This window comes from Exiguobacterium sp. Leaf187 (genome assembly GCF_001423925.1).
GTDB classification, from domain to species: Bacteria; Bacillota; Bacilli; order Exiguobacteriales; family Exiguobacteriaceae; genus Exiguobacterium_A; species Exiguobacterium_A indicum.
The window spans coordinates 613882-669025 of the sequence record NZ_LMPR01000009.1 but is presented as its reverse complement, the minus strand read 5'-3'; the positions used below and the strand labels follow the sequence as shown (position 1 = coordinate 669025).

Sequence of the window (55144 nt, the reverse complement as noted above, 5' to 3'; positions counted from 1 at the left end):
CCACCGATCATCTTAGCGGATGAGCCGACGGGGAACCTCGATTTCAAGACATCTGCTGAAATCATGCAGTTGCTTCAAGAACTCAATCGCGAACAACAAACGAGCATCCTGCTCGTGACCCATGATGCGACCGTAGCTGCTCATGCGAAACGTGTGTTGTATTTCCATGACGGACAGATTGTTGCCGATCAGCTGTCGACCGGAGACGTGGCGCCGATCTTAGAGACATACGAGCAGTTCGTGGGGGCTGTATGAAACGACAACATCTCTTCCGTCTTTCCCACCGACTGTACCGTAAAAGTCCGATGATTTTAGTGACCTCAATCGGAAGCGTCATGATTTCGATTGGTCTTGTCTTGACGATGGTCATTTTTTTATTACATAATCAAGCCGCTATCGAGACAGATCGTGTACAAAGATATGGTCAAGTCGATCTGACGGTCAAATATACACCTGAAGACGAGCGGACGGATCAGTCCGTGTTTGAGCAACTTAAAAAGGATCACGATGTCTTGGGCGCAGAGTCGATCATACAGACGACAGCGCGCGTAGCTGGTCAAACGATGGTCGACGTGGAGACGATAGGAGTTCATTCGGATGCCCTGACGAAAAGTCGGTATCATTTCACGAACGATTTGAAACAGGGAGAAGCGATCGTGTCAGCTAGACTCGCGAAGTCGCTTGATCGTAGTGTCGGGCAAACGCTTCGCGTCGGAGAAGCGACGTATCGAATCCGTGAGATTTTACCAAGTGCGACAACATCTGAAGCTATGCAAGATCAAGTCTTTCTTTCGTATGCTGATCTGAAGAAGTATCATCCGATCGAAACGAAAGCCGTCTTGCTCAATCTAAAAAAAGAGGCGGATCTCGTCCACTATGCTGATACACTCGTCAAAGCGAATCCGAAGCTCCGGATTGAACTTTCGGAAGGGCAAACGCTCTCACCGGCGCTGAACGGTTACATCGGAATCTTGTCAGTACTGATCCTTGTCGTGTCCGCCTTCATCTTGATGGCGAATTTCGACTTGTATTTACGTAAACATGCTGTCCAATTTGCCATCATGCGGACGCTTGGGGCGACGACACGGCAACTGTTTCAGCTGTTCTTCGTTCAATCTGGATTGATTGTCTTAGCGGGCACGGTGCTTACGATTCTAGGCAGTATTTGCTTCCCGTTACTCGGTCAACTCGTATGGCCGACAGAGGGTAAAATGATCGTCTCCCTCATGATCGAACAGGGAGCGTTCTTGGTGCTCGTAACGTTCGGTAGTGCCTTGTTGATTTTGCTGTTGCTCGCGAGTACGGCTTATCGAAAACGGGATGTGTTACCACTCCACGTCTTGCGAGAAAATCTGAAAACGGCGTCACGACCGACCCGGCGAAAACGTCTCGTCCTGTTCAGTAGTGGATTGACCGTCAGTTTGGTGTTGTTCGCTGAAGTGATTGCCAGTACGGAGGGGGCACGGGCAATCGCCTGGCTCGGTGCAACCGTCGCCTTTTTACTGACGATGTATCTTGCGACGCCACTCCTCTTGAAGGGAGTGCTGCATCGAGCGGAACCGATCGTTCGTCGGTTAGCGGGACCGACAAGTTTCGTCGCCCTCCGGGGCGTGTTACCGCAACTTCGGAAAAATGCCTGGTTGATGCTGATTGTTCAAGTCTTGATGATCATCGTCGTCATCGGCTCGACGTTCCTTGAGACGGTGCAACAAAACGAACGGAAGTACATCATCAGCCAATATCCGACGGAGGTCGTCTTAAAGAGTCGTTTAGATGAAGGATCGCAAGGAGACCCGCTACAATTGATTCGACAAATTGAAACGGACCTACCTGGCGCAAAAGCGACCTTCCTTTCGTCTCGAAATTCACTCGAATATCAATCGTCTCAAGAAGATGTCTCGATCGAATACGAAGTAACGGACTATCGTCGTCTTGACGTCTTAGAGGGAGAGCAGACGAGTGACACAGAAGGAATCATCGTCTCACGGACCTTCGCTAAAAAACATAGTCTCGAAAAAGGTGATACGTTGCCGCTCGGGCGATGGGACGGGGAACAAGAACGAAGCGTTTCGGTCGGTCAATTCCGAATCGTTGGAATCGAAAAGAAGATAGCACCAGACGTCCTCGTCGATTGGCGGAACGAGCAGCTACGGCAACCAAGCGATCAAATCTTGAATGTCTTTATCGACGTTCCGTCCGAGTTGAAGAAGGCGCAAGTGACCAAAACACTATCAGAGATCACGCAAAGTTATCCGACGTTGCAAGTAAATCGACTATCTGACGCGCTTCGCGATGCGGAGCAACAAACGACGGAACGCTGGTTCGTCTTCTTGATTGCGCTCGTCGTCATGAGTGGATCCGTCTGGTTCGGACTTGCGAACGCCTTACTCAGTTTCGTGAGTGGCAAACGAGGCGAATATGCCTTGCTACGAACGATTGCGTTGACACGGAACAAGCTCCGTCAGCTGACACTCATTCAAATGCTCTTGTTCATTGGGAGCGGCATCATCTTTGGACTGATCAGTGGACTTGGTGCGACCTTCTTCGTGACACGGATTGATGACGCGGGATCATTCTACTTCAACGTACCAACGATTGCCGGAACCATTGCTGGGTTGGTAGTGCTGGTCATAGGCATCGCCTGGTTCGTCACCCGACGAAAGCAGGAAAACCTCGTTCACGAATTGAAACAGTAAGTAAGGACAAGTGAACCGGGGGGATCGAAATGCGAAAAACGATCGGGGCGATTCTATTACTCGTAGTAATTAGCGGTGTCGGTTGGTGGATGATTGCGGATGAACGGGATGCGACCTATGAACAGATTGTTGAAGTACAAGTCGTTCGACACGTGACGAAGCAGTTCGGACGCGATGATATTGCATCGGTCAAACCGTACTTCGTAGCGTCGGAATCATCGAAATCACGACGTCATCAGATTGCCGTTCAGCTGAAGTCGGCACCGACGGGAGAATACCGGATGTATCGTGTACTTCAAAATAAAGTAGAGTACATCGGTCGATCTCGGACGGTTCGATCGAATTAATAGTAGATGTTACATCCGTTTGGGGGAATATAGATGAAAACGAAAGCCGAACGCATCGCGTTCATTCAAGAAGAAAAGCGTCAACTCGTCAAACCACGTTTGTACAGCTCGTTGCTGTACGGCGTCAGTATCTTATTAGTCGTCGCCAATCGCGACGTGTACTGGCCATTGTTCTTTTTACTTGTAGCATTGGTCTGGATTGCGCGGATTCACTCGCAAGAAGTCGAACGTGATATGGCATTAACGGTAAAACCACAGATGAAAAAAATCATTCAATGGCAGTATGTGACTGATTTTTTGTTCGTGATCTTAATGGGATTATTTTTCCCACTGATCATCGTATTCGACTTGCCATTCTTCCTCAGTTTTGCCGTCTATGTCGTCCTTGCGATTGTTTTGCTCGTATCCGATATGTTGCTTGAACGAAACGGAAAACGTCTTGATGCTGAGCATCCGACGAAGAAGGAGTTAAGGACGTATCCGAAGTCGTGGAAAAAGATCTAATTCGTGGAGCCGGTCGATGAACCGGCTCCTTTTTTGAGCATTCCGGTCGCTTCAGCGTGTTCGACTGCCGTATGATGAAGGGGCACATGAAGAAGGAGGTCCTCGTATGCTTGCTATCATCATTGGATTTATGATCGGTCTGCTCGTACCGGTTCAAACGAGTGTCAATACACGACTGCGGGGCGTCGTGGGGTCGCCGTTCCTTGCTTCGCTGATTTCCTTTTCGATCGGCTCACTCTTCTTACTGATTCTCGTGTTGGTCGTCGATGGGAATCTCACAGGTCTCACGGCTACTGCCGATGAACCGTTCTGGATTTGGGGTGGGGGACTGCTCGGCGTCATCTATTTGACCGGGAACATCTTGTTGTTTCCGCGACTCGGAGGCGTCCAAACGGTCATCATGCCGATTTTCGGTCAGGTCATCATGGGACTGTTGATCGATCATTTCGGATTGTTTGAGTCAACGGTCACCTCACTCTCACTGACACGAGTCATCGGTGCAGTGCTTGTGTTACTCGGTGTCGTCGGGACGGTCGCGCTTGGTGACTATTTCGCCCGACGGCGGAAACAACAGGTGGCATCATCAGAAAACTCGGTGCTTGTCTGGCGTCTGCTCGGAATTCTAACCGGTATGATGAGTGCTGCCCAGACGGCGATCAATGGTCATCTCGGAAGTGTTCTCGGGTCAGCCGTCAAAGGCGCCTTGATCTCGTTCGTCATCGGTACGATCACCTTGTTATTGCTGAATCTGATCCTCCGAACGAAATGGCACATCGATCGGTCTCAACCCTTACCTGCCTGGATTTGGATCGGTGGGTTGATCGGTGCATTGTTCGTTGCCGGTAATGCCTTCATCGTTCCGCTCGTTGGTACAGGACTCGCTGTCGTCATTGTCACGATCGGTCTTCTGACCGGCAGCCTATTGATTGACCGTTTCGGCTGGTTCGGTGCAAAGAAACAACCGGTCACAGGTGTGCAAATCGTCAGTCTACTTGTCATGCTTAGCGGTATTGTGTTGATACGCATTTAAAAACAGCTCGTTCGAACGTATGGTGGCATACGTTGAGAACGAGCTGTCTTCGGTCATTTCTTTAAATCAATTTTAACGGTAATCGTCTTTGCGAAAATATCCCCTGAGACGAACATGACGAATTCTGTCTCATCTGCAGGTACTTGATAGACAAGGTTCACATGTGACCGACCCGGTGCAACATACTTCATACCCTGTTTCCATGTTTTTTCATTTTTGTTTTCATAATCGATCGGTTCATAGACACCACTGACTCCCGTCACTTGGAAACGATTCGGGAAATAGTAACTTTCTTCCCCAGCATCTCGATAGTAGAGATCTTGATAAAACGTCGGAACAGTGATGTACTGATACCCCTCTTTCTCTTTTAGTTTCAGGGAAGCAGGCGGTTGCTTCAACAATTTTCCGATCCAGAAACTTGTATCTTTAACAGCCGGATCTCCTGGGAACGTCTTAATCGTTCCTTTTGCCATCGTCTCTTCGATGACACCGGATGATTCTTTTTTCGTCGTCTCGAGCTGTCGCTTTGCACCCGTAAGACCATCGGAAATTTTGCTTCCCGTCGTGATGACTTTTGGAGCTTTCGCAACAGACTTCTGTTTGGCAGGTTGTTCATTCGTTGCAAACAGGAAGAGGGAAAGGACACCGACGAATAACACGGCTCCGATAGATGAGAGAGCAAGTTTAAAGCGTCGTTCGGTTTCTTTTGAGTTAGCATTGACGCTGCTGATTGCAGCATTCGGAACGATACGGACAGCGCGCTGTGCTGGTAAAATTGCACCGATGATCCCTGTCAACAGTGGAATTAGAATCGTTGCAGACAAGAAACCGAGTTCCGTCGTCGGGAATTGGCGGTATACTTGCCAAATCATCACTAGCGCAAAGAGAAGTCCGACGATTCCAGCTAGTAACCCTGTCAGCAAACCTTCTAATAAGACGAGGCGTCGAATCAACCCGTCTTGCCACCCTGTCGCTTTTAAGACAGCGAGTTGACTGCGACGTTCATTGACGTTTTGCCAAAGAATTTCCGTCGTCGTCAAGATGGCGATCAATAGGGCAACACCCATCGCGACATAATGCATCGTGCCGACTTCTAAGGCGACATATTCACCAAGCCACGTCGCATAGAGCACCCCTTTTAAGCGGAATGTCACGAAGAGGAAGAAGATGAACAGACTCGTCGGCAAGGCGATGGCGATAATCGAAAGGATTGTTCGTTGCCAGTACGTAAAGAGTTGGTTCATGCTCATACCAAGAATCGATTGTGACCGAACGAATCGTCGCGAACGTGAGACTTCACCGGATCGCATGCTCTCATATGGTTTGATTCTACGAATCAATGCCATCGGAACGAGCGTCCCACCCCAGTAAATGAGTAGACCAGCAAGACCGATTAACAGAATTCGTCCTAAAGCGATCGGATGATCAGTCGTTAACCAAAACGTACCGAGAATCGACCAAGCGATTAACGCTACGAGAGATCCGAGTAGCGTCGCTTCAAGGAACAGCAACTTCGAGAGTTGACGCGGACGCCAGCCGAGAGACAATAGAATCGCGAATTCCTTTTTGCGTGCATAGAGTAGAATGATATTTGAACTAAAGACATAGACGAGCGCAACCGCGATGACGCTAGCGATGACGCCAGACATACCGACCTTCGCCTCTTGGAAAATCGTCATTGAAGAACCGAGTTTGATCCACGGTTGTTGGACCCAACCGAGGGCCGATTGTTTTTCAAGTCCTGGTAAGTACGTCAAAGCGAGCTGCGGAGAGGAACCAAGTGTGATGTCCGTGATCAGACCAGTCTTCTCCTCAATTTCGTTCGCGACGTCTTGGAGCTTTTGCTCACTCGCTGCATTCATCTGATCGACGCCTTTGACATTGACGCGAATGACAGAGATTGCTTTTTCGCCGCGAATCTTGAAGGCGGCATCAAGCGTCGTCAACATCGAAGGGGGTTTCGTCAGGAAGTCATACGGATCATTCGTCGGTTTGACATCCTTGACGGGGTTAACCGGACGATCATTTTTATCCATGACCCATTGCGCCTTTGCAGGGAAATACGTTTCCATCGGTAGTTCCGTCAAGGGATCCTTCGATATATTCAATTTCTTCGGATTGAAGACTCCGATGTAGTTTAAGCGAACTCTTGGCCAATCATCACTCGTCTTCCCAAACATGCGTGCTTCCCGGTACATCGTCCGTTTCGCAAGTAACGAATCCGGATCGACTTTCTTCGGTTCAACTTGGTAACTGAACGGCCAGCGCGACGCAAAGGGGCTAGAGATAGACTGATAACTAATCGGTGACGGCTTTAGGATCAGCCATTCGGAATTTCCTGACGGCAGCTCAGGAAACGAGTCCGTCATGATCTGTTTTAGCAGTGTTTTTTGAACGTCCTGCGTTGTGACTGAATACGTCTTTGCAGGATCGTCAGTCGTCTGTAGCGTATTTAGAAACTTTGCACCACCACGCTTCGTAACATCTTGAATCGTCTCTTGTATCGAGTCATTAATAAGCGGGAGGTCTATTTTCTCATACGTATACGTCCGTGACGCATCGACATATTCCCGTTCGCTCATCAAAATAGGCATCTCAACCGTTCCGAGTTCAGGATCGACGACGTTTGCTTTGTCTTGTTTGTCAAAGTAGCGACTATGTTTTCCGCTGATCGTCGCGTTATCTAGTCCGATCAAGCGGGCTTCTGCTTCGGGATCAATTCCGGCAACCATCGTCGCACTTCCGAATTCTAATAACGGATCTTCACCCAGAACAGCAGGTGAGACGCCGGAACGTGTTGCATTTTCATCTGGTGTCCATCCGGCAGCGAGATAATTAACGGTAGAGTACTTTTCGACGTTCAAGCCGGTATTCTGTTTATCGGTGATCGTCAACTTATAGACACCGTAATCGTCAAACCGATGCGTACCAACAGGTGCATTTGTAGAGTGGTTTCCAATCATCGCAATCGGAGCTGCGACTTCGACGTCCGAGATATCTTGGATCGTCTTATATTGCTTCATCGTGATTCCACCATCTAGACTACTCATATAGTTCGGTTCGAGTAGTTTGAGGTCTTCCGTCACGCTTCGGCTATTTGGGGGACGCACGACGATATCGTAGGAAGACTTCCAACGTTTTTGCAGTTCGTCGACGACTGTTCCGTTATTTGCTTGTGTCGTCCCGATCAAATAACTCAAACCGGTACTGACGACGAGCACGCCGACGAGTAATAAAATGAATCGTTCCTTGTTGCGCCACCACGAATTCCAGATGAAACGTAGCATGATACCATACATCCTTTCTCATCGTATTCTTATGTAAAAAACGCTTGCACATTCATGCAAGCGCAATGGATCACAGTTCGATTTTAATCGTATGCGTTTTCGGGAATGCATCGGAAGCAGCGAATAAGACGAACGTCTTCGCTTCTTCTGGTACTTGATAGACTAAATCGATTTGAGCGCGATGTGGAGAATAATATTGATGACTGTTCTTCCACGCCTTCGGATTATGATTGACGTAATCGACGACGTCGTACTCGTGTCCTTTGCCATCATTGAGAACGAATAAGTTTGGTTTATAGACACTGTAAGCTCCGAAATTATCGGACGTGTCATGCATGACGAGCGGAATCGTGACATAACGATAACCTGGTTTATCTTTCAGGTTTAATTCTTTTGGCGGAGAGGAAAGAAGTGCCTCGGCACGGAATGTCTTCGCTTTTAGTTTAGGATCACCCGGATATGTCTTGACGAGTCCCTGTTTCATCAACTCGTCAATGTTTAAGATGCGATTCTCCTGCGTCTCGTTTACACCAGCTAATTTTGTTTGTGATGAGACATTGATAGGTTTCTCCTGATGGGATGACCAATACCAACCGCCACCACCGATCAGGGCAAGAGAAGTAATTACTAGGGGAATCGCTTTACGAGCTTGTGGCATAAAAACACTCCTTTTTGATAGAATAGTCAGAATATTTATATAAAATATACTATTTACAAGGAATGGAAACAAGCTAAATGGAGAAAATAGTGTAAAAATAAGGAAACGGTTACCCGATTGATAAAATAAGGTAAAATAACCTTAGTGAAGTGAAAGGGGAAGAATTATGAGAGCAGTCATTCAAAAACAATACGGTGATGTAAACGTGCTACAGATGGATGATGTCGTGATGCCGATTCGACAATCTGGAGAAGTCTTAATTCGTGCGGTATGGACCGGAGTCAATTTCACGGATATCAAACAACGACGTGGTGGCAAGGCGACTGGAACCTTTCCATTTGTTCTCGGAGTGGATGTGTCAGGTATCGTCGTCGATGCGGATCCATCTTCCGCGATCAAAGTAGGGGATCGAGTCATGGCATTTGTATTAGATGGATCATATAAGGAAGTAGTCCGTGCCGACGAACGGTTAGTTTACAGTTTACCTGAAACGATTTCATTACGTGATGCTGCTGCAGGAATGTTGACTTCGATTTTAAGCGAGATATTGTTGACGCAGATCGCACAAGTGAAACTGAAGGATACAATCGTCATCCACAGTGCCGCTGGAGGTGTCGGATCGATGTTAATTCAATTGGCGCGATTAAAAGGAATGACACGATTGATTGCTACTGTTGGACATGCTGATAAAATACCTTATGTTCGTGCACTTGGTATTCAGAATGTCTTTACATATAATGATTTTTCTGAGAAAGTGAAGGAATTGACGGTCGATAAGGGAGCGGATGTTATCTTTGACTCTGTCGCGGGTTACGTGACACGAAAAAGTCTTGACTGTCTCGCGTATTACGGAACACTCGTACAATTCGGTAATAGTAGTGGAGAAGCGGGTGAACTCTCGACGACAGACGTTCATGCGAGTTGCCGGACGATTCGTGGATTTAGTCTTGGCACGACACGTCAACTGGATCCAGAACGTATTCGAACTGCTGCATCCTATGTCTTGACGTTGTTTGAAGAAAATAAATTGAAGATGCCAATGATTCATGAGTTCCCATTAGAGGAAGTGCAAAAAGCGCATCGGTTGATGGAATCTCGACAGTATCAAGGAAAAATCGTCCTACGAATCGGAGGAGACGAGATTGAGTGAAGAAGAGATTAATCAACGACTACTAGACGATCTTGAGTTACAAGAGATGTTAACGCTAGTGGCAACATTAGAATTACCTGATTGGTGGATGTGCGCGGGATATGTCCGCTCTATCGTATGGGAGGAGAATCGATATGAACGACCGGATATCGATATCGTTTATTTCGATCCTATCGATCTTTCGGAGGTAACGGAAAAGCGTCATGAAGGGCAGCTAAGACGCTTGTCGGATATACCGTGGTCCGTTAAAAATCAAGCGCGCATGCATCTGATCAATGGATTACCACCATATAAGTCCGCGAAGGATGCGATTTTACAGTTCCCCGAGACCGTCACGTCGATCGGAGTGACGAAACGACCAGACTTCGAATTGTATCTTCCTTATGGTGCGAACGATTTCGCTGATCGCATCATTCGACCGACGCCACTTTTTCAAATCGGTACCGCGCGTCATTCGATTTTTCAGCGACGTGTGATCGAAAAAGGATGGCAAGACGACCCAGGTCTACATATATGTACATGAAATAAGAGGGAGCTTAAACGATGAAACGAATCAAACCTAAAAAACAGATCACTCTTTTCATGTTAGGACTCCTTTTTCTCAGCGGGTGCGCACCGGAAAATAATGTCGAGGTGAAAGAAAAGATTCACGTTGATGGTACGAGTTTGTTCGACAGTGGCTCTTATCCGACTGCTGTAGAGACGGCCGAACATCAGTTTAAATATGACTTGAGTGACAAGTCCACCTATACGTTAAAGCAAGACGATTTCCGAGTGGACGCGCGATTCGGTGACTATAATTTACTGCTAGCAAGCGTAATCGATGGACGATACGATTCGCTGATGATTTATGAAAAGAAGTCGAACTGGATGTTAAGCAGTTCGATGGATCTCATTCGAGATCAATCCACGAAAGGCGAGTCGATCGAAGGGAGTCTAGCGTGGGATGGAAACAAGAAAAAATGACGACGCAACTTGTAACGAATCGTCATTATACGGTAATGGAGACACGACTGAAAAGTGAGCAGATTCCGGCACGATTTGGAAAACGGGTACGTACCATCAACGGATTGAAGGTACACGTTCAAAAGCAAGGGAAACAGCTCAATCTTGCCTACCAAAATAGAACAGACGTGATGTGGATCGTCAGTGATCGACCGGAAGAGACAACCATGCGGTTGATTCAGCGATCACCAGAAAGTCCGATTGACTCGCTTCTCACTGAGTAAACAATTAAGCAGACTGAATAGACAAAGAGGCTGACTCCAAAAAAGAACGACGCGTCTGTTCACGCCCTTCCCTCAGGCGAGACACAAGGAGCTTTTCTGCCTTATTCAAGCAAGAAAGCAGATCTTATTTGTCTCTGACAGCGCAAAGAGGCGTATTTTCCTGTAGGAGTTGCGTGAAACGCGTCATTCTTTTTGTTACGAGGTAAGGGTGGCAGATCATCATTCTGCCACCCTTACCTTTATGGAAACGAATTTTTGAGTCAGCCTCTTATACTTACGAACGATAGACGGACTTGAGGTAATCCGCGATACGGTGCCAAGCCTGAAACGCCACGTCTAAGTCACCGTGGTGTGTAAAGGCATGAGCTTGACCAGCGAATTCCTGGTGCTCAACAACGACACCTGCCGCCTGAAGGCGATTCGCATACTGCCGTGCCTCCTGCGCCAGCGAGTCGTGCTCCGCTGTCAGGACGAGAGTCTGTGGTAACGCATCGAGTTGAGCCGCATAGAGTGGCGAAGCGAGGTGATGATACGCGTCTTCCGCACGAGCGATGTACATCGCATTGAACTGCCGTGCCTGTTCAGCTGGGATCGCTTCCTCAAAGAATGGTTTATCCGCGGGATCCGTCGCGAGATCAAGCGGAGGGTAGTCTAGAATTTGAGCGATGAGCGGCACAGGATCTGTCTGATCAGCGTTCCATAACGATACGGCAGTCGCGAGATTGCCACCGGCACTATGCCCTCCGATTGCGATGCGTGAAGCATCGAGGCGTAGCGTATCAGCATGTTGGAAAATCCACTGAACGACTTCATAGGCGACGTGGACCGGAACAGGAAATGGATGTTCCGGCGCTAACGGATACTCAATATTGAGAACATGACAGTTGGCGGTCTCAGCGAGAAACAGATTCCATGGTTCATCCATCTCTGGCGTTCCGGTGATGAAACCACCACCATGGAAACTGATGAATCCAGGTAATGGTTCTACTGCATCAATCGGTGAGTGACGCAACACTCGAACATCTCCGACTGAAGTCGGCACGTGTAGCGTAGTCGTGGTCGCTTGCGGTGGATGCGGAGGTGTGACTTGAGGACGTTCCTCATCTGAGCGGATTTGTTTGGCAAGGTCAATCATCTCTTGGCGATTCATCGAATTCCTCCTTTAGGTCTATCTTCATCATACCGAACGGATTGGTGAATTGCTCTTCTGGATTCGTTTTCTCTAGTCGTAGGAAAAAGCAGCCAGAGTTTGATACACTTTTGAAAGAAATTAGAAATCGAAAGGATGGAACAGATGCCAACACTTTACATTACGCGTCATGGCGAGACGGAATGGAACTTAGAAAAACGAATGCAAGGCTGGGAAGACTCTCCTCTGACAGCAAAGGGCAGACAAAATGCGCGGGACCTTGGTCACCGCTTACGTGAAATTCATCTGGATCACCTCTATATCAGCCCGATTGGTCGCGTCCGAGAAACAGTTCGAATGATGGATCTCGATCCAGCGATTCCGGTCACCATCGACGATCGATTGCGTGAAATGCACATGGGGGCCTGGGAAGGGCGGACGGCGGCGGAAATTGAAGTCGCGCACCCGCTTGCTCATGCTGCATTTTGGCAAACGCCGCATACGTACATACCGGAGAGTGGAGAATCCTTTGACGCGGTCCGGGAGCGCATTCTATCGTTTTTGGAACGACTGGCAGACCATGAAGAAGACGAAAACATCTTAATCGTCACCCACGGCATCTTCCTTAACATCTTGCTGACATATCTTCAACGTAAGCCGTTCGCGACCTTATGGGATCCGCCGTTCATTCATGGAACGAGTTTGACGATCGTCGAATACAGGGATGGGGAAGCCGTGATTCGATTAGAAGCAGACATGTCGCATGTCATAGCGGACTAAAAAAACGGCGGACTTTTTCTCGGTCCGCCGTTCTCCTTATCGTGATTTCGCCAAATAGATCAAAATCGCGCCTTCTTGTTTTCTGACCTTTAGGTGAGGAGAGGATATCGTGTCGATTGAGCGACCGATGATCGATTCTCCTGTCGTATAGCGTTTGAGGAGTAAGGGATAGAACGAAGCATTCGTCTGTTTTTGATCATTGAATTGACCGCTGTCAGTCTGGACGTTTTGAGGTAAGGTATAGGCCGTTTTCGTCTCAGGGATACCATTCTTCGCATCAAGCGAATAGGTGAAGGCATGCGAATCGTTGAGTAGGTTCAAATCATACGTCAACTGGAACGGCGTGCGATCATATGTACCGGCAGGAATCGATTTGTCGATCAGCACCTCTGGTGGTTCTGTATCGTCAAATTGAATCGCTTTGAGCTGGAGGGGGCGATCGAGTGTACCAGTTAAGAAAAATGTCTGCTGTTGCTGCGACTCGTCCTTCGCGGTAGAAGGTGTGATCGAAAAGGAAGACTTCTTGATCTTGACGGTTTCTTTTGGAAGGACGGTTGCTTCCGTTGTGCAACCAGCAAGCAAGAAGGGAAGGGTGAATAAGAGCGCATATTTCATGACGTGTTCCTCTTTTCCATAGTCATAGTGAATCGGGATAAAATTAAAATATTCAAAAAATTAGAAATGATACCTAGATTATACCAACAATGTTCTCGCTAAATAAAGGAGGAAATCATGAAAGGCAAATGGTTATTAGCAACCGTCCTGCTCGTCGGTTGTGCCTCGACGGGTGAAGAGGCCGAATCGACGGCAAAATCGTTATACGTCGCACCGAACGGCAGTGATAAAAATACCGGTACGTTGAAACAGCCGTTTAAAACAATCCGGCAAGCGACACAAAAAGCGACTGCCGGTACGACGGTTTACTTGCGAAAGGGAACGTATCACGAGACGCTGAACGTCAGACAAAGTGGAACGAAACAACATCCAATCGTCTTTCGGAATTATAAACAAGAACGAGTCGTCTTAAATGGGAAAAACATTAAAGATCGGGATGCAACTTTACCGATCGTTCAGGTAAAAAATCGAAAATATGTGACAATCCAAGGACTGACGATCGAAGCCGTTCAGTCGAAACGAACGGACGCGACACCGATCGGCATTTTGGTCACAGGATCAGGATCCCACATCACGTTGAAGGATAATACGGTTCGCGACATCAAGACGCTCGCGAGGGACGGGAATGCACACGGCATCGCTGTCTACGGAACGGGAGCGATTCGTCACCTGTCGATCACCGGTAACCGAGTCGAGCAAAATCGTCTTGGTTTCAGCGAAGCCCTCGTCTTAAACGGAAACGTCAAACATTTCCACGTGACGAAGAACGTCGTACGGGATAACGACAACATCGGCATTGATTTGATTGGACATGAAGGGATTGCTCGATCGAAGAAAGACGACTACGTCCGTGAGGGCGTCGTGTCAGAAAATCGTGTTTACCGGACGTCAAGCTACGGCAATCCTGCTTACGGGAAGGAATACAGCGCAGCCGGTATCTATGTCGATGGTGGAAAAAATTTGACGATCGAGAAGAATCTCGTCGAAGCGAGTGATATCGGAATTGAGGTGACGAGTGAACATGCCGGACGGTACGCAGAAGATGTCATCGTCCGCCAGAATGATGTACGGCAAAATGTTTACACCGGGATTTCAATCGGTGGGTATGATACGAAGCGAGGTGGTACAAAACGCGTCCGGATCGAGCAAAATCAGCTGATCGGGAATGATACGAAAAGGCTCGAGGGTGGTCAATTGCTCGTCCAGCATGATGTCCATGACAACAAAATCATCGGGAACACATTCGACGGTTCGTTAAGTGTCGCCCACTACTTCAAAACGAGTTCTGGCAACCAGTTTGAAAAAAATACGTTCAAGCATACGAAACGTTTCATGTGGCGCGACGCCTCCTATAAAACGGAACAAAGCTTCTTGAAAGCGGTCCGAAAGGTGGAATGAGAATGAAGTTATCGGAACGACTCCTCGCTTACTGGATCCGGATTCCGAGACGCTGGCGGCTTGCAGCGTTGACCGCCTGTATGCTAACGATCTGGACAGTGGAAGGCGTTCGGTTTTTAACCAGTCCGGCGTTACGCCTGCCGACCGTTACCGATGCGATCATCTGTCTCGTTCCGGCGATTCTATTGTTCATGGTATGGAAAACAAAGCGTTCAAATTAACACTTGAATTAATCGAAAATAACAAGGAATTCATTTAGTCGTCCTCGAAATAGGGAGGGAACTTCAATTAGTAAGGAGGAAGAAAGATGACGAAACTAACGATTTAAGCCGTGATTGACCGTCCGGTCGAGACCGTGTGGGAGATTTGGAACGCACCGGAAGACATCAAACGCTGGAACGCAGCGTCTGACGATTGGCATACGACAGCGTCAACGAATGATTTGACGGTCGGTGGTCAATTCACGAATCGAATGGAAGCAAAAGACGGTAGCATGGGTTTTGATTTCACGGGTACATATGAGGCGATCGTTCCTTATGAGCGCATTGCGTATGTCCTTGAGGATGGTCGTCAGGTGACGATCGACTTTTCTCGGAACGGGGAACAAACCGAAGTCGTTGAATCATTTGATGCCGAAACGATGAACCCGCCTGAGATGCAACAAGCGGGTTGGCAGGCAATCCTTGATCGGTTCAAGGCGTATGCGGAGTCGAAAAAATAAACATGCAATAAAAACCGTTCAGGATACTTGTGTTCCACTTAGGAAATACGAGTATCCCGAACGGTTTTTTTAGAATCCATTAACCTGCTAATTCCAACATTTGAACGAACGCGACGTCCGGATCCGTCGTCTCGAATCGGTTCAACCAATCCTTGAAGTCACCTTCGTACAAAATACGACCTTGATGGAGAAAGATGACATGGGCATCGGTATGCAATAGATCGTGTAATTGATGGGTCGAGAAGAGGCACGTTTGACCGTTTGCTGTCATCTGCTCGAAGCGTCGCATGATATGAAGCCGTGTTGCCGGGTCGACCCCGCTCGTTGGCTCATCAAAGATGTAGAGTGAACGTGGTACTGTCGTCAACAAGGTGACGAACAACCATTTCTTTTCGCCAGCGGACATCTTACCGATTTTCATCTCCCACAGATGAGCGAATAAATCGAGCTCTCGTGGCTGTTTCAGATGACGCGTATACGTCTCTTGCTTGCGATATGCTTTCAAACGAGCGAGCCGACCGACGAAGACGGCGACATCCTTACCCTTTAGTTCGTCCGAGTAATAGATGAATTGCGTCAAATAGAGTATGTCCGAGATATCAGGTAAGTTCAGTTCTCCGGACGTGATCGGTAAGGCACCAGTCATGCAATCAAACAGTGTCGTTTTCCCGGCACCGTTCATCCCGATCAAGACGTTCAGTTTCCCGGGAACAAGCGAAAAAGATATATCGTGTAACAGATCAGGTGATTTCGGATAGTTGAAGCGTACGTGTTGAACGTGCATCTGAATCCTCCTATCGGGTCAGTAATGACATGAGATTAAAGCGTTTGACAGAGAATAGACCAAGTAACAGATAAACGACGAGTACGACGGTCAAGATAAGTAACGATGCTCCCGTAACGTGCTCAGAGACGGCGAGACCGAGTGTTTTCATGACATAAAAAGGATTCAAGTAACTGTACCAACGATCCGGTTGGCTATTCGCAAACAAGAACAGGGGATACATGACGATGTTGATTAATGTCGACATACTCGAAATCTTTGCTGGAAGCATCGTCAAGGCGATACTTGCAAAAGCAAGCGGGATGCTGAGCAACAAGACGAGATAAGCGAGTAACAACGTCAAAGGTGAGAAGAAGCCGAATACAAGCATCAGGATCGTCGTAAAGACCGACAAACTAACGGCTGCAAACACGAGCTGAACGAGTACGAGTGCGAGAATACAACCAATCTTACTACCGGAAATCATGATATACGTCTTCATCAAACCATGCTCCCGCATCCGGGCAAGTTGGAGACCGATGCCATTCACGTAAATCGAGAGCAAGATATAGCCCCAAAAGAGCGCGAGGAATGAGAGGAAACTGTTCTCGGTGAAGTCGAGGCGTGACCCGAAGACAAAGGCGAGAATCAACGGGAAAATCAACGACCAAAAGACCGGAATCTTATCCGTCATCATGATTCTTAAGTAGAGTGTAAAGTAGCTAGGAATCGAATACATATGTGCCTCCCGTTCACAAAAATTGGTCAAAATATGAGCCTGTATGTTTTGATACGAAAGAAAATGGAGAAAAGTTCCTGATGAAGTAAGTTGTTAATAAAAGTAAGAATACCAGAAACGCACAAATATTGTAAATTGAAGCAAAGGACAGGAGGTACGATGATGGACTATTTATTAACGTCCGGTGGGATACAAAATCCATCGATTCATAAAGCGTTACGTGAGATGCTTGGAAAACCGATTGAAGAATGCCATGCCATCGCGATCACGACAGCTTCCTACGCATTAGGCAGAGGAACGGACCTCGCTGTCAACTTCATTCAAGGAAAAGATGAGGCACCGATGGTCGATTTAGGATGGAAGTCAGTCGGTCTGTTGGAATTATCAGCGGTCTCGGTAATTGGTCCAACTATTTGGCAACCAGCGGTCGAACAAGCGGATGTCATTCTCGTTAATGGTGGTGATCCACTCTTTCTACATCACTGGTTCGTCGAATCGGGCTTCGATCGACTATTACCGCAACTGACCGGTGTTTATGTCGGGATGAGCGCCGGTAGCATGGTGCTTACGCCACGAATCGGAACAGATTTCGTTGGGTGGAAAAAGACGCCGGAACAATCGGACGCAACATTAGGTCTCGTTGATTTTTCAATCTTCCCGCATCTCGATCATCCGCAGTTACCAGACAATCGTTTACAAGCTGCCAAGTCTTGGGCTGAGACATTAACGAATCCGGCGTACGCAATCGATGACGCGACAGCGATCCGTGTCATCGGTTCGAACGTAGACGTGATTTCTGAAGGAACGTGGGTCCAGTTGCGATGAGGACGATCTATTTCATTCGCCATTGCGAATCAATCAAAACAGGTAGTGATCGAGGACGAGGATTAAGGGATGCAGGTCAAGAACAAGCACAGGAACTAGTGGCGTTCTTTGAAGTGATACCGATTGACGCCATCTATTCGAGTCCGATGCAACGAGCGATGGACTCCGTTCGCCCACTTGCTGAGCAACGAGGTTTGCCGATCTACGAGGCAGCGTTTCAGGAACGGCGTTTTCAGGAAACAGACGAACGTTTATCGCCTGAACGGCTAGAAGAACTGTTGAAGCGATCATTCCAAAATGACGATTACGCGCAAAAAGGTGGAGAGTCGAATCAAATAGCACGTAATCGTGCTCTAACAGTCATCGATCAGCTACGTAAAACCCACCCGCACCACCGAGTGGTCGTCGCGACGCATGGTCTCGTGTTGGCGTTAGTGCTCGAACACTACACTGGACGACCGGCAAATGAATGGCTGGGCGCGATGGGGAGTCCAGCAATCCATCAGCTGACATTCGATGCAGGCGGGAAAACGTCTCATGAACAACTATTGTAAAATGATTAAATCTGTCCGCTGAAGATGAAACCGAGAAAGAGCAGTAATAACACACCAAGCGGAACGGCACAGGCGAGACTGACGTATTTGAGGATTCCCAATTCGCGTCGTTTGATGGCGACGATCCCAAGTCCGATTCCAAACAGATAAATGACAAGTCCGATTGGTATCGTAAGCATCGAGTTCGGTCCGAACGACCAGTTGAGCGGTGGGAAAATCATAGAGGCGATGAGCAGACCGAGCAAACTAAAGAAGAGAGAAGCTTTAGCGTATGTCATATGTGAACTCCTTTTTAATTAAGTATGTAAACAAGAATTCGAATTTAAAACGAGAATTCCTGCTTCATCCAGTAAATTTCCTGTTTGGCATTTGAATGAACGGGAACTATATCTAAAAGATAGTATCTTTTAGATATAGGAGGGACCGATGCCAAAAGAAAACATGACCCGTTATGCGATTCTCGGACTTCTTGCAAGCGGATGTACGTCTGGTTATGAGATGAAACACACGATCGATACGAGCTTGAATCACTTTTGGAAAATCAGCTTCGGACAAGTCTATCCAACGCTGAAACGGTTAGAAGCGGAAGGGTTGATCGTTGAAGAGGTCACGGATGGGGAACGGAAACAATTCGCCCTGACGGAAAACGGGCATGCGGAGCTCGCACGGTGGGTCGCTGAACCGTCCGTCGAATTGCCCGTGCAACGGAACGACCTGTTGTTGAAGCTGTACTTCGCTCGACATGCTTCAAAAGAGGTCACCTTGCAGAAAATTCAGGAGCACGCGCGATTGCTCGAAGAACGGCTTGAGACGTATCAAGCGATCGATGCGATGATTCGTTCTTATCCTGACTCGAATGATGCCGTCTATTGGTTATTGACGCTTGATTATGGCATTCGGAAGACACGGGCGTTACTCGACTGGTGCGACGCTTCCCTTGAGACCCTTGAAGGAGGAAATTGATATGAAACGGATCATTGCGACTCCGAACAAAGACGTCGTCGTGTTCATCATCGGTTTACGGATCAATCGTCTGCGTTCCGTCCGGCAATGGTTGCCGACGGTCCAGGCGATGGGACCGATGCTACAAGAGTGTTATGCAAACGATGTCGGTCTGATTTCGCATGAATCACTTGTCGGTTGGCGTTCCGTGACGTTGATTCAGTATTGGCGTTCGACGGAAGAATTGATGGCATATGCCCATGGTTCCCGTCATTTGACGGCGTGGAAACGATTCAATCAGAAGGCACGGACAACAGAAGCGGTCGGGATCTTTCATGAGACGTTCGAAGTCAGCAATTATGAGTCGATGTATGTCAATCTTCCAACACGAGGTCTAGCGAAAGCACTCGGGGAGTCGGCGATCAAGCCGCATCAAGAACAAGCAAAAGGGCGCTTAGCCGAGCGGCAATCACAAGAGACGATCTAAATAGACAAAAGACGGGTGCCGAGGCATCCGTCTTTTTATGTCGCGACTGGCGTGACGGGTTCGAGCATCTTCCCACAGTTTTGGCAAATATGATCGAGCGTTTTCGTACATGGTTCGCAAAACGTACAAGCGTGCGAGCACTGATAGACCGTCGTTTCAATCGTTTCTTGGCACCGGACACAGGTTGATTCCATATGTATCACCTCCTGTTACTAGTATAAGAAAAGCATTTTGATGAGCACAGTAGGAGAACATAGAAAAAGGCTATATTTCCCTTTGATTCCATGTTAATTTGAAGAAAGTGGTTTTAATTCGAAGGGAAGATGAAAAATGGACCAAATTGATCAACAGATTGTCCGGATTCTGCAAGACGATGCCCGGATTCCATGGTCGGAACTCGGACGTCAGATCGGATTATCGGCACCTGCCGTCATCGAAAGGGTCCGAAAAATGGAGGACGCGGGAATCATCGAAGGGTTCCGCGCTGTCATTAATCCAGAAGCACTCGCGCAAGGGTTACTCGCGATCGTCATGTTCGAAGAGACACGCTGCGCAGGCTTGATTGAATTTTGTAAAGGACATCCAGAAGTCGTCGAGTGTCACCGCCTGACCGGTAGCTATAACTTCATGGTCAAGTTGCAAACCGCGTCCGTTGCAACACTGGAACGTTTTCTCGATGATGCATCGGTCTACGGCAAACCGTCGACCTGGATTCGGCTGTCGACGCCAGTGCCGTTCACGGGATATACGGTATGACGGAAGCGACACGCGTACGGATTGAACAACTGACGGGGGATATCGAGTACATCGAACAACTCGGTGAGCAAGGGGGAACATCGACGGTCTACCGGGTTGAAACGAAAACAGGAAAATATTTACTCAAGACTGCTACGGAAGCGAGATACCAAGAATGGCTCGCAGAAGAAGCAATCGTCTTAGAAGAATGGATGCAACGAGAACCGAGGTTCCTACCTGAGTACGTCGGCTTTTTAAAGACGGAACAGCAAAGCCATCTCTTGATGCAGTGGCGAGACGGGATGACGTTGACGACAGCTTTAAGACAGGCGACAAGCGAGCGACGGATCCAGCTGTGGCAAGCATTCGGGACATATCTTTTTCATTTTCATCAACGAGCGACAGGGGGAACGTCACAGGAATGGTTAACGGAACGACTTGTGACAGCGGAACGTTATGTCACATCTGTTTGGACGTCCGGCACGATGGATTTACTGAAACAACTAAAGTCCTCCTGTCCAGAGCCGATAACTGCCAGTTGGATTCATGGCGACTGTACGACAGACAATCTGTTGGTCGCGACGGACGGAAAGCTCTCGTTCATAGATGTCGGAGCGATGAGACCGGGCGATCGGCGGTATGATATCGCTCTCGCCATCAGTCCAATCATCGATGATCCGGTAGCACTCGATGCCTTTTATGAAGGCTATCGCTTTGAGCGACTAACTACACGAGAATTTGATTATTACGAACACGGACTGTATTCCTTTTTCTAAAAAGTCGCTGCAAAGGAGAAAAAAGATGAACCTCATGCTAATCGGAGGCGGTCAACTGGTTGCTCCGTCTCATCAATTCATCAATTGGCATGTCGTTCAACTGACGAAACACGCACCACATATCGTCTTCCTGCCGACGGCAAGTCGAGATGAATTGCTATACCAACAACAATTTCGAGATACATATGAAGCAATTGGAGCGATTGTCTCGATCGTCACGCTGTTTGACGACGAACAATCCATGGCGACGCAACGACGACTAATAGAAAATGCCGACATTCTTTATGTCGGTGGTGGCAATTATCCGTTACTCGTCAAGACTTTTGCTGTAAAAGGCATGGATGTATTGCTTGAACAAGCCATCAAGCGTGGAACGTGGTACGTCGGTGTCAGTGCTGGAGCGATCTATGCGATGGAATACGGGATCCGTACGAGTGAGGACGGAACGGACTATTGTCTGGATATGGGGCAAGGATGGCTGAGCGGTTGTCTCTGTCCGCATTTAAACCAGGAAAAACGGGCAACCCGTTTTCAGGAACACCTGCCTCAAATGGATCACGCCATTGGATTACCTGCCATTGGATTACCTGATGATACGGCATATATTCTTTCTGGGACAGATCACTATCGAGTAGGAGAAGGGCATGCGTTGTATGGACGTTACATTAAGTGAACGTTAGCGTCTCAAATTCTTGGAGTGTCATCTTCTTCGATAGTCGTTTCGGATTCGGTAAGTGACAGATGAATTCTAGATTATTGCCATCCGGATCATTGAAATGCAGTTTGGCATGGCGTAATCCGTATGTGTCATCACGAAGGGCTCATCTGGTCCAAATCCAAATGCAGCGCGTGGTTCGATTTGACGCTCGCGCAGCCAACCCGGAGCATTTCGTAAAAAGTCGATATCAACAGTTAAAGCGATGTTTCGGATGGAAGGATGATACGGTGTGTTCGTATGCTCGCTAATCCAAACTCCATTCCAACTTTTTCCGGGTTCAATCCATAAAAATGCGATTCGATCGTCAACGGTATGATCAAAGGTTAATCCGAGTGATTCGTAAAACTCAATCGATCGATGTAAATCAGATACCGGTAGATGCGCTTCATATAGTGAGAACGTCATCGAACGAGTTCTCCTGCAGCACGATGTTCGAGCACGCTTGACATATGATCGGTCGCCCATTGTTTCATCATCAGGACGAGCGGACGAAGTGTCTCACCGAGCGGGGTAAGCGAATACTCGACACGAGGAGGCACTTCTGCGTATGTCACGCGATGGATCAGCCCATCGTGCTCGAGTTCTCGCAGTTGTAAGGTCAAGATACGCGGACTGATGGATTCAGAGGTCTTCAACAGTTCTGAAAAGCGAAGCGGACCGTCAAGTAGTTGATAGAGTAAGATGGCTTTCCATTTTCCACCGATCACTTCGACCGTCGCTGCCGTCGCGCAAGAATAGGTATTTAGAAACACACAACTGTCTTCGATTGGCATGTGGATTGTCTCCTTTAGTTACATGATTGATAGTATGTCACTTCAAAGTGCGTACTTGTTGCTTGCTAGGAAGCGGCATACACTTCAGATGTCACTATCATACGAAATGGGGCTATAACATGTTAACTAAAACGACTACCGATTTACGAAAACAACAGATTCTCGAGGCATTCGCCTTCCGTCACGCGACAAAACGATTTGCGGACAAACAGATTCCGGAAGATGATTTTGCTTTCATCCTCGAAACGGGACGTCTTTCCCCGTCATCGTTTGGCTACGAACCGTGGCGTTTTCTCGTCATTCAGGATGAGTCGCTTCGTGCGCGGCTTGCACCGTTTGCGTGGGGCGCTGCCGGACAACTTGAGACAGCGAGCCACTTCGTCATCCTCTTGGCTCGAAATGAACAGGACATGCATTTTGACGCGCCTTACATCAACCATATGATGCAGGACGTGATCGGATTAACGCCTGAAGCACAGAAAGGTCGTCATTCATTTTATCGTCAGTTCCAAGAATCCGACTTCGATCTTGTGTCATCAAAGCGTGCCATGCGGGATTGGTCGGCAAAACAAACATACATTGCGCTCGGTAACATGATGACCAGTGCGGCACAAATCGGGATTGATTCGTGTCCAATCGAAGGGTTCGACCAACAAGCTATCGAACAGCTGTTACGTGATGAAGGACACTTGACGGATAATCTGAATGTCGCCGTCATGGTCGCGTTCGGTTATCGAAATGCAGCACCTGCGCATCCGCAAACACGCCAATCCCTCGTTGATCTCGTTGAATGGGTCTAACATTCAAGCTATTTTAAAAACCATGTGATTCATCGCATCTGAGTCGATTTTTTCTTCGACTCAGTTTTTTTAGTTTGTTACACATCAAGTTCATATAAATAGTAGTCAAAACAGTTGACGAACAAAAATCGGGATGGTATATTTATCTCGAATTAAAGATATATGAATTAAAGATACAAAAGAGGTGAACGAAATGACTCCACCGAATCCGAACTTGAAAGCATTGACGGTCATGGTGCGCGCAGTCGATGCGTTACATGAAGTCATCAAGAAGGATGTTGCGCAATGGGGATTGAACCCGACGGATTTTTCGGTTCTTGAGTTGCTGTTTCACAGAGGCAGGCAACCGATTCAATTGATTGGGAAAAAAGTCTTGATCACGAGCAGTAGCATCACCTATGTCATCGATAAGCTCGAAAAGAAGAATTACGTTGTCCGAAAAGCATGTCCAGAGGATCGGCGTGTGACATTTGCGGAACTGACCTCTGAAGGACACCAACTGATGGAAGCTATTTTTCCAAAGCACGAGCAAGCGATTAATCAAGTATTTCAAGGAATAGCCCCGTCAGACCTCGAATCATTCATCGAGACAGCCAAAACGATCGGCTATCAAGCAAAAAAACAATAAAATTTTTTAGACTGATATCTCGAATTCGAGATAATAACCATTAAAGGAGCGATTTTTCATGAATGAACTAAAAGGAATCCACCACGTGACGGCGATTACGAGCAGTGCCGAGAAAAACTATGACTTCTTTACGAACGTCCTAGGGATGCGATTGGTCAAGAAGACCGTTAATCAGGATGACATCCAGACGTATCACTTATTCTTCGCCGATGATAAAGGATCTGCAGGCACGGATATGACATTCTTTGATTTCCCTGGTATCCAAAAGGGATCACACGGAACGAATGAAATCTTCAAGACGGCGTTCCGTGTCCCAACGGATGCGGCACTCGAATACTGGATCAAACGCTTTGACAAATACGACGTCAAGCACCGTGGTATCAAAGAACAATTCGGCAAGAAGACGCTCTCGTTCGTCGATTTCGATGAGCAACAATACATGTTGATTTCTGACGAGCATAATCAAGGTGTCGCTTCCGGCACACCGTGGCAAAATGGTCCGGTACCTCTCGAGTTCGCGATCACGGGACTCGGTCCAATTCACATCCGGATCGCGGAATTCGACAATTTAAAAGCGGTACTCGAACAAGCGATGTTGATGCGAGAAGTCGATCAAGCTGGTTCCCTGCACTTGTTCGAGATGGGCGAAGGAGGAAACGGCGCACAAGTCATCGTTGAGCACAACGTCGTTCTACCAAGCGGACGTCAAGGATTCGGAACGGTGCACCACGTCGCTTTCCGCGTTGAAGATACGGCTGCCTTACAGGAATGGATCGAGTGGATGCAACAACTACGCTTCAACACGTCCGGTTACGTCGATCGCTTCTTCTTCGAGTCCCTCTATGCCCGTGTCGCGCGCGGTGTCTTGTTCGAATGGGCAACGGATGGTCCTGGTTTCATGGGTGACGAGCCGTACGAAACGGTCGGGGAGAAATTGTCGTTACCACCATTCCTCGAGCCGCAACGAGAACAGATCGAACAAATGGTCCGTCCGATCGATACGGTCCGGAGCACTCGGAAAATCGAAAAAGAATACCTTTAAGAGAACGCTACGATAACGTAACTAATCGCATCTAAATAAGAGGAGGAAATGAAGATGGAGAAATTAAACATTGGCATCATCTTAGGGTCAACACGTGAAGGACGTCTCAGCCCACAAGTCGGGAACTGGGTCAAACAACTGGCTGATCAACGAGGTGACGCGAACTATACGATTCTTGATATCGCGGACTACAAATTACCGCTCCTAGGTGAAAAGGATGGGGATGCGTCGGGTGCTGCTGCTTGGTCGAAGGATGTCGCAGCACAAGACGGATTCGTCTTCATCGTTCAGGAATACAACCACTCAATCGCAGCGTCACTCAAGAACGCGCTCGATTATCTACGGGTCGAATGGAACAATAAAGCAGCAGGGATCGTCTCTTACGGTTCTGTCGGTGGAGCTCGGGCGGCAGAACACTTGCGTGGCATCCTCGGTGAGTTATTGATTGCCGATGTCCGGGTGCATCCAGCGTTATCCTTGTTCACTGATTTCGAGAATGGATCGGTCTTAAAAGCGGCAGCCGTTCAAGAAACATCGGTCAACCAGATGCTCGATCAAGTCATTCCGTGGGCAACGGCATTAAAAACGATTCGCTAATTCGTGATTGATCAGAAAACCCCCTCATTTCGCTGAAATGAGGGGGTTTTCTATCGTTGTCATGTACAACACGACGTGACGCGGCGCAGATCCTTTTCTTGAATGTAAAGCGTGTGTTGGCGGACTTTATAAGGAATGTCAGCCGCTTGAAGACGTTCGAGATAGTGACCCGTCGGAGCGACCGTCCATTTCACATATGTTGTTGCGGCATTCGGTGAAGCAAGACAGATGAGTAGCAAAAGCGGAAGGATCCATTTTCGAATCTTCAATCGTATACCTCCTTCATTATTTCAAATACTGTATTAATGATTTTATTGTTTAAATCAAAAACTAAAAATCACGACTCACGTCAACAAAAAATAACTGACCATCAAGCCGACCAACAGACCACTAAAAGCAAGTCGATAGACGGGTGAACGATGGGTTCCTTTATTTCGTTTGACTTGAAAGACGATGAAATAGGTCACACTGGTCACCATGACGAGGATCGCCAGTGTACTGAGTAAAGTAGACATCAGCATTCCTCCTTATCGTAAGATTTTAGCTAACGCTTTTCCTTTCGCCAACTCATCGACGAGTTTGTCGAGAATCCGGATGTTACGAATGTGCGGATCCGTTAGATTTTCCACACGAATCCCGCAGATGACGCCAGTGACTAAAAATCGGCGTTCGTTCAGGTCGGGTGCGTGCTCGAAAAAGGCTGCGACAGTTTGGGTTTGTATGGCTTGTTCAAGAGTTGATTGCGTGTGTCCGGTCAACCAGAACAGCACGTCATCAAGCTCGTCTTGCGTCCGTTGCTTGCGCTCGACTTTTTGACGGTATACCTGATACAGCTGCTGCATCGGCATTTGAAATACTTTTTCGTAACTCATCTGAATCGCCTCCTTTCATGGTAACATATGGGAAAAGGTCTTGTGTCAAGGATTTTAAGTCGGTTTGGAGGTGCAGGATGAAATGAGACGTCGAATCATTGGAATGACTTTCATGACGTGCCTAGTACTATTTTTAGGCGTCGTAGGTGTAAAACTATCGTATCAGGCATTGATCGATCCGCCGATTGATCAATCGACAGGAAACTGGGTATATATTCCGGACAAGATTTTACCGACTAAAAAAGTCATCTATGTGAAAGAAGAACACATCATCAAACAACCGGATTCTTCCAAAAGCGGGCACGAAGGATATCGGAAGGAACCTAAAAAGAAAAAAACGATTGAGCTTGGGAAAGGTTTCTTGACAGATACGATTAATCAAATTGCACGTATAGCTCCTTGGATGGTCGCTTTAGTCATCATCTACCTGAATCGTCGACAACGATTCAACCGCATGCAGTGGTCATTTCCACCAAGGCATCAACCAAAACGAACCGCTCTATCGCTAACGCTAACGCCTGAAGTCCAGTCCTCATCAGAAGAACGCATTCTTGATTCAAAAATTCGTGAAGCGGTGCGCGCTTTCAATCGGTCACTTACTCCAGCGCAACAACGGCGGACATATGAGACGCTGACGGAGTGGTTTATACGTTTAGAGGTCTCGGTTCCGCAAGAGATGTATCAGCTCGTTCGGTATGCTGATATTCCGGAGCAGACACTCGATTCCTCTCGACGGACTGTTTTCCTTGAACAGCTTGAGCAAACTCAGACACGGCTTGTGTAATCAGCCGTGTCTTTTTTGGTGTCCGCGATACTTGTTAAGGGCGAGCATATTTAAGAGGAACAGTGCTGCACCATAAAGGAATAGTCCGAGCCAGTACGGCCAGATGCTCGACCACCCGTTGCCGTAGACGAGTACTTCCTTGATCGCGCTCGCTCCGTAGAAAATCGGGGTGATATATCCGATATTACCGAGTCCGTACGGGATTAAGTCGAGTGGAATCAAACCCGAGAAGAAGATTTGCGGAATGATCGTAAAGGGAATCAACTGGACGACCTGAAGCTCAGACTGGGCAAAAATCGAAATCGTTGCCCCGAACAAGACCGCGACGACGGCAAGTCCAAGCATCGTCAGGAAGACCCAGATGATTGAACCTTCAGACGGTAAGTCGAGAACGGTCGTCGCGTACAGGACGACAAGAATCGCCTGGATGGAGGCGAAGACGCTATAACCGAGCGTATAGCCGAAGATGACGTCGGTTTGGCGAATCGGTGTCATCATCAACCGCTCGAGCGTGCCACCACTGCGTTCCTTGACGAGTGCCATTGCCGACAAGATGAAGACGAAGAAGAACGAGAACAAGGATAAAAAGACGAAACCGAGCGCATCAAACGTCGATTGATCGACATTTCCGTACAGATAGTTCGTCTCGAGTTGCATTGTCGGCTGAAAGGTCGCCAGTCCAGCTTGAATCTCGCGTAACGCTTTGGAACTTTTCGTTGAAGGTTCGCGAAGGTTCAACGCTAGTTGATTGTCTTTCAAATCTAAGACGACGTCGACTGTTTCATGATCCTTGAGATAGGCGTCCGCATCGCTGCCGTTATATGTTTTAAGCGACAGATCCTGTTTTTCGATCGCTTGAGAGACTGGAGCCGGTACATCTTGACTGATGGCGACGACAGGCGTGTAATCATCGTTTCCAAGTAGGAAATAGATCAAGGTGAAGATTAATAATGGAGCAAGTAAAATGAGTCCGACACTTCGTTTATCGTTCAACGTTTGACGGATGACCCGTCGTGCGAGTTGCCACATCACGTCACGTCCTTTCCAGCGAGCAGGAATAGTTCCTCGACCTGACCGTTTTCAGTCTGTGCGAGCAAACGGTCGAGCGGATCGTAGGCGATGATTCGACCGTTATAGATCAGTGCCGCCCGGTCACATTCATTGATTTCATCCATGACGTGGGTCGAGACGACAATCGTCGTACCTTGCGCACGAATCGCTTGGAATTGATTCCAAATCTGGCGGCGTAACACGGGATCAATCCCGACGGTCGGCTCATCCAGGAATAAGACCGTCGGACGATGCAAGATTGAGGTGGCGAGGGACAATCGTTTCTTCATCCCACCGGAATAATGGCGAACGAGCTTTTTTTGATCATTCGTTAAATCGACGAGTGTCAAGACCTCCTCGATGCGTTTTGCTAAATCCTGACGGGACATGTTGTATAAGGAACCGAAAAATTGCAGGTTCGCAAGCCCCGATAAATCCTCGTATAAGGCATCATTTTGTGGCATGAAACCGATCTGCGATAACATCTTGAAGCTTGGCATCGAAGTGTCACCGATCTGAATCGAACCTGCGTCTGCCTGGATCGCACCAATCATCAAACGAATCAACGTCGTCTTACCAGAACCTGACGGACCGAGCAAGCCACAAATCTCACCGGACGGAATCAAAAGATCAATCTGTTGGAGGACGGTCTGCTGATGAAACGATTTCGATACACCGTGTAGTCGTAAATCCATCCTATTTCCCTCCTTTTATAAAATAATTATTGAACAACGTGTTGATTAATTTCATTATAAAAGGGAGAGAAATTGGGAGCAATGACCAGTTGACGTCCATCTGTCGCTTAAGCGACACATTCCGACAAACTGTTGAAGAAAGAGGCGATTTCGATGAAAAAACAGGATTTACGCGTTATTCGGACCGACCGGAGGATTCGTGAGACGTTCCTTCAGCTGATCGACGAAGTTGGATTTGACGCCGTGACAATTAAGTTGTTGACGAATCGGGCGGAAGTCAACCGCGGGACGTTCTACCATCATTACGCGGATAAATACGAACTGTTCGAGCGGATGACGAATGAGATTTTTGAAAAGATTGAAGCGACGTTTGAACGGGAGATTCCGTTCGTCCTGATCAACAAAACAGAGGACTCACCGTACCGACGCATCATTCCGTTTCTGACGTTTCTTTATGAACACCGAACGCTGATGCGAATCTTACTCAGTCCGACGAGTGACGGGATGTTTCGGAAGCGGGTCCGTGATTACATGCAACAGATTCTGTTCTCGGGACTACCGGAACAAGGAGAACGGCTCGTTCCAGAAAATTATCTCATTGCCTATCTCTCAGCCGCTCATCTCGGTGTCATCGAATCCTGGTTGAGCCATCCAAACGAGACATCACCGGAAGAGATTGCCCGGATCATATTTACGATTTCGATGGAAGGTCCGTTTCGAGCGGCAGGGTTTCGGCGATGAGTATTGAGCAAGTCTTAGAAAAAGTCGTCGCGTGTTTGCAGCAAGAACGGATTCAGTTTGGGATCGGTGGTTCATTATTGTTACACCACCATGGACTGCCTGTCACTCCTCTCGACATTGATCTCGTCGTCGCATTAGCGGACGCCGAACGAGCAGTCCAACTGTTGGCGGACATGGGGACTGTCGTCGAACAAGACAAGACGTCACTTTATGCGACGGAAGTGTTCCAGGAATTTATCATCGAAGGAATCGATCTCGATTTGATGAGCGGACTGCAGGTACACCATGACGAGGGTGTGTTCGTCTATCCGTTTGATGAACAATCGATCGATTCAGCGAAACTTCCGTTCATGGCACTCGTCGATTGGTACGTCATCTATCAACTGATTCCGGGGCGGGAACAAAAGGTCGCGATGATTGAACAGTATCTCACGAAACAGGAAGTGGACCATGAGCGACTGGAACAGCTGAGACGACTCGTTCTTCCAAAAGCAATAAGGAATCGGATAGATCAATGGCTGAACTAACTCATAAGTCGCGCAATAAAACGACTTCGTTCGTTGCCGGTAAGTAAGCATGAACGGAGTCGAGTAGTCCGCAGAGGACGTACTGATCGAGCGCCTGGTCGAAGACATAATATGGCTTTAATGTCAGATAAGGCATGAGTGCGTCACGTATGGCTTCTTTGGGCACGCTATTAGGCAACGGTTGTGACGAGTCATGGTAGAGCGCGATAATCGACTCGTTATCAACGATTAGGCTGACTTCATAAGTTTCTTCAATCAGGAGAATCGTCAAACGACGTTTATGAGCGAGATTTGGGTCGTCACGAGTCCGGCGTACTTTCACGTTAATGAATGGAAAATCCCGATAGATTTCCTGAATCGTCCACGCTCCTGACTCCTCAGGATACTCCGCAGCGATGAGGTCTACAGCAATTGACTTACAAGTCATCAATGTCCCATCGGTCAACGGTCGGTAATCCGGGTGTGGCGTTTGAGCTTCGGCATCGCGTGCCGTGACGGCGTCTCTCAGCTTAATCAATTTGCGCGTGTAGGAGAACGTAGATGGTTTGTCCCATGTCACGATCTCGTTCATGGCAACGGACGAAGTGTCTGGATCACTAAAGGGATACGTGAGCGAGTCGTTTTGAGAAACAAAGATTTCCTCGATTGTATGCGCCTGTATTCGTTGTTGATCACCAGGAGCTGAAAAGAACCGTATCTGTTCTGTAATGATCGGTGTGATTTGAACAGGTGACAGTGAAAACGATTCAGTCGGATACTTGTTGCTCAGGGCGGGGGTTCCATACACACTGAAAAAATCAAGCGCTCCGTCGTCCGTCAATTCAAGCGAAATGAAAAAACCAGGGAAGAGGCGAATTCCGTTTTGGCAGCTGACATACTGATACAGCGAATCTTGGTGCTTCAGTAACATGAACTCCTGGTCGAACGTCATTCCTAACTCTTGCTCTAGCCAGGAAGTCTGTGTGTCTGAATCACGCAAGTCCTCTGGAAGAGAATAAATTGTGACATCACCATGTTTGTTGATTGATGTCGTTCGTCGTGTAACTGTATCGACTTGGATCTCAATCGTACCGTCTGGATAACTCTCGTCTTCAGACCATGGACCGTGATTGATGGGGAACCAACATGTCTCAAACGAATACTGCGTTTCACCATGAAATTTTTCGCGGTGATAGAAGGATTCATGTAAAACATAATCGTTCAGTTGATATTTATCTTGAATATGGGAGATTAAATCTTTCGTTAATGGATGCAACTCGTTCACTCCTTCGTATCTATCTTCACTTTATAGATTGCGCAATAAAACGACTTCATTTGTTGCCGGTAAGTAAGCATGATTTGAATCAAGCAAGCCACAAAGAACGTATTGACCTTTTGAAGCGGCAAACACATAACGCGGCGTGAGTAAAAGGTACGGACGTAATGCGTTGAAGATGATGTCTTGCTGCTCATCCTCGAGCTCCGGTGCGCTAACGGAATCGAACACGGTATGGAGTTCCTGATCGTCGGTCAAGCTAATCCAGTGAAGCGTCTTTTCGTCAAGGAAAATCGTGACGCGCCGATGCTGATCAACATAGGACGTCGGATGCGCGCGTGACAATGTGACAGCAAGGTAGGGATGTTGCCGGTAGATGTGACGAATCATCCATTGTCCTGAATCGGCAGGGTACTCGCTTTGAATGATGTCTTTAATCACGATGCGACAAGCGTTCACCGTCTCTTGCTGGATTGGACGAAAATCAGGATGTTCGGTCTGCGTGATCACGTCATTTGCCGTCACGGTTTCTCCAGACTGATACGGATACCGTTCATGCATCTTTGACGGTAAACCTGTCCAAGATAACACATCATTCACTTCGATAGACGACGTGAAATCCAGTTTACTAGGCACAAGGCTTGATCCTTCTTGCGTCACGATCGTCTCGACGACAGTATGCGCGTATTGATGTCCTGGTTTTGTATAGGAGAACCACTTTATTTGTTGTTTAGCTAGCGAGTCGATGTCCTCGAGCGTTAAAGTGAAAGGTTCCTGATTCACACGATGATCAAGCGGATGAGGACCATATAGGAACAACTCATCGAGCTGACCGTTTTCCGTTAACGTCAGATGAATGAAACAACCGGGAGACAGCCGAATCCCTTCGTGACAACTCACATAACTGAAAAAAGTGTCGTTTTCTTCTTCGAGCATAAAATGCGTACCATGGATCATGTCGGTCTCTGATTCGAGCCAAGCGATCCGAGTGGTTGGATCACGTAAATCGTCAGGCACGGAATGGAGATAGGTCGGACCGTGTAAGGATAACGTCGTCGTTCGTTTCGTGACAGGTTCAATTGTAATCTGCACGGTTCCTTTAGGAAGCATCACGCCATCCTCTTCCTCGATGATCGATGTACCAGAGGGAATCCAAAACGTTTCAAAAGAGTAAACGGTTTGGTCGTTCAGTTTGTGTCGATCGTAGTACGATTCATGGAGTATATAATTGGTTAACCGATATTTCTCGAGCATGTATTCAGTTAGCTGTTTTGTTAGGGCATGCAAGCCGTTCACTCCTTTTTTTTGTATGTCCTCCGTGTCGTCAACTAAGGTTGGAATGACGAAGTCAGGTAAGGTTTGGAATAAGCGATCGGCTGTCTCGAAAAACGGTTGATTTGAAACAACATTCACGACATCTGCATCGTAGCTGAACGCAAAGATAGACATGTTTTCCTGCATGGAGACGATGACCGTTTTTTCTGGTCTCCCGGAGTAGTAGTGCGTTCGGTATTCAATCCGGAAGACATTTGGTTTGGTCGACCAGATGACAAGATCATTCCAACTCACGTGGGAATGTAAGTAAGAATACAGGTGTTGAAAATCGGTAACATGCTGCAGCTCAACGACGATGAAATGTTTGTCCGCAAGTGGTGTTAAATCATTATATGTAATCGAACAAAAGCGACATAACGCTTCAAACTCTTCTTCGTCATAACGATTCACCTCTACACAGACGAATAGTGGGAAAGCTTGTAATCGATGAAACCACTGCTCAAGAAATGAACTTTCAAACGAGGAGGATTCATCGTCTGGATTCGTAAAGATGCTAAAAGCTGACATGTAGTCTTGTTCGATGACGAAGCGCAGATTATCAGGGTCTGAAAAATCATTTAGAATCAATTGAAGATCATCATCGTAATGATAAGGCATGTACTCAAATGTTAATTGCAACATGTTCACCTCTGTTTCGTACGTTCAGTGTAACGTGAATCCCTTCATAAGGAAGGGTAATTGAAAATTATTACATAATTGTAAGAGTTCAAAATATAGTGAATGCATTATTATAGTAGAATAAATACAGAGAACTATTGAAATATAGGAGGAAACAAAATTGTCAGATTTTAATCTAGCTATGAACGTGTTATTCGGAAGTGTCCATATCATCTTCATAGCGATGGCTGTTCCATAGATCATCTACGCGCTTTATCTATTACGAAAAATTGCTAATAAATGATTGCAGGGATTTATTGGTAATAAAAAGAAGATAGTTAAAGTACCTACGCATTATTTAAAGGAGGCGATAACATGTCATTTTGGACATGGTTTGCAATCTTATTTGTGTTATCGGTTAGTGTCTACGCATCTTCTCAACCAAAACGTTCGAAGAAATAACAAAGGCGCTACTTCCGATTGTGGAAGCGCGCCTTTTTGTTTGTTTAGTTTTGCGTATCGAGCCAAGCGATCGCGTCCGTCAAGTCGTCGGCAATATAGTCGACGTTTGCTTGTTCCACCCGGTCAGCGTAATCACGAATGGAGCTCTCCCCGGCACCGGTTCGGACTAAGATTTTGATACACCCGGCGTGCGCAGCTGCCACCATATCACTCCATCGGTCCCCGATGACGACACATTGATCGAGTCGGAGATTGTGTTTTACTTGTGCTTGCCATAATAAATTTGGTGATGGTTTGCGACAGGTGCAGTGATCTTCCGCTGCATGCGGACAAATCAGCGTATCATCAAAGCCGAAGCCCTGTAATTCTGTTTGAAAATCTTCTTCACGCGCGAATCCTTTTGAGATACCAGGTTGATTCGTAAACGCAATCAGTAAAATCCCATGATAACGTAAGCGTTCGATTAGCGAAGGAACGTAAGGAAATAACGCAAACGTTCCAGGGTAGTGGACGGTGGCATCTCCGCCAATCGTTCCGTCTCGGTCAAGAAATATTGCTTGAATAGAATCCATGTGTACAACTCCTTAGTTTAGGAAGCATCTTTTAGTTCTTGGTATGGTTGCACACGTGCTGCTAGTTGTGCTGGCATGAAAGCTGCGATGACACCGAACAGAATCGGTAGGGCAAGCGATACGGCTATCAATAACGGTTCATTCCACGGAACAAGATCGTATAGTGTATAAATTGTCGTGTAAGCGATTAAAAGTCCGCCGATACCGGAAAAGAAACCGATAAAGAAACCTTCAAGGACGATCAATTGACGGATCGCGCCGTTCGTCCAGCCGAGTGCTTTTAAGACGGCGAGTGAGGCGCGGCGATCGGTGACGTTTTGCCACATAATCTCTCCGGTCGTCAAAATAGCGATCGTGATCGCAACACCCATCGTCACGTAATGCATCGGACCGACTTGCAAGGCAACGAATTGACCGAGCCACGATGTGTAAAGAACACCCTGTAAATGGAACGTCACGAATAAGAAGAACGTCAGCAGTGCCGTCGGTAGAGCAATCGAGAGGACCGACAAACTGTTTCGTTTCCATTTCCCAATCAATTCCTTCAGTGCGAGTGTCACCGTCGAACGAAGTTTCAGCCCGACACGAGCTGCTTTCGCGTATTCACCGGTCTTGATTGCTTCATACGGCGAGATCCGGCGAATCGTCCACGCTGACCAGATTGCACCAGCCAGGTAGATGAAGAGGCTGAACAGCGCGATCCAAAGAAGACTCCAGCCGTTCATCGCTTCATTACGGACATATGAGAAGATGCTTTCGACGATCAATGCAATCGTTGAGACGAATCCGGCGAGGATCACCGCTTCGATCAAGACGATTTTGTAGAGGTCCTTCGTCCGCCAGCCAAGTGCCAGTAAAACAGCGAACTCTTTCCGGCGGGCGAGCATCGAGACATAACTCGTCGCGAGGACATAGACGACGGCGACGGCGAGCATCGCAAAGATGACACCTGAGAACCCGACGCTCGTCTCACGGAAGATCGTGATCGCAGCACCGATGTGGATCCATGGTTGTTCGATCCAACCGAGCGTCTTCCCGTCATCGACAACCTTCGTAACGACGGGTTGAGGAGAGGAACCTTTGGTGATCGTAGCGATAAGACCAGTCTCTCGTTCGATTTCCGACTTGATACGTTGTAAGGTTTTATCTGATTGTTCACCGACAGAAGAAGCACCCTTTACTTTTAACCGGATCGATGAAATCGATTGATCGCCCATCACCTTTTGGACACTATCGACTGTCGTAAGAACGTTTGGAGAGTTCGTCAACAGACCAATTGGATTCCCGGTCGTGTTGATCGGTTGGGCAGGATTGACTGGTTCATTTTTTGAGTCAAGTACGATACTCGCAGCCGATGGTCGATAGGTCTCCATTGGTAATTCGTTCAATGGATCTTTGGAGACATTGATCTTGTTCGGATCATACAAACCGACGACATTAAACGTCAGATAAGGATTCATTGACTTAAAAGTAGATCCATCCGATTTTTTCATTTTTATTTCATAAGAATCTACCGTCCGGAAGCCACGCTTCGGAAGATAAGAGGATGGTAATATAGCATTTTTGAATGCAGTAGGTGCTGTGTGTACTTCATAAGCATTCTCCCATCGTGTAGGGAACGGACTCTTCACCGTTTGATAAGTCAATGAGCCTGTCTGGGCGACGAGTTGAGCGTTAGTATTTGCTTCCGAATGCGGAAGTACCTTAGTTTTTTGACCGAGTAGGGAATCAAAAAAAGCGCTCTCGACTTTAGAAGCATCGACTTTAATGTCTTGGATGATCTTTCGTTTTTCTTGATCGAGAGGTTGAGGAGCGTTCGATTGAGCTAGTCGTTGATATAATGTGTCGCGTGCTTGTTTCGTTTTCAGATCGACGTTAACTTGTTCTAACTTAAATTGACTATATCCCGTATTGAAGGATTTTGGATTAATCAATACCGGGATATTGAATTCATTGGAACTCTTCTTGCTGGCTGAGGGGACATCCTCCTGGTTGAAGTAACGAAACTTCTTTTGATTCAGGATGCTCTTATCCAAACCGACGAGTTGCGCTTCCGCCTCCGGATCGATTCCGACGATAAGACTATAGGTAAAGGGTTGTATGGATGAAAAACCTTTCGGATCTTGAAGATGGATCAATCGCGTATTCGGAGGAACGAGCGGCTCTTCCATAGTTGAAAAGTAGGCACCATCCTGTGCGATGAGTTCTTTCGAAAATCCACCAGCACCATAATGTGAATTACTCAGTCGATAAATACCAGGCTTGTCTGGAAAGTGAATTTGATTTGGAATCGAGATGCCGATATTGGCGTACCCCATGACAGCAACCGGGGCTGCGATATCAATCGCATTCATTTGTTTGATTTGTTGATACTGTTTGAATGAAATCCCTCCGTTAATCCCATTCAGATAATTCGGTTCGAGTAACTTACTCGACTCGGTCGACATCTGACTGCCTTTCGGTCGCACGACGATATCATACGCAGACGACCATTTCTTTTGTAACGTCTGTTCGACCGTTCCTTGACTGGAATCGGTCAAGTTGAACATCAAACTGAGCCCGGCACTGATGATCAGCGCGCCGACAAGCGTCAGGATGAATTTCCCACGCTGCCGGCGCCATTGATTTAAGACAAAACGGAACATCGTCATTCCTCCTTTTATGGGGTAAAGGCCACGAAAAATGGATGAGACTGTTCATCTAAGATATGTAAGATTCGTTCGCTGAAGTTCGACCACGTTACGCGTCGTAACACTTCTTCGAGCGGGAAAAAACCGACTGCTAAACTTTCACTGCTCGTCTGCGGTTGACCACCAATCGCTTTTGCAAGCCAACAGGTCGCACAGACATTCGCCTCGAGGTTTTGATAGATGCCGCAAAATTTCACGATTTCAATCTCAATTCCAGACTCTTCTTTGACTTCGCGAATGATACCGTCAGCTGCACTTTCCCCAGGCTCGACGATGCCACCCGGAAACTCCCAGCCGCGATCCGGTCCTTGGATCAAAAGAATCTCGTTTTGGTCATTCAAGACGACCGCTCCTGCTGATAACGAATAAATCGATGTCGGTAACATAGACTTCCTCCTGTGAAGAGAGGGACAACGTCTGTTGCCCCTCCGCCAAATATTAAGATGCATCTTTCAGTTCTTGATACGGTTGAACACGTGCTGCCAGTTGTGCTGGGATGAAGGCTGCAATGACACCGAACAGAATCGGTAGGGCGAGCGATACGCCAATCAACAACGGCTCATTCCAGGGAACAAGATCGTATAGAACGTAAATCGTCGAGTAGGCGACAATCAGTCCAATGACTCCGGAGATGAGACCGACGAGGAAGCCTTCAAGGACGATCAACTGTCGGATTGCGCCGTTCGTCCAGCCGAGTGCTTTTAGGACGGCGAGCGATGCCCTACGATCGGTGACGTTTTGCCACATAATCTCTCCTGTCGTCAAAATAGCGATCGTGATCGCAACACCCATCGTCACGTAATGCATTGGTCCGACTTGCAGGGCAACGAACTGACCGAGCCACGAAGTGTAAAGAACACCCTGTAAATGGAACGTCACGAACAGGAAGAACGTCAAGAGCGCCGTCGGTAAAGCAATCGAGAGGACCGACAAACTGTTCCGCTTCCATTTCCCAATCAGTTCCTTTAGTGCGAGTGTCGCGGTCGAACGAAGCTTCAGTCCGACACGAGCTGCTTTCGCGTATTCGCCGGTCTTGATCGCTTCGTATGGTGAGATGCGACGGATCGTCCACGCCGACCAAGTTGCGCCAGCGAGATAAATGACGAGACTGAACAGCGCGATCCAAAGGAGGCTCCAGCCGTTCATCGCTTCATTACGGACATATGAGAAGATCCCTTCGACAATTAAGGCAACCGTCGAGACGAATCCAGCGAGGATCGCTGCCTCAATCAAGACGATTTTATAAAGATCCTTCGTCCGCCAGCCGAGTGCGAGTAAAACAGCGAATTCTTTTCTGCGCGCGAGCATCGAGACATAACTCGTCGCGAGGACATAGACGATCGCGACGGCGAGCATTGCGAAGATGACACCGGAGAACCCGACGCTCGTCTCGCGGAAAATCGTCATCGCAGCACCGATATGAACCCATGGTTGTTCGATCCAACCGAGTGTCTTGCCTTGTTCGACGACTTTTGTGACGACGGGTTGTGGGGAAGAACCCTTAGTGATTGTAGCGATGAGGCTGGTATCTTTCTCAATGTTTGCTTTGATTTGTTGTAAGAGTTGATCGGACTCTTCGCTGAGTGTTTCGCCACCTTTAATTTTTAGGCGAATTGACGAGATCGATTTGTTGCCTCGATATTGCTGTGCGCTGTCTAAAGTCGTCAGCATATTCGGTGAGTTAGTCAGTAATCCGACCGGATCACCTGAAGTATTAATAGATCTAGCTGGATTGATTGGTTGTCCGTTTGTATCTAAAACTAGATCAGCAGAAGAAGGACGATATGTCTCCATCGGTAACTCATTAAGTGGATCTTTTGAAACACGAATTTTGTTAGGGTCATAAAGTCCGATGACATTCATCGAAAAGCCGGGAGAATAATAAACATCATTCCCGCTACCCATAGTATCCTTAATTTTTTTTTCTAACGAATGTGTCGAACGATATCCGATTTTAGGTAAAGCGTTTATATCCTTCAAATAAGGATTCGTGACTTTAATTTTTTGGCTTTCAACTTGATACGCATTTGACCAACGCGCGGCAAAAGGACTTTTTTCAGATTGGTATGATAGTGGTCCAGTCGTGATTTCGAGTTGTAAGTAATCAGCAATCGTTGCATCATCTAATCGTGATGATTGAATATTTTTTGTTGGAGTATTTGTTAATGAACTAAAAAATTTTTGTTCGACATCTTTTGAAGAAATCATAAATTTTTTGATTGTTTTACCTGGAATCTCATTCAGCATCTCAAACGCAGGTGTGAAATCCTTTGGAATCTTTGAATAAAATATATTTTGTTGTTTTTGTGTATCGAATGGAACATCTAGTCGTTCGATTGAATACTGAAAAGTCCCTTGATTGAATGAATTTGGATTTAATAGAATGGGAATCGTATTTGGATCTGCTTTTTCGATAGCTTTATCATTTTCAGTAAAATAGCGACTATTTCCTTTTGAAGGAATGATGCTACGATCAAGACCCACTAACTCGGCTTCAGCTTCAGGATCAATTGCCACCAGCAAGCTGAATGTTCGAGGATGGATGATTCGCGACGTAGACTTAGTTGGAAAGACTCCTGGCAAATTAGCAATACGTGCGTTTTTATTGCCATTGAAACTATAAATGGCTTCATCGCTAAGAATTTTTTCCCCAAAACCGTTCGGAGATGTCAGCGTCTCTCTTAAACGGTAAAAGCCAGGTTTATTGGGGAGGTCCCATTGTCCTGTGACACGTAATCCGAGTTTGACATAGCCCATCACGGCGACCGGAGCTGCAATTGCAATGTCGTTCATTTTTTTGATGGTTTCGTATTGTTTGAAGGAAATTCCTCCGTCGATCCCATTTAAATAGTTCGGTTCCAGTAAATCATTCGACTCACTTGCAAGCTGACTGCCTTTCGGTCGGACGACGATGTCGTACGCAGACGACCATTTCTTTTGTAATGTTTGTTCGACCGTTCCTTGACTGGAGTCGGTAAGATTGAACATCAAACTGAGTCCGGCACTGATGATGAGCGCACCGACGAGCGTCAGAATGAATTTCCCGCGCTGCCGACGCCATTGATTGATGACGAAGCGTAACATATGTAGTCTCCTTTGCTTGTTATTGGGAGAGCTGCGTCTTTAAATAACGCGCAAGATCTTGTTCGAAATGGTGAATCGCTTGTGCATCGAGTGCTTCTACTTCTGCTTGTGCAGCGTAGCGAGTGACGAAATAAGGTGAGAGTGGCGTCACCAGATGAATGCGCTCCGTCCAGTCTGTCAACGATTCGTGACTTCGTCGCTGAAGGGCACGTGGTAATCGTTGGTTAAAATCAAATAGCATCAGGCGTAATGATTCTTCAGGCGGAGTAAGCATCGATTGAAGGTTTGTTTGTTGGACATAACTTTCAGACGATGGTTGGACCCAATGTTTTGCTTCACTTTCAACTTCTCGTGACTGTGATGAACGTCGACGCCGACGACGAATCCGGTATGCTACGAAAGCAACGAGTACAAGTACAGCGGTGACGAAGAGAAGTTTATTGGAAGAAGACGAACTTTCTACAACATTCAAAATAGAAAATGAAGGAAGATCCTTTACTTTTCGATCGCGTGGTGTGCCTCCCGTATTTTTACTTTGTTCATCGGACTCACCAAAATCGATGCCGTCTTCTCTCTCATCAATTTTTTCATCGAAATTACAACTGTTTTTTGTGAAGAATAAATTGGATAAGTCGTTATGATTACATCCCCGCACGATCGTCGTCTCCTGTTCCGAGAAGTCCGCATTCTGAAACGCTTCATACGCGGACTGCGTCGATACCGATAGCAACAGAAAAACGACAAGTGAGCCGATGAAGCTCGTGATTAATTTGGCACGAAACGTGTGCAACGCGAGACACCTCCCTATAAACAGTACTTAGACACTTTGCACCGTGCGCTTCCGGCGATCTTCAACGATTCGTCCGTCCTGCATGAAGAGAATCCGGTCAGCACGTTCGGCGAGTTCTAGGTCGTGTGTGACAAATAAAACGCCACATTTAGCTTCACGATGCAGCTCTAGTAACAACTCGAAGATTGCGTCACCGGTCACGGAATCGAGATTACCGGTCGGCTCGTCCGCGAGAATCCATTGCGGATGATGAAGCAGGGCACGGGCGATCGCGACCCGTTGTTGTTGTCCACCGGATAATTGAGCCGGTAGAGCATTCCGTTTATCGTCGAGTCCAACCCGTTCGAGCAACTCGAGAATCCGCTCCTCTTGATTGAAGGAGGTCTTTTGCTTTAACAAGGCGACCTTTAAGTTCTCGGACACCGTCAGTGCCGGTAATAAGTGAAACTGCTGGAAGATGAAGCCGATCTCTTGCGAGCGGAATTGCGATAACCGTTTGTTCTTCCAAGACGTGATGTCCTGCCCGTCATAGAGGATCTGTCCGGACGTCGGGCGATCAAGCGAACCAAGGAGACTCAGGAACGTTGATTTTCCAGACCCGGATGGACCGACGAGTGCCGTCACCTCACTTTGCGAAAACTGACCGTTTAGTTGATGCAAGACGTCGGTCCGGACACCGCTTCGTTCGAATGTATGCGAAATATCTTGAAAGGTAATATCCATATGACCACTCCTTTTACATAATTTGGTTATATTCAGTGTATTATTTTTAGAAAATTTTGTCTATTGCGTTTTTATTTTTGACCCAACCACTTTTTTTACATTTGTTCATAGTTGGTTCATAACTTCTCCCTATGATCGGATTAACACCAATCAAGGGAGGCATTTAACATGAAACGAACACGCAAGAAATGGTTATGGATCAGTGGAGGGGTTATCCTTGTACTCCTGTTAATCGGTTCCACGCTCTTTTTAGGACGAGGAGAGGCACAAGGAACGAAGGAGGTCGTCGAGTCAAAGACATTAAAAACATTCTTCTACTTCTCGGGCACGCTTGAAGCAAAAGATCGACAGACGGTCATCAGTGATCGTGATGTCCGTGTCACCGATGTTCGATTTGAAGAAGGAGATACCGTTAAGTCGGGTCAAACGATCGTTAGCGTCGAAGGAGGAGAAGATTTCAAGGCACCTCGCTCCGGACAAATCGTTCGTCTTGACGTCACGGAAGGCGAAGTTTATGCCCCGAATACTGTCCTCTTCGTTGTTGCAGACAACAAAGCGTTGATCGCTCGTCTGAAAATTGATGAACAAGATATCGAACGGATTGAAGTTGAAGATACGATTGAACTACAGACGGATGCATCTAATAAAACCATCAACGGGAAGGTCGAATCGATTAGTCCGGAAGCTGTGACGGAAAATGGAAGTACGTATTTCAATGCAAAGGTATCGGTACCGAGCTCGTCAAACTGGTTACCCGGCATGACGGTCGAGGGACGTTTACCATATCAACTCGCACAAGATGTACCTGTTTTATCGCTCGATGTCATTTCGTATTCAAAGTCGGATCGTCCGTATGTATATGTGAAAAAAGACGGGGAAACGACTCGTCACTACATCGAGACGGGCGTGACGGACGGACAGGATATTGAAATCAAGGACGGATTGTCCGCCGGAGACGAAGTCTTCCTGCCGAGTGAGGACGGTGGTTCCGGTCTTCTTCCGACTCCACCAGGAGGTGCATCCTGATGACGGTCGTTGACTTGCATGAAATCCAAAAAGCTTATGGCGAAGGAACCAATCGTCACATCGTCCTCGATCGAGTATCGCTGACGATCGAGGCTGGTGAATATGTGACGATCCTCGGACCTTCGGGTTCAGGAAAATCAACACTGATGAATATCATCGGATGCCTCGATGTCGCTTCAAACGGCGTCTATCGTTTGCAGGAGCAGCTCGTCCACGATCTATCCGAGGATCAGCTAGCGACGATTCGCAACGAAGAAATTGGCTTCATCTTTCAACAATTCCAGTTGCTACCGCGCATGAGTGTCTTACAAAACGTCGAATTACCGCTCATCTATGCCGGCGTCTCGCGCAAAGAGCGCCGCGCGCGATCGCTTGAGCTCCTGGAACGTGTCGGATTGACAGATAAAGCCGATGCCTTACCAAGTCAATTGTCCGGTGGTCAACAACAACGGGTTGCGATTGCCCGGGCGCTCGTGACGCGACCGACGATTTTACTCGCTGATGAGCCGACCGGAGCGCTCGATCAAAAGACAGGGAAACAAATCATGGAGTTGTTCGAGAGCCTCTCAGAGGAAGGGAAGACGATCATCATGATCACACACGATGTCAATATTGCTAAGCAAGCCCGCCGGATCATCCGGATCGAAGATGGTCAGGTGACGGAGGTGACGACATGATTCGCGAAACGTTACGGATGGCATGGTCGAATATCTGGCATCATAAGATGCGGTCGTTTTTGACGACGCTTGGTGTCATCATCGGTGTCGCATCGATCATCGCCTTGATTTCAATCGTCAACGGCGCAACGGCCTCAATCAATGAAGAGGTCGCCTCGTTCGGTGCCAATAAATTAACGGTCCAAACGACAGAGACGCCGTTGAAAGAAGGATTATCACCTGCACAACTGGAAGAGTTAAACACGATTAAAGGAACACGCGGTGTCTCACCGACCGTCTCGACGGTTCGGAACATCCGTGTCGAAAATCATTCACTCGACCAAGTGACGATCGAAGGGCGAAATCACATCTATTACCGGGAATCTGAAGATGTCCCGCAAGGACGCGGCATCGTCATCAGTGATGTAAAACAACAGACGCATGTCGCCGTCGTCAGTCCATCCGTCGCCCGAACACTCTATCCGGGTCAGGTCGCGATCGGTAAGACGATCAAGCTTGATGGACTCGATTACCGGATCGTCGGTATCAGCGACGCGGATAGCGACCAAATCGTCATTCCCTATACGACGGCCTTGCGGACGCTTGGAGTGACAGCCGTTAAGCAAGTGGATATCTTCAAGACGGACGCAGCTGACGTCGCGACCGTCAAACGGGATGTCACGGCAAAGCTGTACCAGTTCTATAACGGACGCGACGATACGTATGACATCGTCAGCTTGGATGAAGCCCTCGATTCGATTGACCAAATCAATACGATGCTCTCGCTCTTGTTGACAGGTATTGCGTCGATTTCCTTGATCGTCGGCGGGATCGGCATCATGAACATGATGCTCGTCTCGGTCACGGAACGAACGACGGAGATTGGCTTACGAAAAGCACTCGGTGCGAAACCACGTACGATCCGCCTTCAGTTCCTCTTGGAATCGATTCTACTGTCCTTGATGGGTGGAGTGATGGGGATTCTTGTCGGAGCGATGCTCGCATTTGGCGTCAGTCTGATGATCAGTACACCGTTCACACTCTCCGTGAGCACGATTCTGCTTGCCGCCGGATTCTCGATCGGTGTCGGCGTCTTGTTCGGTTACATGCCAGCGCGAAAGGCATCTCGTTTGAATCCGATCGAAGCCTTACGAAATGTTTAAGTGAAGGAGGAGGACGATGGTAACGATTTTGATTGCCGAAGATGACCGGAATGTCCGTCTACTATTAGGCGAGACACTCCGGTCCGCCGGCTTTACGGTGATTGAATCGAGAGACGGGAAAGACGCACTCGACCAACTCGATCAACAACACGTCGATCTCGTCGTGACGGATGTGATGATGCCACACGTTTCAGGGATCGAACTAGTTGAATTGCTGCGTGAATCCGGGTACGAACAACCTGTCTTGATGTTGACGGTGCTGGATTCCTTTCAGGATAAGGAAGCCGGGTTCACGACCGGTGCCGATGATTATATGGTCAAGCCGGTTGATTTGGACGAACTGTTACTGCGGATCCGAGCGCTGTTACGCCGGTCAAAGATCGTAGCAGCGCAAGAATTAATCGTCGGCGCCCTGCAACTACGAATGACGGACGCAACGGTCGTAACGCCTCATGGTGAGATACCGTTACCACAAAAGGAGTTTCAACTGCTCTATCGCTTGCTCGCACATCCGAAGCAGATTTTTACGCGTCAGCAATTGATGGACGAGATTTGGGGATATGATGCCGAGAGCGACATTCGGACGGTCGATGTCCACATCAAGCGGTTGCGTGACAAGTTCAGCGCCTATGATGATTTTACGATCGAGACGGTCTGGGGACTCGGTTATAAGGGAGTGATCCAGTGAAACGCTTCGTCCGCTCGATCTCTGGTCGCTTTTTCGTCATCCTCTTCGGTTTATTGTTACTACCACTGCTATTACCGTTCATCATGACGGTCTGGTTCCAGTTCCAAGAAGTCGATCAAGACCTAAATAATCAATTGCAACAACGAACGGATCAGATTGAACGATTGATGCAAGACCAAAGCCTGTCGTTCGCTGAGGCGAGTCAGTATATGGATCAGTCTTTAATTCAAACGACACAATACACGTCGCTCAATCAAGTACAATCATTATCGTCGTCAGAACGTGACCAGTTACAGCAAAAGGGTGAAATCACGATCGATGGAACGTGGCTCGAACCGTCGCAATACATTCGCCAAACGGAGACAGGATATCTCGTCTCGACACCGATTGCCGGACAACGCATCCTTGACGGATTACGAACGTCAGCTGGAATCGGTATCGTCATCACGATCGGCGTCGCCTTCATCCTGACCTGGCTTGCCGTCACGCTCGTGACACGACGGATTCGTAGCATCAGTGAAGCGGCGATTGAAGTGACGAACGGGAACTATGATGTCTCGATCAAGGAAGGTGGAAATGATGAGGTCGCGCTCCTCGTTGAAAACTTCAACCACATGACTGAAGCACTGCGACGAAACGACCATCTCGCAAAGGATCTCGTCGCTTCGATCTCGCATGAGCTGAAGACACCGATTGCTTCGATTCAAGGATTTTCTAGGTTGTTACTGACAGAAGAAAACTCGGATAAACGGCAGCAGTACTTGACGATCATGGAGCAAGAGAGCACCCGTCTATCACGCTTGACGTCGAATCTCGTCCGCTTGTCGCGACTTGATCATCAGACGATCATCGAGCGGAAACGGTATCGCCTTGATGAACAACTTCGGACATGTCTTTTACTACTGGAACAGCAGTGGACGGAGAAATCACTTCGACTGAAGCTTGATTTACCAGAAATGTCCGTCGAGTGGGAAGAGGAACTGATGCAGCACGTCTGGCTGAATCTGCTTGAGAACGCGATTCGGTTTTCGCCAGGGTCGGGAGTGTTAGAAGTGACCTTAAGTGAAGGAGAGAACATTCGTGTCACGATCCGCGATGAAGGACCGGGAATCGCAGAACAGGATTTACCGTACGTGTTTGATCGCTTTTATCAGGGCGAACAATCACGAGCGAATGAAGGACATGGTCTTGGATTATCGATCGTTAAACGAATCATTGATTTACATGACGGTGAGTTGACGATTAGGAATCAGTCGGAGCAAGGCGCAATCGTGACCGTTACGTTAACGGCGCACGAGACGCGTTAATGATGACAGACGAAAAGGAGCGCGGACTTACACGAGACTCTCGTGAAATTCCGCGCTTTATTGCTTTTTTTGATTGTAGTCGTGAAGGTCTTTGATTTCATGTTATGGACTACTTTTTTTTGATGGACTGCTTCTTATAGAAGTGAATAATGACTATCACGAATGCTAAAAGTGTTAAAAAGCCAAATGAATTAAAAAACGCTTCTGCAATCGATTGTTGTGTCGTTAAAATACGTGCAACGAAAATAATGATAGAACTTGCGAATAAAATGACAATGATTCTTTTCAATGGATGGTTTGTAAAAATTAAACCAAGTATAAAGATGATTGAAAAGATACCTATTATTTGAATCATCATCACATATCCCTCTTAGCTACCATAATTTTTGTGTTTGATTCTTTCGTTATGACTTTTAGATTTTGTAATTGACTTTCCAGTACTGTTCGCGCTAAAGGTTCACCTTGTGCTTGAGCACGCTCAAAGGCATAATCACTAAAGATTTTAGCACCGTCCTTGAGCCAGTTCGCACGATACAAGTCGTGTGCTTCACTTATTGATAAGAAGATACCATCCTTGATTTCGACATCATCGTCTACTCCGAACTGAAAGCCGCAACAAAAACAAATTTCGAACGAGGCGTCACCATTTTCATAATAAGCAACGTCGTCCATTCGGTTATATCCACAGACGGGACATGTGTATTTCATGAAAACACCTCATTGCTCAAGAATCTTTTGATACTTGTATCCTTTTAAGATATCTGTTTGATTCGTGTAGGTCCAGTCAGCAATGGACTGATCTGGATGCAACTCAAAATAATGATTGAGGATATCACGCCCTAACATGTAGTTACTCCAGCGAGGAATCTCTTTTTGTTCGTTACCTACAACGAAGTCGAGTTGTGATACTTCATGGCTGTTGACGAGATGCACGACATGTTTCTTTGTTGCTTCATCCATATCAACATTCCAAGGAATGGAAACGTCTTTGACGATTCGCTCGGCAAAGGCATCAGCCTTTCCTTCGACAATGACGGAATTAAGAGTCGTATTTAAAGTAAAATCGGGTGTATCCATGAGGACTAAGTGATGATATTCATGTGCCGTCGTATATGCTAAGACGTCTTGATCGTAGTTTGGATCCAGGTAGAGAACGAATGCGTCTTTATAGGCGGCTCCTGTAACACCTTTCATCGGCTGGATATCGAAAGAGGATTCAGGATTAATGGGAGCGATAAAAATGGTACTTTTCTTTTTGGGAAGGATCTTATGTGAAGCGATGTAATTTTTTTGGATAATTTTTTTAATGTTGTCCTGCTGTTTCATCAAGTTCTCGACTTTATCGAGTAGCTCTTGTTCGTATACGGTTGATTGCAACATCTGGAAACCTTTCAAGTCGCCTGTCGCGAACTCCTCCTTTTCCCCGACTTTGTCGATATAGTTCAAGACATACTTCGCATAATTCTTTTTATCTATTTCAGGATCATTGTTTTTTAAAGACGCTTGTAGATATTTTTTGTACGGTTCATAGAGAAAAACAATGTTCAATTTACTTTCGTCATCAATTTTTATAGATTCGGATTGTATTTTTTCACTCTTTGACATCAGTTGAGTAGTAGGCTGTGATGTCTTTTGCTCTTCTGTACAAGCGGATAAAAGCAGAAAGGGAGCAGTTAAAAAAAATATCAGTAATTTTTTCAAGATACGTTCATCCCCCTCTTTTTTAGGGTGTAACAACATCTGCTGTTCAATTAATCCTCTTTCGCCATATGATCAATGATGATTGGATCACTGTAGGATAAAATGTAAAAATCCTGTTCATGTGTCCTGATGGCAAATAAGTGCAAGTCTCCCCGTTCCGTATAAATTTCCTTCGTTTTCATATACTTCGCAGCGAACTCTCCCAAGATCGATTCTTTTGACTTCACGACTGGATAAGGATTCTGGAGTCTGTCGTCGATGATGCCATGCTCTTGCAACGTTCCTAGGAAAACGGCGTACTTTTCGAAACGCATCAAAAAGTAATCGCGCGAAGGATCGTCAATCAAAAGCTTGAATGTTTCGTCAGCGCCATAAAAATAGAAATCAATCGCGTAATGGTCGTTCGCCTTTAACGACATCGTATCCAGTTCGAGATCATATTCTTCAGTCGTCAGTAAAAAATCGAGATCAATAATCTTCAAAAAAATCACTCCTTTGTGATGATCGATGTCGTCGAACATTATGTTATCGAAGATTTATCGATGAACCACTTCTCCCCATGTTCCGCGATGAAACGGTATTCCGCGCGGTAATGTGTATCGTGACCCTCTTCTTTCATCTTGATGAAGGCAGCATCACCGTTCGCAGCTCTTTGATCAATCAACAGATAGAGGGCTTCGACGCGTAACAATAACATGGATAGGAGTTCAGAACGCGGTCCTTCATAGCCATACGCATCAAGGAACCGACTCACTCGCTTGGCGAAACGTGTGTCATCTTGCTCTGGTGAATAAGCAAGAACGGATCCGTCAGGTGCTTGTCGTCTGCTGCTAAGCGGAACGAACGTATAGAGAGCATAGACGATATCCCAAGCACGTGGACCGGGTGCTGCGAGGTCAAAGTCAATCACGCCACTCAGTTTTTGATCCTGAAAAATCGTATTGTAGACGGCAAAATCGTTGTGGCAGATGACTTCGTGTGGAGTCGGGGTATTGAGCAACGGTGCCCAGTCCGGTGAGACGTCGAAGTCGACTGTCGCGTCATGATACTGGCACATCAGACGTGCGACATCGTCCAATACGTCGTCATGCCACATGTATGCTTTTAGCGGATAATCGGCCGTTTCACCAGGGAGGAAGGTCAGGATTTCTCGATTTTGTTCGTCGATGCCGACGAAACGCGGAACACCGGATAGGCGTTTCGCTTCTAAGTGGCATAATAACCGTTGGACGTTGTTGCTGTTCTCTTTTTGTGAGCGATAGACATGCTCACCTTTTTGATAGACAGCGGAGACATTTCCGCCTGTCAATCGTTGTTCTTCAGACATGAGTGTTCCTTCTTTCTTTATGTAATCGGTTACATATCGGTTGGTCTTTTTGCATTCGTTGATGAAGAAGCGGGTGCTTTATGCACGATTGTCATGTTCTTCAATCAGTCGACACCGCATCGAAGAGAGCGTCAAGCGTCGGATTCGTGACATGATCGAGGAATGTGTCAACGTCTTCCGTCGAACGAAGACGAACGATTTTGTCCGCTTCACCTGTAACTGGCGACTCGATTCGTTGCCGCTGATAGATGTCGTAGTACGACGAGTCGCCACGAATCTCTCGTCCATCGCGTTTGGAGTGAGTCAGTCGATTTAAAAAAGTGGCTTCGGGTAAATCGAACCAGACGAGGATCGAGCGGAACGTCGATCGGGAGAATGGATCTAATAATTGTTTCCGACCAATCCGCGTGGTGTTGGCGTTACATAAGATGATCGTCTCGACGGAAGACGTGATTGCCTGTTCGATCAACCATCCCGTCAAGTCATGTTTGATCTGATTCGGTCCTTCTGTTGGAACGAGGTCCGGATAATGTTCGAGCAAAAAGCGTGCTTGAAGATCCTGATCGATGACAAGGCTTGCCGGTAGACGTTGAGCAAGCTGTCGTGCGAACGTCGTTTTCCCGGCATGGGTCGGTCCGATCGTCAACAGGACGGTCCTCATGACGTCAGTTGTTCTTCCGGTAAGCGATCAGCGAGAATCTGCGCGAGCCAATCTTCTTTCGTTCCGAAGCAAGAGGTCGTCTGTCCGATATGATAAAACGTACTGGCCAATGGTCCGGTGAAGTAGGTCGCATCCGGCATACATAAGTAAATCGGGCGATTTGTCGCGAGCGCAATCCCGAGTTCGACGTGACTACTTTTTCCTGCTGGTAACACGAGGACGAAGGCGTCCGCTTGTTGTACGGCTTCGAATTCAGCAAGACCAATCTTTCGTAATGCTTCAGGATCCTCTGCCCGATCATTCATCGTCCAGTCGTATGTTACATCGTGTCCACGCAAGCGGAGTTCATCGCGGAGCCAGCGGACGGTCAACGTGTGATCAAAGCGAGAAGCGATATAAAGGTTCATGTATGGATTCCTTTCTCAAGTAAAAGTAGTTCGATGGCCTGAACGAGCGCGTAGGCTCCGTCAGACGTATTCGATAAGACGGTGACGATCGTTTCCGATTGTGGATAATAGGCGGAATGAAAGCTGACACCCGGGTCGTAGCCCATGATGTGCCACTTCTCGTGCGAGGCATCGAGTCGTTTCAGCCAGACGCCGTAACCATAAGACGCAACATCGTTGACTTTGACGTGGGGATGAAACAGTTGCGTGGTCATCGATTCGGACAGCAACTGATGCGTCAGAAGGCTTCGCCAGAAACGTTCCATGTCTGATGCTGTGAGGAAGGCGCCGCCATCAGGTCCGCCAATGATTGGTAACGCATAGTGATTCGTTCGCCACGTTCCGTCTTCATTCTCGATGTGACCGATGGCTGTATCTGCCGGTAGCGAATCGAGTCGGAAGTAACCAGACTGTGTCATTTGCGCCCGAGCGAATAATTCGTTCGTCACGTAATCCGCGAAGGGTTGTTTCGTCAATTGTTCGATCACGAGACCGAGCAGGATGTATCCCGCATTGTTGTAATGAAAACGTTCGCCTGCAATGAACAGTCTTTTTTGACCTTTAAACAACGGTAAAAAATCGATGGGACGACGCAAACAGTACATCGGGAAATCTTGAAAGACCTCCTCGAAGTCGGTCATCGTCGCTTCATCAAAATAATCACCGATGCCTGACGTATGGGTTAACAGATGATGTATGGTCACACCGTCTAGATCGATTCCTATGTCCGGTAGAATCGGCGCGACGCGTTCGTCGAGTGTAACCTTTCCTTCCTCGACTAACCGTAAGATAGCGACCGCCGTGAAGAGTTTCGCACCTGAGGCAATTCCGAATCGTGTCGTTTCTGTATTCGATGCGCGGTAGCCTCGATGTGCGAATCCGTTAGCATGGCTAAAGATTTGTTCACCTTGCTGGTGGATGGAGACTGCCCCTTCGAGATGCGTAAGCTCCGGTAAAGCAATGAGTTTCTTGTACACGTTCATCACCCTCTCTGCTTCCCATCCTATCGAATTCATTCATGCAAGAAAAGGGAATTATAATAAAAATTTGAAAAAAATGAAACTTTTTAAACGTGTTGCGTATCTAATAGGGGAGTGATTGCCAAAAAGGAGGATGCCGATGTGTTTCGAAAGTCAGGTACAGCATTATCCGACGCTGCTTTTGAAGCAGCTTTATTCGCAGAAGAAGACTATTTGTACCGTATTTCCTTCATTTATCTGAAAGAGGAGGCGGCAGCGCTTGAGAACGTCCAAGAGGTCGCGTACCGGGCATGGCGTGGGCGAAAGAGTTTACGGGATGCTTCGTATTTTAAGACGTGGTTGACGCGCATCACGATGAATTGCGCTTTCCAGCAACATCGAGCGTCGTTTCAGCCGCTCGCGATCGAACCGAGTCAAACGACTTCGTTTGAAGAGCGTCTCGTCGATCGCTTGTACTTGGACGATTTACTGGATGTCCTCGAGCCGACCGAGCGATCAATCGTCTACTTCCGGTATGAAGAAGATTTGTCATTGCAAGAGATTGCGCAAGCATTCAATGTGCCACTGAGTACGATCAAAAGCACGTTGTACCGCGCACTCGAGAAAGTACGACGACAGAAGGGGATGAGTCTATGAATCACGAGCCAAAAATCTTGATCGATGTACCGTCATCTGTCAGGCAACGGACAATCCAAGGTATCCGCAAAGCGAAACGGCGCCGGCGCTCGGTACAAGCTGTTTGCCTTGCTGCAGGTCTGACGATCATCGGCTTTAGTTCCTTGCATGAGACCGTTCCCGAACAATCATCGCAATCGATGAGGGTCGGCATGTATTATGATGAACAGTTTTACAAAGTATCAAAAGAGATGACGAATTTAGACTGGCAACAGCTGAAAGGGAAGCGACTCGGCGTCACGGATGATGTCTTGACCGATACGCAACTGGAACAGGACACATCTGATTTTGCGTCGAACCTCGATGCGTTTACCGTCTATCAAATCAAGGATGATCCGGTATCTGAGCACGTGCTGGTCGTTGGTCAGGAAGAGGGAAGAGAACGGGTGATGATTCTGTCACCAGAACAGTAGAAGGGGGAAAGGGAGATGAACATCCGGTCTTGGACAACAGACGATCTACCGCAATTGGTCGGTTTGATGACGCAGCTCGGGTATCCGGCAAGCGAGAATGTGTTACGCGAACGGTTTACACGGGTCACCCGTCATCCGGATTATGAATTGCTTGTGTTAGAAGACGACGATATGCTTCTCGGCTGCGTCGGTCTGTTTCAGGCGCAAGCGTTTGAGCACGATACGACCTATGTCCGAATCGTCGCGTTCGTCGTCAACGCGAAATATCGTCGGCAGGGAATCGGACGCCGCTTGATCCGAGCAGCGGAAGACTGGGCGCACGCAAGAGGAGCAACTGCCGTCTTGCTGAACAGTGGTAATCGACCGGAACGCGAAGCAGCCCATCACTTTTATCAATCGATGGGCTACAGCGTGACGAGCACGAGTTATTCGAAATCACTCGCTTCATCGTGATTTACGGAAACCATGGAAAGCACGAAATCCTTGTTGTTCATAAAAAGAAGCAGCTTGACGGGTTGCCAGGAGATCGATCCGCGTCGGATAGGTAAGTTGCAAGTGATCGAGTAACTGTTGTCCGTACCCACGCTTGCGTGCGTTTCGGCTGACGAGGAGCTCACAGACGAACGTCGTCACTGAACCGTCCGTTAAAGCGCGGACATAGGCAAGGATTTCTCCGTCAGACTCAAGGACGAAAGCGGCATTTGCATTCATCCACGCGTTGCGAGTCCGCTCTTGATCAGCGACGAGATCCTGCCATCCTTCTAATGCGTTCAATCGATGAATCTGCTCAAAATCGTCAGGCTGGAAACGGCGAATCTGTTCCGTCATGGCTGGTTCTCCTTTCGTATCAGGTCTTGGAGTGGAGCAGGTAACTGGCACCAGTCCGAAAATTGCGTGTCGGTCAATGGAACATCGCCTGTGCGCTTCCAAATCGCCTGCATGCCGAGGGCGCGCGCCGGTAAGATGTCGTGGTCGTAATTGTCGCCGACATAAAGGACTTCGTCCGGGCGAACACCTAAACGGTCCGTTAAGCGCAAGAAAAATGCCGGATCCGGTTTACGGACGCCTTCTTGTTCCGAAATCCCGATCTGCGTAAAAGAGGGAGACAGTCCGATTGCGTCACAGACAGCACGTTGAAACGTCGTCCGACCGTTCGACAGTAAGCCGATGGGTAGCTCAGGCGGTAATTGCGCAAAAAAGGCGTCGACTCCCGGAAAGCTCCGTGCGAAGATCGGATAACGCGTCACGTAGTCGTGTAGCAGTACTTCAACAGAAAGCGACAACTGGAAGCGACGAATCATTTCCGTATAGACGACGTCCTTCCAGACGCGTCCTTCTTGATCAAGCGCCAAGAACGTCGTGATGTAGTCGTCGATCGGAACATGCGCAACTTCACGAAAACGTTGATGCTGATCCCGAAGGAAATAGGGAAGAGAACCGGACCGGTCATGTAACGTCTCGTCTAAATCAAACAATAGGGCACGAATCAAGGTAAACACCATCTTTCAAAGTTTAGAGGAGTGATTATAATGGAACGAATTATGCAACATCAGGGAAAACAAGTGACGTATTATGACGACGGTTCGACAGGTCGACCGTTGTTACTCCTCCCCTCGCTCGGTGGGACGTATCAGGACTGGGCGGACATTCTGACGAAACTGACACCGGACTACCGGGTCGTCAGCTTTCATCCGCACGAATGGTCGGAGGATTACATCGACGGGACGACCGGCATCTTACGGCAAATCAATCAGTTTCTTAACGCGACGAATATTGCGACTCCGGTCACACTCGTCGGTCATTCCTACGGTGGTCTTGTTGCGCAAGCTTTTGCTCTACATCATCCAGAACGTGTCGCCGGTCTCGTTCTCGTGGATGCGACGTCCGTTGATTTAGCAGAACTCGATCAGCTGGATACACCGATGCTCGACCGGGAAGGGGATGACGCCGTCTGGATCGATCGGTTCGAAGAACTATCAAAAGCAACTGATTTACGTGACC

At 47.5% G+C, this 55144-nt stretch carries 68 protein-coding genes (2 of these 68 running past the window's edge); 36 read left to right on the top strand and 32 right to left on the bottom strand.

Features of this window, described 5'->3' with window-relative positions:
• The 5 genes from ASF99_RS07710 to ASF99_RS07690 all read left to right on the top strand — a co-directional run.
• Positions 1-255, top strand: the end of a protein-coding gene (locus ASF99_RS07710) for an ABC transporter ATP-binding protein (RefSeq protein ID WP_082487087.1). Its footprint begins 495 nt before the window's first position; 255 of the gene's 750 nt are visible here — the last part of the coding sequence; its start codon lies off the left edge, out of view; it ends in the stop codon at positions 253-255.
• Positions 252-2696, top strand: coding sequence for an ABC transporter permease (locus ASF99_RS07705; RefSeq protein WP_055968313.1), 2445 nt, complete (start codon positions 252-254; stop codon positions 2694-2696). The genes ASF99_RS07710 and ASF99_RS07705 overlap by 4 nt, the downstream gene beginning before the upstream one ends.
• Positions 2697-2725: 29 nt before the next feature.
• On the top strand, positions 2726-3043 hold the full coding sequence (locus ASF99_RS07700) for a hypothetical protein (RefSeq protein ID WP_055968311.1): 318 nt from the start codon (positions 2726-2728) through the stop codon (positions 3041-3043).
• Between the two features lie 33 nt (positions 3044-3076).
• Entirely contained in the window at positions 3077-3547 is a 471-nt protein-coding gene (locus ASF99_RS07695) for a hypothetical protein (RefSeq protein ID WP_023468446.1), read from the top strand.
• Between the two features lie 106 nt (positions 3548-3653).
• Positions 3654-4577 (top strand): DMT family transporter, encoded by a 924-nt coding sequence (locus ASF99_RS07690; RefSeq protein ID WP_055968308.1) that lies wholly within the window; start codon positions 3654-3656, stop codon positions 4575-4577.
• 53 nt (positions 4578-4630) lie between these two features.
• On the opposite strand, the gene ASF99_RS07685 is transcribed toward ASF99_RS07690, so the two are convergent.
• Both ASF99_RS07685 and ASF99_RS07680 read right to left on the bottom strand, forming a co-directional pair.
• Complete coding sequence (locus ASF99_RS07685; protein ID WP_055968306.1) at positions 4631-7864, bottom strand: FtsX-like permease family protein; 3234 nt, start codon at positions 7862-7864, stop codon at positions 4631-4633.
• A gap of 70 nt (positions 7865-7934) precedes the next feature.
• A complete protein-coding gene (locus ASF99_RS07680) occupies positions 7935-8522 on the bottom strand; it encodes a hypothetical protein (protein ID WP_023468443.1) in 588 nt (195 codons plus the stop codon).
• Between the two features lie 166 nt (positions 8523-8688).
• On the opposite strand from ASF99_RS07680, the gene ASF99_RS07675 reads away from it, so the two are divergent.
• The 4 genes from ASF99_RS07675 to ASF99_RS07660 are packed head-to-tail and all read left to right on the top strand — an operon-like array spanning position 8689 to position 10901.
• Positions 8689-9672, top strand: a complete 984-nt coding sequence (locus ASF99_RS07675) for a quinone oxidoreductase family protein (protein WP_055968304.1) — start codon at positions 8689-8691, stop codon at positions 9670-9672.
• Positions 9665-10195 carry a nucleotidyltransferase family protein gene (locus ASF99_RS07670; protein WP_035397146.1) on the top strand — a complete coding sequence of 177 codons (531 nt, stop codon included), beginning with the start codon at positions 9665-9667 and terminating at the stop codon, positions 10193-10195. Before ASF99_RS07675 ends, ASF99_RS07670 begins: the two co-directional genes overlap by 8 nt.
• Positions 10196-10215: 20 nt before the next feature.
• Entirely contained in the window at positions 10216-10638 is a 423-nt protein-coding gene (locus ASF99_RS07665) for a hypothetical protein (RefSeq protein ID WP_055968302.1), read from the top strand.
• Positions 10614-10901, top strand: a complete 288-nt coding sequence (locus tag ASF99_RS07660) for a hypothetical protein (protein WP_055968300.1) — start codon at positions 10614-10616, stop codon at positions 10899-10901. The genes ASF99_RS07665 and ASF99_RS07660 overlap by 25 nt, the downstream gene beginning before the upstream one ends.
• Positions 10902-11175: 274 nt before the next feature.
• Here the strand turns inward: ASF99_RS07660 and ASF99_RS07655 are convergent, their stop codons facing one another.
• On the bottom strand, positions 11176-12051 hold the full coding sequence (locus tag ASF99_RS07655; RefSeq protein WP_055968298.1) for an alpha/beta hydrolase: 876 nt from the start codon (positions 12049-12051) through the stop codon (positions 11176-11178).
• Between the two features lie 144 nt (positions 12052-12195).
• Here ASF99_RS07655 and ASF99_RS07650 point away from each other — a divergent pair, with 144 nt between their 5' ends.
• Positions 12196-12810 (top strand): histidine phosphatase family protein, encoded by a 615-nt coding sequence (locus tag ASF99_RS07650; RefSeq protein ID WP_055968296.1) that lies wholly within the window; start codon positions 12196-12198, stop codon positions 12808-12810.
• A 36-nt stretch (positions 12811-12846) separates the two neighbouring features.
• Here the strand turns inward: ASF99_RS07650 and ASF99_RS07645 are convergent, their stop codons facing one another.
• A complete protein-coding gene (locus tag ASF99_RS07645; protein ID WP_035397151.1) occupies positions 12847-13425 on the bottom strand; it encodes a hypothetical protein in 579 nt (192 codons plus the stop codon).
• A gap of 117 nt (positions 13426-13542) precedes the next feature.
• Here ASF99_RS07645 and ASF99_RS07640 point away from each other — a divergent pair, with 117 nt between their 5' ends.
• From ASF99_RS07640 to ASF99_RS07630, 3 genes are all read left to right on the top strand, one after another.
• Positions 13543-14823 (top strand): right-handed parallel beta-helix repeat-containing protein, encoded by a 1281-nt coding sequence (locus tag ASF99_RS07640; protein ID WP_055968295.1) that lies wholly within the window; start codon positions 13543-13545, stop codon positions 14821-14823.
• Between the two features lie 2 nt (positions 14824-14825).
• The gene (locus ASF99_RS07635) at positions 14826-15044 is read left to right on the top strand and encodes a hypothetical protein (RefSeq protein ID WP_023468435.1); all 219 of its coding nucleotides are present in this window, start codon (positions 14826-14828) and stop codon (positions 15042-15044) included.
• A 110-nt stretch (positions 15045-15154) separates the two neighbouring features.
• The gene (locus ASF99_RS07630) at positions 15155-15544 is read left to right on the top strand and encodes an SRPBCC family protein (protein ID WP_235515886.1); all 390 of its coding nucleotides are present in this window, start codon (positions 15155-15157) and stop codon (positions 15542-15544) included.
• 79 nt (positions 15545-15623) lie between these two features.
• Here the strand turns inward: ASF99_RS07630 and ASF99_RS07625 are convergent, their stop codons facing one another.
• Positions 15624-16328 (bottom strand): AAA family ATPase, encoded by a 705-nt coding sequence (locus ASF99_RS07625; RefSeq protein WP_035397160.1) that lies wholly within the window; start codon positions 16326-16328, stop codon positions 15624-15626.
• A gap of 10 nt (positions 16329-16338) precedes the next feature.
• Positions 16339-17046 carry a hypothetical protein gene (locus ASF99_RS07620; protein WP_055968292.1) on the bottom strand — a complete coding sequence of 236 codons (708 nt, stop codon included), beginning with the start codon at positions 17044-17046 and terminating at the stop codon, positions 16339-16341.
• A 162-nt stretch (positions 17047-17208) separates the two neighbouring features.
• Here ASF99_RS07620 and ASF99_RS07615 point away from each other — a divergent pair, with 162 nt between their 5' ends.
• Positions 17209-17871 (top strand): Type 1 glutamine amidotransferase-like domain-containing protein, encoded by a 663-nt coding sequence (locus ASF99_RS07615; RefSeq protein WP_055968290.1) that lies wholly within the window; start codon positions 17209-17211, stop codon positions 17869-17871.
• Entirely contained in the window at positions 17868-18425 is a 558-nt protein-coding gene (locus ASF99_RS07610) for a histidine phosphatase family protein (protein ID WP_055968288.1), read from the top strand. The genes ASF99_RS07615 and ASF99_RS07610 overlap by 4 nt, the downstream gene beginning before the upstream one ends.
• Before the next feature lie 5 nt (positions 18426-18430).
• Here ASF99_RS07610 and ASF99_RS07605 read toward each other — a convergent pair whose 3' ends face one another.
• The gene (locus ASF99_RS07605) at positions 18431-18703 is read right to left on the bottom strand and encodes a hypothetical protein (RefSeq protein WP_023468429.1); all 273 of its coding nucleotides are present in this window, start codon (positions 18701-18703) and stop codon (positions 18431-18433) included.
• Between the two features lie 148 nt (positions 18704-18851).
• Between ASF99_RS07605 and ASF99_RS07600 the strand changes: the two genes are divergently transcribed.
• Positions 18852-19388, top strand: a complete 537-nt coding sequence (locus tag ASF99_RS07600) for a PadR family transcriptional regulator (protein WP_055968286.1) — start codon at positions 18852-18854, stop codon at positions 19386-19388.
• 1 nt (position 19389) lies between these two features.
• Entirely contained in the window at positions 19390-19854 is a 465-nt protein-coding gene (locus tag ASF99_RS07595; RefSeq protein WP_055968284.1) for a DUF4188 domain-containing protein, read from the top strand.
• Positions 19855-19889: 35 nt separating this feature from the next.
• On the opposite strand, the gene ASF99_RS17070 is transcribed toward ASF99_RS07595, so the two are convergent.
• A complete protein-coding gene (locus ASF99_RS17070) occupies positions 19890-20048 on the bottom strand; it encodes a DUF1272 domain-containing protein (RefSeq protein ID WP_082487080.1) in 159 nt (52 codons plus the stop codon).
• A gap of 136 nt (positions 20049-20184) precedes the next feature.
• Between ASF99_RS17070 and ASF99_RS07590 the strand changes: the two genes are divergently transcribed.
• Genes ASF99_RS07590 through ASF99_RS07580 form a run of 3 tightly spaced genes read left to right on the top strand, consistent with a single transcriptional unit; the run spans position 20185 to position 22038 of the window.
• Positions 20185-20610, top strand: a complete 426-nt coding sequence (locus ASF99_RS07590; protein WP_050678021.1) for an Lrp/AsnC family transcriptional regulator — start codon at positions 20185-20187, stop codon at positions 20608-20610.
• Positions 20607-21365: an aminoglycoside phosphotransferase family protein gene (locus ASF99_RS07585; RefSeq protein ID WP_055968283.1), complete on the top strand. Its 759-nt coding sequence runs from the start codon at positions 20607-20609 to the stop codon at positions 21363-21365. Before ASF99_RS07590 ends, ASF99_RS07585 begins: the two co-directional genes overlap by 4 nt.
• 25 nt (positions 21366-21390) lie before the next feature.
• Positions 21391-22038 (top strand): Type 1 glutamine amidotransferase-like domain-containing protein, encoded by a 648-nt coding sequence (locus tag ASF99_RS07580; RefSeq protein WP_055968280.1) that lies wholly within the window; start codon positions 21391-21393, stop codon positions 22036-22038.
• Positions 22039-22113: 75 nt separating this feature from the next.
• Here ASF99_RS07580 and ASF99_RS07575 read toward each other — a convergent pair whose 3' ends face one another.
• Both ASF99_RS07575 and ASF99_RS07570 read right to left on the bottom strand, forming a co-directional pair.
• Positions 22114-22488 carry a VOC family protein gene (locus ASF99_RS07575; protein WP_235515885.1) on the bottom strand — a complete coding sequence of 125 codons (375 nt, stop codon included), beginning with the start codon at positions 22486-22488 and terminating at the stop codon, positions 22114-22116.
• Positions 22485-22856, bottom strand: coding sequence for a winged helix-turn-helix transcriptional regulator (locus ASF99_RS07570; protein ID WP_035397181.1), 372 nt, complete (start codon positions 22854-22856; stop codon positions 22485-22487). Before ASF99_RS07570 ends, ASF99_RS07575 begins: the two co-directional genes overlap by 4 nt.
• 119 nt (positions 22857-22975) lie before the next feature.
• Between ASF99_RS07570 and ASF99_RS07565 the strand changes: the two genes are divergently transcribed.
• The 4 genes from ASF99_RS07565 to ASF99_RS07550 all read left to right on the top strand — a co-directional run bounded on the left by ASF99_RS07565 (position 22976) and on the right by ASF99_RS07550 (position 25923).
• Positions 22976-23656 carry an NAD(P)H-dependent oxidoreductase gene (locus ASF99_RS07565; RefSeq protein WP_055968278.1) on the top strand — a complete coding sequence of 227 codons (681 nt, stop codon included), beginning with the start codon at positions 22976-22978 and terminating at the stop codon, positions 23654-23656.
• Positions 23657-23849: 193 nt separating this feature from the next.
• Positions 23850-24284 (top strand): MarR family winged helix-turn-helix transcriptional regulator, encoded by a 435-nt coding sequence (locus tag ASF99_RS07560; protein WP_055968276.1) that lies wholly within the window; start codon positions 23850-23852, stop codon positions 24282-24284.
• 58 nt (positions 24285-24342) lie between these two features.
• The gene (locus ASF99_RS07555) at positions 24343-25326 is read left to right on the top strand and encodes a ring-cleaving dioxygenase (protein ID WP_055968274.1); all 984 of its coding nucleotides are present in this window, start codon (positions 24343-24345) and stop codon (positions 25324-25326) included.
• A 54-nt stretch (positions 25327-25380) separates the two neighbouring features.
• A complete protein-coding gene (locus tag ASF99_RS07550) occupies positions 25381-25923 on the top strand; it encodes an NADPH-dependent FMN reductase (RefSeq protein WP_050678013.1) in 543 nt (180 codons plus the stop codon).
• Between the two features lie 59 nt (positions 25924-25982).
• Here ASF99_RS07550 and ASF99_RS07545 read toward each other — a convergent pair whose 3' ends face one another.
• From ASF99_RS07545 to ASF99_RS07540, 3 genes are all read right to left on the bottom strand, one after another.
• Complete coding sequence (locus ASF99_RS07545; protein WP_029341800.1) at positions 25983-26192, bottom strand: hypothetical protein; 210 nt, start codon at positions 26190-26192, stop codon at positions 25983-25985.
• Between the two features lie 75 nt (positions 26193-26267).
• Positions 26268-26438, bottom strand: coding sequence for a hypothetical protein (locus ASF99_RS17240; RefSeq protein ID WP_156357201.1), 171 nt, complete (start codon positions 26436-26438; stop codon positions 26268-26270).
• 12 nt (positions 26439-26450) lie between these two features.
• A complete protein-coding gene (locus tag ASF99_RS07540) occupies positions 26451-26795 on the bottom strand; it encodes a DUF2200 domain-containing protein (RefSeq protein ID WP_050678012.1) in 345 nt (114 codons plus the stop codon).
• A gap of 82 nt (positions 26796-26877) precedes the next feature.
• Between ASF99_RS07540 and ASF99_RS07535 the strand changes: the two genes are divergently transcribed.
• The gene (locus tag ASF99_RS07535; protein ID WP_055968272.1) at positions 26878-27579 is read left to right on the top strand and encodes a hypothetical protein; all 702 of its coding nucleotides are present in this window, start codon (positions 26878-26880) and stop codon (positions 27577-27579) included.
• Here the strand turns inward: ASF99_RS07535 and ASF99_RS07530 are convergent, their stop codons facing one another.
• On the bottom strand, positions 27580-28608 hold the full coding sequence (locus ASF99_RS07530) for an ABC transporter permease (protein WP_055968270.1): 1029 nt from the start codon (positions 28606-28608) through the stop codon (positions 27580-27582). It abuts the gene before it with no gap.
• Positions 28608-29324: an ABC transporter ATP-binding protein gene (locus ASF99_RS07525; RefSeq protein ID WP_055968268.1), complete on the bottom strand. Its 717-nt coding sequence runs from the start codon at positions 29322-29324 to the stop codon at positions 28608-28610. The genes ASF99_RS07530 and ASF99_RS07525 overlap by 1 nt, the downstream gene beginning before the upstream one ends.
• Positions 29325-29477: 153 nt before the next feature.
• On the opposite strand from ASF99_RS07525, the gene ASF99_RS07520 reads away from it, so the two are divergent.
• Together ASF99_RS07520 and ASF99_RS07515 are read left to right on the top strand one after the other, a co-directional pair.
• Complete coding sequence (locus tag ASF99_RS07520) at positions 29478-30065, top strand: TetR/AcrR family transcriptional regulator (protein ID WP_055968266.1); 588 nt, start codon at positions 29478-29480, stop codon at positions 30063-30065.
• Positions 30062-30592 carry a hypothetical protein gene (locus ASF99_RS07515; RefSeq protein WP_055968264.1) on the top strand — a complete coding sequence of 177 codons (531 nt, stop codon included), beginning with the start codon at positions 30062-30064 and terminating at the stop codon, positions 30590-30592. Before ASF99_RS07520 ends, ASF99_RS07515 begins: the two co-directional genes overlap by 4 nt.
• A gap of 1 nt (position 30593) precedes the next feature.
• Here the strand turns inward: ASF99_RS07515 and ASF99_RS07510 are convergent, their stop codons facing one another.
• The 8 genes from ASF99_RS07510 to ASF99_RS07475 all read right to left on the bottom strand — a co-directional run bounded on the left by ASF99_RS07510 (position 30594) and on the right by ASF99_RS07475 (position 42100).
• Positions 30594-31847, bottom strand: coding sequence for a hypothetical protein (locus tag ASF99_RS07510; protein WP_055968262.1), 1254 nt, complete (start codon positions 31845-31847; stop codon positions 30594-30596).
• A 30-nt stretch (positions 31848-31877) separates the two neighbouring features.
• Positions 31878-33803, bottom strand: coding sequence for a hypothetical protein (locus ASF99_RS07505; protein WP_055968260.1), 1926 nt, complete (start codon positions 33801-33803; stop codon positions 31878-31880).
• A gap of 482 nt (positions 33804-34285) precedes the next feature.
• Positions 34286-34813 carry an HAD-IIIA family hydrolase gene (locus ASF99_RS07500; protein WP_023468405.1) on the bottom strand — a complete coding sequence of 176 codons (528 nt, stop codon included), beginning with the start codon at positions 34811-34813 and terminating at the stop codon, positions 34286-34288.
• A 17-nt stretch (positions 34814-34830) separates the two neighbouring features.
• Entirely contained in the window at positions 34831-37458 is a 2628-nt protein-coding gene (locus ASF99_RS07495) for an ABC transporter permease (protein ID WP_055968258.1), read from the bottom strand.
• A 14-nt stretch (positions 37459-37472) separates the two neighbouring features.
• A complete protein-coding gene (locus ASF99_RS07490) occupies positions 37473-37889 on the bottom strand; it encodes an NUDIX hydrolase (RefSeq protein ID WP_055968256.1) in 417 nt (138 codons plus the stop codon).
• Positions 37890-37941: 52 nt separating this feature from the next.
• Positions 37942-40587, bottom strand: coding sequence for an ABC transporter permease (locus ASF99_RS07485; protein WP_055968254.1), 2646 nt, complete (start codon positions 40585-40587; stop codon positions 37942-37944).
• A gap of 19 nt (positions 40588-40606) precedes the next feature.
• Positions 40607-41377 (bottom strand): hypothetical protein, encoded by a 771-nt coding sequence (locus ASF99_RS07480; protein ID WP_055968253.1) that lies wholly within the window; start codon positions 41375-41377, stop codon positions 40607-40609.
• Between the two features lie 27 nt (positions 41378-41404).
• Positions 41405-42100: an ABC transporter ATP-binding protein gene (locus tag ASF99_RS07475; RefSeq protein WP_023468400.1), complete on the bottom strand. Its 696-nt coding sequence runs from the start codon at positions 42098-42100 to the stop codon at positions 41405-41407.
• Positions 42101-42268: 168 nt separating this feature from the next.
• Here ASF99_RS07475 and ASF99_RS07470 point away from each other — a divergent pair, with 168 nt between their 5' ends.
• The 5 genes from ASF99_RS07470 to ASF99_RS07450 are packed head-to-tail and all read left to right on the top strand — an operon-like array spanning position 42269 to position 46940.
• Positions 42269-43126, top strand: coding sequence for an efflux RND transporter periplasmic adaptor subunit (locus tag ASF99_RS07470; protein ID WP_055968251.1), 858 nt, complete (start codon positions 42269-42271; stop codon positions 43124-43126).
• Positions 43126-43803, top strand: a complete 678-nt coding sequence (locus tag ASF99_RS07465; RefSeq protein WP_055968249.1) for an ABC transporter ATP-binding protein — start codon at positions 43126-43128, stop codon at positions 43801-43803. Before ASF99_RS07470 ends, ASF99_RS07465 begins: the two co-directional genes overlap by 1 nt.
• Positions 43800-44945 carry an ABC transporter permease gene (locus tag ASF99_RS07460; RefSeq protein WP_055968247.1) on the top strand — a complete coding sequence of 382 codons (1146 nt, stop codon included), beginning with the start codon at positions 43800-43802 and terminating at the stop codon, positions 44943-44945. Before ASF99_RS07465 ends, ASF99_RS07460 begins: the two co-directional genes overlap by 4 nt.
• 16 nt (positions 44946-44961) lie before the next feature.
• Positions 44962-45633 carry a response regulator transcription factor gene (locus ASF99_RS07455; RefSeq protein WP_055968246.1) on the top strand — a complete coding sequence of 224 codons (672 nt, stop codon included), beginning with the start codon at positions 44962-44964 and terminating at the stop codon, positions 45631-45633.
• On the top strand, positions 45630-46940 hold the full coding sequence (locus tag ASF99_RS07450; protein WP_055968244.1) for a HAMP domain-containing sensor histidine kinase: 1311 nt from the start codon (positions 45630-45632) through the stop codon (positions 46938-46940). Before ASF99_RS07455 ends, ASF99_RS07450 begins: the two co-directional genes overlap by 4 nt.
• Positions 46941-47297: 357 nt before the next feature.
• On the opposite strand, the gene ASF99_RS07440 is transcribed toward ASF99_RS07450, so the two are convergent.
• The 7 genes from ASF99_RS07440 to ASF99_RS07410 all read right to left on the bottom strand — a co-directional run bounded on the left by ASF99_RS07440 (position 47298) and on the right by ASF99_RS07410 (position 52058).
• Positions 47298-47648, bottom strand: a complete 351-nt coding sequence (locus ASF99_RS07440) for a hypothetical protein (RefSeq protein WP_055968238.1) — start codon at positions 47646-47648, stop codon at positions 47298-47300.
• A 9-nt stretch (positions 47649-47657) separates the two neighbouring features.
• Positions 47658-48641: a DUF2268 domain-containing protein gene (locus ASF99_RS07435; protein WP_055969487.1), complete on the bottom strand. Its 984-nt coding sequence runs from the start codon at positions 48639-48641 to the stop codon at positions 47658-47660.
• A 50-nt stretch (positions 48642-48691) separates the two neighbouring features.
• Complete coding sequence (locus tag ASF99_RS07430; RefSeq protein ID WP_156357197.1) at positions 48692-49123, bottom strand: hypothetical protein; 432 nt, start codon at positions 49121-49123, stop codon at positions 48692-48694.
• Positions 49124-49161: 38 nt separating this feature from the next.
• Positions 49162-49968 (bottom strand): phosphotransferase, encoded by an 807-nt coding sequence (locus ASF99_RS07425; protein WP_055968234.1) that lies wholly within the window; start codon positions 49966-49968, stop codon positions 49162-49164.
• Between the two features lie 100 nt (positions 49969-50068).
• Complete coding sequence (locus ASF99_RS07420) at positions 50069-50629, bottom strand: AAA family ATPase (RefSeq protein WP_023468388.1); 561 nt, start codon at positions 50627-50629, stop codon at positions 50069-50071.
• Positions 50626-51036: a hypothetical protein gene (locus ASF99_RS07415; protein WP_023468387.1), complete on the bottom strand. Its 411-nt coding sequence runs from the start codon at positions 51034-51036 to the stop codon at positions 50626-50628. Before ASF99_RS07415 ends, ASF99_RS07420 begins: the two co-directional genes overlap by 4 nt.
• Positions 51033-52058, bottom strand: a complete 1026-nt coding sequence (locus tag ASF99_RS07410) for a serine hydrolase domain-containing protein (RefSeq protein ID WP_156357196.1) — start codon at positions 52056-52058, stop codon at positions 51033-51035. Before ASF99_RS07410 ends, ASF99_RS07415 begins: the two co-directional genes overlap by 4 nt.
• 138 nt (positions 52059-52196) lie before the next feature.
• Between ASF99_RS07410 and ASF99_RS07405 the strand changes: the two genes are divergently transcribed.
• The 3 genes from ASF99_RS07405 to ASF99_RS07395 are packed head-to-tail and all read left to right on the top strand — an operon-like array spanning position 52197 to position 53596.
• On the top strand, positions 52197-52691 hold the full coding sequence (locus ASF99_RS07405; protein ID WP_055968230.1) for a sigma-70 family RNA polymerase sigma factor: 495 nt from the start codon (positions 52197-52199) through the stop codon (positions 52689-52691).
• Positions 52688-53143, top strand: a complete 456-nt coding sequence (locus ASF99_RS07400; RefSeq protein ID WP_023468384.1) for a hypothetical protein — start codon at positions 52688-52690, stop codon at positions 53141-53143. The genes ASF99_RS07405 and ASF99_RS07400 overlap by 4 nt, the downstream gene beginning before the upstream one ends.
• Before the next feature lie 15 nt (positions 53144-53158).
• Positions 53159-53596 carry a GNAT family N-acetyltransferase gene (locus ASF99_RS07395; protein WP_023468383.1) on the top strand — a complete coding sequence of 146 codons (438 nt, stop codon included), beginning with the start codon at positions 53159-53161 and terminating at the stop codon, positions 53594-53596.
• On the opposite strand, the gene ASF99_RS07390 is transcribed toward ASF99_RS07395, so the two are convergent.
• Entirely contained in the window at positions 53588-53971 is a 384-nt protein-coding gene (locus ASF99_RS07390; RefSeq protein ID WP_023468382.1) for a GNAT family N-acetyltransferase, read from the bottom strand. The genes ASF99_RS07395 and ASF99_RS07390 overlap by 9 nt on opposite strands.
• The gene (locus ASF99_RS07385; RefSeq protein ID WP_052017117.1) at positions 53968-54633 is read right to left on the bottom strand and encodes an HAD family hydrolase; all 666 of its coding nucleotides are present in this window, start codon (positions 54631-54633) and stop codon (positions 53968-53970) included. The genes ASF99_RS07390 and ASF99_RS07385 overlap by 4 nt, the downstream gene beginning before the upstream one ends.
• 39 nt (positions 54634-54672) lie before the next feature.
• Between ASF99_RS07385 and ASF99_RS07380 the strand changes: the two genes are divergently transcribed.
• A protein-coding gene (locus ASF99_RS07380) for an alpha/beta fold hydrolase (protein ID WP_055968227.1) crosses the window boundary here: on the top strand, positions 54673-55144 show its 5' portion. The gene runs 374 nt beyond the window's last position; the window shows 472 of its 846 coding nt (coding positions 1-472); it begins with the start codon at positions 54673-54675; its stop codon lies beyond the right edge, outside the window.

Excerpts from the sequence above, each read along its gene's own strand:
- ASF99_RS07705 (WP_055968313.1), top strand. The coding sequence starts at position 252 with ATGAAACGACAACATCTCTTCCGTCTTTCCCACCGACTGTACCGTAAA.
- ASF99_RS07700 (WP_055968311.1), top strand. The coding sequence starts at position 2,726 with ATGCGAAAAACGATCGGGGCGATTCTATTACTCGTAGTAATTAGCGGT.
- ASF99_RS07695 (WP_023468446.1), top strand. The coding sequence starts at position 3,077 with ATGAAAACGAAAGCCGAACGCATCGCGTTCATTCAAGAAGAAAAGCGT.
- ASF99_RS07690 (WP_055968308.1), top strand. The coding sequence starts at position 3,654 with ATGCTTGCTATCATCATTGGATTTATGATCGGTCTGCTCGTACCGGTT.
- ASF99_RS07685 (WP_055968306.1), bottom strand. The coding sequence starts at position 7,864 with ATGCTACGTTTCATCTGGAATTCGTGGTGGCGCAACAAGGAACGATTC.
- ASF99_RS07680 (WP_023468443.1), bottom strand. The coding sequence starts at position 8,522 with ATGCCACAAGCTCGTAAAGCGATTCCCCTAGTAATTACTTCTCTTGCC.
- ASF99_RS07675 (WP_055968304.1), top strand. The coding sequence starts at position 8,689 with ATGAGAGCAGTCATTCAAAAACAATACGGTGATGTAAACGTGCTACAG.
- ASF99_RS07665 (WP_055968302.1), top strand. The coding sequence starts at position 10,216 with ATGAAACGAATCAAACCTAAAAAACAGATCACTCTTTTCATGTTAGGA.
- ASF99_RS07655 (WP_055968298.1), bottom strand. The coding sequence starts at position 12,051 with ATGAATCGCCAAGAGATGATTGACCTTGCCAAACAAATCCGCTCAGAT.
- ASF99_RS07650 (WP_055968296.1), top strand. The coding sequence starts at position 12,196 with ATGCCAACACTTTACATTACGCGTCATGGCGAGACGGAATGGAACTTA.
- ASF99_RS07645 (WP_035397151.1), bottom strand. The coding sequence starts at position 13,425 with ATGAAATATGCGCTCTTATTCACCCTTCCCTTCTTGCTTGCTGGTTGC.
- ASF99_RS07640 (WP_055968295.1), top strand. The coding sequence starts at position 13,543 with ATGAAAGGCAAATGGTTATTAGCAACCGTCCTGCTCGTCGGTTGTGCC.
- ASF99_RS07635 (WP_023468435.1), top strand. The coding sequence starts at position 14,826 with ATGAAGTTATCGGAACGACTCCTCGCTTACTGGATCCGGATTCCGAGA.
- ASF99_RS07625 (WP_035397160.1), bottom strand. The coding sequence starts at position 16,328 with ATGCACGTTCAACACGTACGCTTCAACTATCCGAAATCACCTGATCTG.
- ASF99_RS07620 (WP_055968292.1), bottom strand. The coding sequence starts at position 17,046 with ATGTATTCGATTCCTAGCTACTTTACACTCTACTTAAGAATCATGATG.
- ASF99_RS07615 (WP_055968290.1), top strand. The coding sequence starts at position 17,209 with ATGGACTATTTATTAACGTCCGGTGGGATACAAAATCCATCGATTCAT.
- ASF99_RS07610 (WP_055968288.1), top strand. The coding sequence starts at position 17,868 with ATGAGGACGATCTATTTCATTCGCCATTGCGAATCAATCAAAACAGGT.
- ASF99_RS07605 (WP_023468429.1), bottom strand. The coding sequence starts at position 18,703 with ATGACATACGCTAAAGCTTCTCTCTTCTTTAGTTTGCTCGGTCTGCTC.
- ASF99_RS07600 (WP_055968286.1), top strand. The coding sequence starts at position 18,852 with ATGCCAAAAGAAAACATGACCCGTTATGCGATTCTCGGACTTCTTGCA.
- ASF99_RS07595 (WP_055968284.1), top strand. The coding sequence starts at position 19,390 with ATGAAACGGATCATTGCGACTCCGAACAAAGACGTCGTCGTGTTCATC.
- ASF99_RS17070 (WP_082487080.1), bottom strand. The coding sequence starts at position 20,048 with ATGGAATCAACCTGTGTCCGGTGCCAAGAAACGATTGAAACGACGGTC.
- ASF99_RS07590 (WP_050678021.1), top strand. The coding sequence starts at position 20,185 with ATGGACCAAATTGATCAACAGATTGTCCGGATTCTGCAAGACGATGCC.
- ASF99_RS07585 (WP_055968283.1), top strand. The coding sequence starts at position 20,607 with ATGACGGAAGCGACACGCGTACGGATTGAACAACTGACGGGGGATATC.
- ASF99_RS07580 (WP_055968280.1), top strand. The coding sequence starts at position 21,391 with ATGAACCTCATGCTAATCGGAGGCGGTCAACTGGTTGCTCCGTCTCAT.
- ASF99_RS07575 (WP_235515885.1), bottom strand. The coding sequence starts at position 22,488 with ATGACGTTCTCACTATATGAAGCGCATCTACCGGTATCTGATTTACAT.
- ASF99_RS07570 (WP_035397181.1), bottom strand. The coding sequence starts at position 22,856 with ATGCCAATCGAAGACAGTTGTGTGTTTCTAAATACCTATTCTTGCGCG.
- ASF99_RS07565 (WP_055968278.1), top strand. The coding sequence starts at position 22,976 with ATGTTAACTAAAACGACTACCGATTTACGAAAACAACAGATTCTCGAG.
- ASF99_RS07560 (WP_055968276.1), top strand. The coding sequence starts at position 23,850 with ATGACTCCACCGAATCCGAACTTGAAAGCATTGACGGTCATGGTGCGC.
- ASF99_RS07555 (WP_055968274.1), top strand. The coding sequence starts at position 24,343 with ATGAATGAACTAAAAGGAATCCACCACGTGACGGCGATTACGAGCAGT.
- ASF99_RS07550 (WP_050678013.1), top strand. The coding sequence starts at position 25,381 with ATGGAGAAATTAAACATTGGCATCATCTTAGGGTCAACACGTGAAGGA.
- ASF99_RS17240 (WP_156357201.1), bottom strand. The coding sequence starts at position 26,438 with ATGTCTACTTTACTCAGTACACTGGCGATCCTCGTCATGGTGACCAGT.
- ASF99_RS07540 (WP_050678012.1), bottom strand. The coding sequence starts at position 26,795 with ATGAGTTACGAAAAAGTATTTCAAATGCCGATGCAGCAGCTGTATCAG.
- ASF99_RS07535 (WP_055968272.1), top strand. The coding sequence starts at position 26,878 with ATGAGACGTCGAATCATTGGAATGACTTTCATGACGTGCCTAGTACTA.
- ASF99_RS07530 (WP_055968270.1), bottom strand. The coding sequence starts at position 28,608 with ATGTGGCAACTCGCACGACGGGTCATCCGTCAAACGTTGAACGATAAA.
- ASF99_RS07525 (WP_055968268.1), bottom strand. The coding sequence starts at position 29,324 with ATGGATTTACGACTACACGGTGTATCGAAATCGTTTCATCAGCAGACC.
- ASF99_RS07520 (WP_055968266.1), top strand. The coding sequence starts at position 29,478 with ATGAAAAAACAGGATTTACGCGTTATTCGGACCGACCGGAGGATTCGT.
- ASF99_RS07515 (WP_055968264.1), top strand. The coding sequence starts at position 30,062 with ATGAGTATTGAGCAAGTCTTAGAAAAAGTCGTCGCGTGTTTGCAGCAA.
- ASF99_RS07505 (WP_055968260.1), bottom strand. The coding sequence starts at position 33,803 with ATGTTGCAATTAACATTTGAGTACATGCCTTATCATTACGATGATGAT.
- ASF99_RS07500 (WP_023468405.1), bottom strand. The coding sequence starts at position 34,813 with ATGGATTCTATTCAAGCAATATTTCTTGACCGAGACGGAACGATTGGC.
- ASF99_RS07495 (WP_055968258.1), bottom strand. The coding sequence starts at position 37,458 with ATGTTCCGTTTTGTCTTAAATCAATGGCGCCGGCAGCGTGGGAAATTC.
- ASF99_RS07490 (WP_055968256.1), bottom strand. The coding sequence starts at position 37,889 with ATGTTACCGACATCGATTTATTCGTTATCAGCAGGAGCGGTCGTCTTG.
- ASF99_RS07485 (WP_055968254.1), bottom strand. The coding sequence starts at position 40,587 with ATGTTACGCTTCGTCATCAATCAATGGCGTCGGCAGCGCGGGAAATTC.
- ASF99_RS07475 (WP_023468400.1), bottom strand. The coding sequence starts at position 42,100 with ATGGATATTACCTTTCAAGATATTTCGCATACATTCGAACGAAGCGGT.
- ASF99_RS07470 (WP_055968251.1), top strand. The coding sequence starts at position 42,269 with ATGAAACGAACACGCAAGAAATGGTTATGGATCAGTGGAGGGGTTATC.
- ASF99_RS07465 (WP_055968249.1), top strand. The coding sequence starts at position 43,126 with ATGACGGTCGTTGACTTGCATGAAATCCAAAAAGCTTATGGCGAAGGA.
- ASF99_RS07460 (WP_055968247.1), top strand. The coding sequence starts at position 43,800 with ATGATTCGCGAAACGTTACGGATGGCATGGTCGAATATCTGGCATCAT.
- ASF99_RS07455 (WP_055968246.1), top strand. The coding sequence starts at position 44,962 with ATGGTAACGATTTTGATTGCCGAAGATGACCGGAATGTCCGTCTACTA.
- ASF99_RS07440 (WP_055968238.1), bottom strand. The coding sequence starts at position 47,648 with ATGAAATACACATGTCCCGTCTGTGGATATAACCGAATGGACGACGTT.
- ASF99_RS07425 (WP_055968234.1), bottom strand. The coding sequence starts at position 49,968 with ATGTCTGAAGAACAACGATTGACAGGCGGAAATGTCTCCGCTGTCTAT.
- ASF99_RS07420 (WP_023468388.1), bottom strand. The coding sequence starts at position 50,629 with ATGAGGACCGTCCTGTTGACGATCGGACCGACCCATGCCGGGAAAACG.
- ASF99_RS07415 (WP_023468387.1), bottom strand. The coding sequence starts at position 51,036 with ATGAACCTTTATATCGCTTCTCGCTTTGATCACACGTTGACCGTCCGC.
- ASF99_RS07410 (WP_156357196.1), bottom strand. The coding sequence starts at position 52,058 with ATGAACGTGTACAAGAAACTCATTGCTTTACCGGAGCTTACGCATCTC.
- ASF99_RS07400 (WP_023468384.1), top strand. The coding sequence starts at position 52,688 with ATGAATCACGAGCCAAAAATCTTGATCGATGTACCGTCATCTGTCAGG.
- ASF99_RS07395 (WP_023468383.1), top strand. The coding sequence starts at position 53,159 with ATGAACATCCGGTCTTGGACAACAGACGATCTACCGCAATTGGTCGGT.
- ASF99_RS07390 (WP_023468382.1), bottom strand. The coding sequence starts at position 53,971 with ATGACGGAACAGATTCGCCGTTTCCAGCCTGACGATTTTGAGCAGATT.